This window comes from Staphylococcus sp. GDY8P120P (genome assembly GCF_017892065.1).
Taxonomy (GTDB): domain Bacteria; phylum Bacillota; class Bacilli; order Staphylococcales; family Staphylococcaceae; genus Staphylococcus; species Staphylococcus nepalensis.
In genome coordinates, this window is sequence record NZ_JAESKI010000007.1 from 115344 (window position 1) to 173014 (window position 57671).

At 33.7% G+C, this 57671-nt stretch carries 56 protein-coding genes, 1 pseudogene and 1 riboswitch (2 of these 58 cut by a window edge); of the genes and pseudogenes, 27 read left to right on the forward strand and 30 right to left on the reverse strand.

Annotation, left to right across the window (positions count from 1 at the left end; all coding sequences use genetic code 11):
• The 3 genes from KA900_RS05095 to KA900_RS05105 form a co-directional block, all read right to left on the reverse strand.
• Positions 1-294, reverse strand: the beginning of a protein-coding gene (locus tag KA900_RS05095) for a PTS sugar transporter subunit IIC (protein WP_096808365.1). It extends 723 nt beyond the left edge of the window; 294 of the gene's 1017 nt are visible here — the first part of the coding sequence; the start codon lies at positions 292-294; its stop codon lies off the left edge, out of view.
• A gap of 435 nt (positions 295-729) precedes the next feature.
• Positions 730-1293 carry a sugar O-acetyltransferase gene (locus KA900_RS05100; RefSeq protein ID WP_115341917.1) on the reverse strand — a complete coding sequence of 188 codons (564 nt, stop codon included), beginning with the start codon at positions 1291-1293 and terminating at the stop codon, positions 730-732.
• An 88-nt stretch (positions 1294-1381) separates the two neighbouring features.
• On the reverse strand, positions 1382-2578 hold the full coding sequence (locus KA900_RS05105) for a DUF819 family protein (RefSeq protein WP_119487706.1): 1197 nt from the start codon (positions 2576-2578) through the stop codon (positions 1382-1384).
• A 149-nt stretch (positions 2579-2727) separates the two neighbouring features.
• Here KA900_RS05105 and KA900_RS05110 point away from each other — a divergent pair, with 149 nt between their 5' ends.
• Both KA900_RS05110 and KA900_RS05115 read left to right on the forward strand, forming a co-directional pair.
• Positions 2728-4149, forward strand: a complete 1422-nt coding sequence (locus tag KA900_RS05110; RefSeq protein WP_119487705.1) for an SLC13 family permease — start codon at positions 2728-2730, stop codon at positions 4147-4149.
• Between the two features lie 146 nt (positions 4150-4295).
• A complete protein-coding gene (locus KA900_RS05115; RefSeq protein WP_115341915.1) occupies positions 4296-4502 on the forward strand; it encodes a hypothetical protein in 207 nt (68 codons plus the stop codon).
• 627 nt (positions 4503-5129) lie between these two features.
• Here the strand turns inward: KA900_RS05115 and KA900_RS05120 are convergent.
• From KA900_RS05120 to KA900_RS05130, 3 genes are all read right to left on the reverse strand, one after another.
• Complete coding sequence (locus KA900_RS05120; protein WP_096808359.1) at positions 5130-5999, reverse strand: SDR family oxidoreductase; 870 nt, start codon at positions 5997-5999, stop codon at positions 5130-5132.
• Between the two features lie 341 nt (positions 6000-6340).
• Positions 6341-8227, reverse strand: a complete 1887-nt coding sequence (locus KA900_RS05125) for an ABC transporter permease (protein WP_096808358.1) — start codon at positions 8225-8227, stop codon at positions 6341-6343.
• Positions 8217-8978, reverse strand: coding sequence for an ABC transporter ATP-binding protein (locus KA900_RS05130; RefSeq protein WP_103373060.1), 762 nt, complete (start codon positions 8976-8978; stop codon positions 8217-8219). The genes KA900_RS05125 and KA900_RS05130 overlap by 11 nt, the downstream gene beginning before the upstream one ends.
• Positions 8979-9211: 233 nt before the next feature.
• Here KA900_RS05130 and KA900_RS05135 point away from each other — a divergent pair, with 233 nt between their 5' ends.
• From KA900_RS05135 to copZ, 3 genes are all read left to right on the forward strand, one after another.
• Entirely contained in the window at positions 9212-10663 is a 1452-nt protein-coding gene (locus KA900_RS05135; protein ID WP_119487702.1) for a SulP family inorganic anion transporter, read from the forward strand.
• A 174-nt stretch (positions 10664-10837) separates the two neighbouring features.
• Complete coding sequence (locus tag KA900_RS05140) at positions 10838-13222, forward strand: heavy metal translocating P-type ATPase (protein WP_119487701.1); 2385 nt, start codon at positions 10838-10840, stop codon at positions 13220-13222.
• A 54-nt stretch (positions 13223-13276) separates the two neighbouring features.
• Positions 13277-13483 carry a copper chaperone CopZ gene (gene copZ / locus KA900_RS05145; protein WP_096808354.1) on the forward strand — a complete coding sequence of 69 codons (207 nt, stop codon included), beginning with the start codon at positions 13277-13279 and terminating at the stop codon, positions 13481-13483.
• Between the two features lie 190 nt (positions 13484-13673).
• Here the strand turns inward: copZ and KA900_RS05150 are convergent, their stop codons facing one another.
• The 5 genes from KA900_RS05150 to KA900_RS05170 all read right to left on the reverse strand — a co-directional run bounded on the left by KA900_RS05150 (position 13674) and on the right by KA900_RS05170 (position 19241).
• Positions 13674-14672: a D-lactate dehydrogenase gene (locus tag KA900_RS05150; protein ID WP_103373056.1), complete on the reverse strand. Its 999-nt coding sequence runs from the start codon at positions 14670-14672 to the stop codon at positions 13674-13676.
• Positions 14673-14694: 22 nt separating this feature from the next.
• Positions 14695-15852, reverse strand: a complete 1158-nt coding sequence (locus tag KA900_RS05155; protein WP_119487700.1) for an aminotransferase class I/II-fold pyridoxal phosphate-dependent enzyme — start codon at positions 15850-15852, stop codon at positions 14695-14697.
• A gap of 62 nt (positions 15853-15914) precedes the next feature.
• Positions 15915-16023: riboswitch (SAM riboswitch) on the reverse strand.
• A 148-nt stretch (positions 16024-16171) separates the two neighbouring features.
• The gene (locus tag KA900_RS05160) at positions 16172-16912 is read right to left on the reverse strand and encodes an aggregation-promoting factor C-terminal-like domain-containing protein (RefSeq protein WP_119487699.1); all 741 of its coding nucleotides are present in this window, start codon (positions 16910-16912) and stop codon (positions 16172-16174) included.
• 519 nt (positions 16913-17431) lie between these two features.
• Positions 17432-18475, reverse strand: coding sequence for a PTS sugar transporter subunit IIC (locus KA900_RS05165; protein WP_096808350.1), 1044 nt, complete (start codon positions 18473-18475; stop codon positions 17432-17434).
• Between the two features lie 334 nt (positions 18476-18809).
• Entirely contained in the window at positions 18810-19241 is a 432-nt protein-coding gene (locus tag KA900_RS05170) for a 6-pyruvoyl trahydropterin synthase family protein (protein WP_096811192.1), read from the reverse strand.
• 129 nt (positions 19242-19370) lie between these two features.
• Here KA900_RS05170 and KA900_RS05175 point away from each other — a divergent pair, with 129 nt between their 5' ends.
• Positions 19371-19724 (forward strand): DUF488 domain-containing protein, encoded by a 354-nt coding sequence (locus tag KA900_RS05175; RefSeq protein ID WP_119487698.1) that lies wholly within the window; start codon positions 19371-19373, stop codon positions 19722-19724.
• A 13-nt stretch (positions 19725-19737) separates the two neighbouring features.
• Positions 19738-20394, forward strand: coding sequence for a DNA-3-methyladenine glycosylase family protein (locus KA900_RS05180; RefSeq protein ID WP_096808348.1), 657 nt, complete (start codon positions 19738-19740; stop codon positions 20392-20394).
• A 342-nt stretch (positions 20395-20736) separates the two neighbouring features.
• On the opposite strand, the gene KA900_RS05185 is transcribed toward KA900_RS05180, so the two are convergent.
• Together KA900_RS05185 and KA900_RS05190 are read right to left on the reverse strand one after the other, a co-directional pair.
• Positions 20737-21258: a M23 family metallopeptidase gene (locus KA900_RS05185; RefSeq protein WP_229718989.1), complete on the reverse strand. Its 522-nt coding sequence runs from the start codon at positions 21256-21258 to the stop codon at positions 20737-20739.
• 319 nt (positions 21259-21577) lie between these two features.
• A complete protein-coding gene (locus tag KA900_RS05190) occupies positions 21578-22516 on the reverse strand; it encodes a nucleoside hydrolase (RefSeq protein WP_096808346.1) in 939 nt (312 codons plus the stop codon).
• Positions 22517-22963: 447 nt separating this feature from the next.
• On the opposite strand from KA900_RS05190, the pseudogene KA900_RS05195 reads away from it, so the two are divergent.
• From KA900_RS05195 to KA900_RS05205, 3 genes and pseudogenes are all read left to right on the forward strand, one after another.
• Positions 22964-23809 (forward strand): annotated as a pseudogene (locus tag KA900_RS05195) (DMT family transporter).
• 59 nt (positions 23810-23868) lie between these two features.
• Positions 23869-24438 (forward strand): TetR/AcrR family transcriptional regulator, encoded by a 570-nt coding sequence (locus KA900_RS05200; protein WP_096808345.1) that lies wholly within the window; start codon positions 23869-23871, stop codon positions 24436-24438.
• A 156-nt stretch (positions 24439-24594) separates the two neighbouring features.
• Entirely contained in the window at positions 24595-25968 is a 1374-nt protein-coding gene (locus KA900_RS05205; protein ID WP_182478018.1) for an MFS transporter, read from the forward strand.
• Positions 25969-26097: 129 nt separating this feature from the next.
• Here KA900_RS05205 and KA900_RS05210 read toward each other — a convergent pair whose 3' ends face one another.
• Positions 26098-26880: a trypsin-like serine peptidase gene (locus KA900_RS05210; protein ID WP_229718978.1), complete on the reverse strand. Its 783-nt coding sequence runs from the start codon at positions 26878-26880 to the stop codon at positions 26098-26100.
• Positions 26881-27187: 307 nt separating this feature from the next.
• On the opposite strand from KA900_RS05210, the gene KA900_RS05215 reads away from it, so the two are divergent.
• Together KA900_RS05215 and KA900_RS05220 are read left to right on the forward strand one after the other, a co-directional pair.
• Positions 27188-28159: an LLM class oxidoreductase gene (locus KA900_RS05215; RefSeq protein WP_210139342.1), complete on the forward strand. Its 972-nt coding sequence runs from the start codon at positions 27188-27190 to the stop codon at positions 28157-28159.
• The gene (locus tag KA900_RS05220) at positions 28143-28376 is read left to right on the forward strand and encodes a DUF896 domain-containing protein (protein WP_096808342.1); all 234 of its coding nucleotides are present in this window, start codon (positions 28143-28145) and stop codon (positions 28374-28376) included. Before KA900_RS05215 ends, KA900_RS05220 begins: the two co-directional genes overlap by 17 nt.
• A 203-nt stretch (positions 28377-28579) precedes the next feature.
• On the opposite strand, the gene KA900_RS05225 is transcribed toward KA900_RS05220, so the two are convergent.
• Positions 28580-29437, reverse strand: a complete 858-nt coding sequence (locus KA900_RS05225; RefSeq protein ID WP_096808341.1) for a fructosamine kinase family protein — start codon at positions 29435-29437, stop codon at positions 28580-28582.
• A 231-nt stretch (positions 29438-29668) separates the two neighbouring features.
• Between KA900_RS05225 and KA900_RS05230 the strand changes: the two genes are divergently transcribed.
• Both KA900_RS05230 and KA900_RS05235 read left to right on the forward strand, forming a co-directional pair.
• Positions 29669-30733 carry a quinone-dependent dihydroorotate dehydrogenase gene (locus KA900_RS05230; RefSeq protein ID WP_096808340.1) on the forward strand — a complete coding sequence of 355 codons (1065 nt, stop codon included), beginning with the start codon at positions 29669-29671 and terminating at the stop codon, positions 30731-30733.
• Between the two features lie 103 nt (positions 30734-30836).
• Positions 30837-31259 carry a universal stress protein gene (locus KA900_RS05235; RefSeq protein ID WP_096808339.1) on the forward strand — a complete coding sequence of 141 codons (423 nt, stop codon included), beginning with the start codon at positions 30837-30839 and terminating at the stop codon, positions 31257-31259.
• Positions 31260-31376: 117 nt separating this feature from the next.
• Here the strand turns inward: KA900_RS05235 and KA900_RS05240 are convergent, their stop codons facing one another.
• The 10 genes from KA900_RS05240 to yut all read right to left on the reverse strand — a co-directional run bounded on the left by KA900_RS05240 (position 31377) and on the right by yut (position 41759).
• The gene (locus KA900_RS05240; RefSeq protein ID WP_096808338.1) at positions 31377-32192 is read right to left on the reverse strand and encodes a Cof-type HAD-IIB family hydrolase; all 816 of its coding nucleotides are present in this window, start codon (positions 32190-32192) and stop codon (positions 31377-31379) included.
• A gap of 254 nt (positions 32193-32446) precedes the next feature.
• Entirely contained in the window at positions 32447-32860 is a 414-nt protein-coding gene (locus KA900_RS05245) for a transcriptional regulator, SarA/Rot family (RefSeq protein WP_096808337.1), read from the reverse strand.
• Between the two features lie 55 nt (positions 32861-32915).
• Positions 32916-34382 (reverse strand): ribosomal protection-like ABC-F family protein, encoded by a 1467-nt coding sequence (gene abc-f, locus KA900_RS05250; RefSeq protein WP_103372801.1) that lies wholly within the window; start codon positions 34380-34382, stop codon positions 32916-32918.
• A 462-nt stretch (positions 34383-34844) separates the two neighbouring features.
• Complete coding sequence (locus tag KA900_RS05255) at positions 34845-35756, reverse strand: ABC transporter substrate-binding protein (protein ID WP_210139343.1); 912 nt, start codon at positions 35754-35756, stop codon at positions 34845-34847.
• Between the two features lie 250 nt (positions 35757-36006).
• The gene (locus tag KA900_RS05260) at positions 36007-36699 is read right to left on the reverse strand and encodes an ABC transporter ATP-binding protein (protein ID WP_096808334.1); all 693 of its coding nucleotides are present in this window, start codon (positions 36697-36699) and stop codon (positions 36007-36009) included.
• On the reverse strand, positions 36692-37477 hold the full coding sequence (locus KA900_RS05265) for an ATP-binding cassette domain-containing protein (protein WP_107644148.1): 786 nt from the start codon (positions 37475-37477) through the stop codon (positions 36692-36694). Before KA900_RS05265 ends, KA900_RS05260 begins: the two co-directional genes overlap by 8 nt.
• A complete protein-coding gene (gene nikC / locus KA900_RS05270) occupies positions 37470-38291 on the reverse strand; it encodes a nickel transporter permease (protein WP_103372804.1) in 822 nt (273 codons plus the stop codon). Before nikC ends, KA900_RS05265 begins: the two co-directional genes overlap by 8 nt.
• The gene (nikB, locus tag KA900_RS05275) at positions 38291-39268 is read right to left on the reverse strand and encodes a nickel ABC transporter permease (RefSeq protein ID WP_096808331.1); all 978 of its coding nucleotides are present in this window, start codon (positions 39266-39268) and stop codon (positions 38291-38293) included. The genes nikC and nikB overlap by 1 nt, the downstream gene beginning before the upstream one ends.
• The gene (gene nikA, locus KA900_RS05280) at positions 39265-40749 is read right to left on the reverse strand and encodes a nickel ABC transporter substrate-binding protein (protein WP_369967501.1); all 1485 of its coding nucleotides are present in this window, start codon (positions 40747-40749) and stop codon (positions 39265-39267) included. Before nikA ends, nikB begins: the two co-directional genes overlap by 4 nt.
• A gap of 92 nt (positions 40750-40841) precedes the next feature.
• Entirely contained in the window at positions 40842-41759 is a 918-nt protein-coding gene (gene yut, locus KA900_RS05285) for an urea transporter (protein WP_103372806.1), read from the reverse strand.
• Positions 41760-41979: 220 nt separating this feature from the next.
• On the opposite strand from yut, the gene KA900_RS05290 reads away from it, so the two are divergent.
• From KA900_RS05290 to KA900_RS05320, 7 genes are read left to right on the forward strand one after another with little or no spacing between them, the layout of a single operon-like run.
• Positions 41980-42282, forward strand: a complete 303-nt coding sequence (locus tag KA900_RS05290; protein WP_046206693.1) for an urease subunit gamma — start codon at positions 41980-41982, stop codon at positions 42280-42282.
• A 13-nt stretch (positions 42283-42295) separates the two neighbouring features.
• On the forward strand, positions 42296-42709 hold the full coding sequence (locus KA900_RS05295; RefSeq protein WP_096808328.1) for an urease subunit beta: 414 nt from the start codon (positions 42296-42298) through the stop codon (positions 42707-42709).
• Positions 42706-44421, forward strand: coding sequence for an urease subunit alpha (gene ureC / locus KA900_RS05300; protein WP_096808327.1), 1716 nt, complete (start codon positions 42706-42708; stop codon positions 44419-44421). The genes KA900_RS05295 and ureC overlap by 4 nt, the downstream gene beginning before the upstream one ends.
• Before the next feature lie 11 nt (positions 44422-44432).
• Entirely contained in the window at positions 44433-44885 is a 453-nt protein-coding gene (ureE, locus tag KA900_RS05305; RefSeq protein WP_103372807.1) for an urease accessory protein UreE, read from the forward strand.
• Complete coding sequence (locus KA900_RS05310; protein ID WP_210139344.1) at positions 44878-45567, forward strand: urease accessory protein UreF; 690 nt, start codon at positions 44878-44880, stop codon at positions 45565-45567. Before ureE ends, KA900_RS05310 begins: the two co-directional genes overlap by 8 nt.
• A 13-nt stretch (positions 45568-45580) precedes the next feature.
• Positions 45581-46195 (forward strand): urease accessory protein UreG, encoded by a 615-nt coding sequence (gene ureG, locus KA900_RS05315; protein WP_096808324.1) that lies wholly within the window; start codon positions 45581-45583, stop codon positions 46193-46195.
• Complete coding sequence (locus tag KA900_RS05320; protein WP_107644145.1) at positions 46195-47037, forward strand: urease accessory protein UreD; 843 nt, start codon at positions 46195-46197, stop codon at positions 47035-47037. The genes ureG and KA900_RS05320 overlap by 1 nt, the downstream gene beginning before the upstream one ends.
• 271 nt (positions 47038-47308) lie before the next feature.
• Here KA900_RS05320 and KA900_RS05325 read toward each other — a convergent pair whose 3' ends face one another.
• Positions 47309-47515 carry a hypothetical protein gene (locus KA900_RS05325; protein ID WP_096808322.1) on the reverse strand — a complete coding sequence of 69 codons (207 nt, stop codon included), beginning with the start codon at positions 47513-47515 and terminating at the stop codon, positions 47309-47311.
• A 100-nt stretch (positions 47516-47615) separates the two neighbouring features.
• Entirely contained in the window at positions 47616-48707 is a 1092-nt protein-coding gene (locus KA900_RS05330) for a YkvI family membrane protein (RefSeq protein ID WP_096808321.1), read from the reverse strand.
• Positions 48708-49211: 504 nt separating this feature from the next.
• Here KA900_RS05330 and KA900_RS05335 point away from each other — a divergent pair.
• On the forward strand, positions 49212-49682 hold the full coding sequence (locus KA900_RS05335) for a thioesterase family protein (RefSeq protein ID WP_096808320.1): 471 nt from the start codon (positions 49212-49214) through the stop codon (positions 49680-49682).
• Positions 49683-49784: 102 nt separating this feature from the next.
• Here KA900_RS05335 and KA900_RS05340 read toward each other — a convergent pair whose 3' ends face one another.
• From KA900_RS05340 to KA900_RS05350, 3 genes are read right to left on the reverse strand one after another with little or no spacing between them, the layout of a single operon-like run.
• A complete protein-coding gene (locus tag KA900_RS05340; protein ID WP_096808319.1) occupies positions 49785-50432 on the reverse strand; it encodes a TetR/AcrR family transcriptional regulator in 648 nt (215 codons plus the stop codon).
• A gap of 18 nt (positions 50433-50450) precedes the next feature.
• Positions 50451-51596, reverse strand: coding sequence for an ABC transporter permease (locus KA900_RS05345; RefSeq protein ID WP_107644143.1), 1146 nt, complete (start codon positions 51594-51596; stop codon positions 50451-50453).
• Positions 51597-51598: 2 nt separating this feature from the next.
• On the reverse strand, positions 51599-52303 hold the full coding sequence (locus tag KA900_RS05350) for an ABC transporter ATP-binding protein (protein ID WP_096811190.1): 705 nt from the start codon (positions 52301-52303) through the stop codon (positions 51599-51601).
• Positions 52304-52486: 183 nt separating this feature from the next.
• On the opposite strand from KA900_RS05350, the gene KA900_RS05355 reads away from it, so the two are divergent.
• The 5 genes from KA900_RS05355 to KA900_RS05375 form a co-directional block, all read left to right on the forward strand.
• Complete coding sequence (locus KA900_RS05355; protein WP_210139345.1) at positions 52487-53044, forward strand: TetR/AcrR family transcriptional regulator; 558 nt, start codon at positions 52487-52489, stop codon at positions 53042-53044.
• Between the two features lie 101 nt (positions 53045-53145).
• The gene (locus tag KA900_RS05360) at positions 53146-54390 is read left to right on the forward strand and encodes an MFS transporter (RefSeq protein WP_096808316.1); all 1245 of its coding nucleotides are present in this window, start codon (positions 53146-53148) and stop codon (positions 54388-54390) included.
• A 359-nt stretch (positions 54391-54749) separates the two neighbouring features.
• Complete coding sequence (locus KA900_RS05365) at positions 54750-56039, forward strand: homocysteine synthase (RefSeq protein ID WP_210139346.1); 1290 nt, start codon at positions 54750-54752, stop codon at positions 56037-56039.
• Between the two features lie 453 nt (positions 56040-56492).
• Positions 56493-57245, forward strand: coding sequence for a threonine/serine exporter family protein (locus tag KA900_RS05370; RefSeq protein ID WP_096808314.1), 753 nt, complete (start codon positions 56493-56495; stop codon positions 57243-57245).
• 12 nt (positions 57246-57257) lie between these two features.
• Positions 57258-57671 carry the 5' portion of a threonine/serine exporter family protein gene (locus KA900_RS05375; RefSeq protein ID WP_096808313.1) on the forward strand. It continues 45 nt past the right edge of the window, so 414 of the gene's 459 nt are visible here — the first part of the coding sequence; it begins with the start codon at positions 57258-57260; its stop codon lies off the right edge, out of view.

The following is a 57671-nucleotide window of genomic DNA, read 5'->3' on the forward strand; positions in this document are numbered from 1 at the left end:
ACAAGCTGCTGCAATCACTAAAGCATAGACTGGTGAAACACCTATAGCCAAGGCAACTAAACCAGCTGCTGCGACGCCACCTAGACCTCCAGCTGCATCACCGAGATCACCTAAAAATTGAATCCCAAACAAATCGCCACCAACATACTTATGGAAAGCTTCAACTAAAAATGTGGCTATCGCTGCATTCGCTAACGCCCCCATGGCACGCATACCGTTAGGAGCACGATATGTAAATAATGTAAATAGTACTAAGACTATTATTAAAAACAAGGTCCCTATTAAAATGTCCATGAATAATTCTCCTCTTCCTTTGAACTACTGATACGTTAAATTTGTGGAAATTAATAGTTCAACCCATTTCAAATAAGGCTATCAAATCTATTTATAACAAGTACATACAAAAATATTATAACTCACAAAAATCTAACCTTACCAATTTCCATATCTATATATTCTAACATAAATTTTTATTATATTCCGAACAATTTTATTATATTTAATTTAAGCTCCGCGGAACATTTTTTAAAACAGATTTAATTTATTTTAAAATTTTACACAATTTTTCGTTCTTTCTTTTTTATTAACTAAAACGCTTTTCATCCCACTCTGTCTAATTTCAATATAGTTAAACAGTCCGAGACATCTATTTATGCCCCGGACTGTCCTCACTACCATCCTAATCAAGTGATATATTTTTCATTATTTAACTTAAGGTATATAGCAATTTTATTCATTATCAATCGTCTTAATTGGCTTAGCTGGAGAACCCACTGCTAATACATTACTTGGGATATCTTTAGTTACTGCACTTCCAGCACCTATCACTGCGCCATTACCAATCGTCACTCCCGGCAAAACAATCACATTTGCTCCTATCCAAACATTGTCTCCGATATGTATAGGCAAGGCCTGTTCTAAACCAATATTTCTATCTTGATAATTTAATGGGTGTATTGCTGTATAAAAGCCACATTTAGGCCCAATAAAAACATGATCACCGATAAAGATTTTACCACCATCCATAAAATAACAATCATGATTAATAAATACGTGTTTTCCTAAAAATGTATTATAGCCATAATCAGTATAAAATGGGCTCAGTAATTCTAAATGATTAGGTTCATCATTTAATAATTCTTTCAAAATAGCATGACGTTTTTCTTTATTACTTGGTTTCGTTTGGTTCAATTCAAAACATAAATCGTTCGCTTTGCTTCTTTCTTTCTCTAAATCCTCATCATAATTAGCATCATACCATTCACCTGCTAGCATTTTGTCTTTTTCAGTCATAATAGCGCCTCCAAACATGAGTTATATTTCTAGTATTCTTACTATATCTATCTCACTAATACACCGTCAACACACTCACCTCATAGCACTAAGCAAGATAACTAAGCCATTGATACATTAATGTACCAGCATAATTGCCAATCACGTAACCTAGCGTTCCAATAATTAAGATTGGTCCCACTAAACTAGTCCATCCCTTACCTATAGCTAAGGCCGCAGCAGTAGTTGGTCCACCAGCTGTTGCATTGCTCGCTAGCAAAATCTCTTCTACATTAAATTTCAATAATTTTCCCAACATTAAACTTAAACCTAAATTAAAAATTAAAATGATAATTACAAAGATAAAAAGCAATGGCGCTGTTTTGATAATCGTTACAAATGAAGCAGGTGTCCCGATGACTACAAAGAAAATATAAATGAGGAATGTGCCAATTTCAGATGCACCAGCTAATTTTTCAAAGAAATCGCCCCATATAGCAACTACCACCAATGTTAAAGTAGTAAGTAACAGATAAAAATCGCCAAAAAATGATACTAGTATTACCAACCACACATTGCTTTGCGGGACCACATGTTGAATAAATTCTGAAAACTTAAAACTAACAGCAACGATTGCAATGGCTATAGCTAAAGAAAATGCAATATCTAACAATTGGATTTTTTTAGGTTGCCAAAATGCTTGTTGAGATCCTGAAGTATCTTTACCGCCATATTGTGTATTAAAATGTTTTTTAATATATGGTATGGATGGTATGGCGATTAATAATAAAAAATATAGTGCCATAACACTATTATCTGCTACGACAGTAGATGATATCATATCACTCGGCGCCTCTAATTTAGAGCTTAAAGCAGCAAAATTCACGCCACCACCTATATAGCTGCCTGTCATCATTGCGCCTAGTTTAGATAAATATGGCACCGAATGGTTCAGAATGATAAATGCTACGGTAGTTCCAATCATAGTGCCTACAGAAGCAATTAAAAAAATAAATAATAACCGACGACTTTCTTTCCAAATCTTTAAAATATTAGAACTAAAAAGTAACAATGGTATCGATAGAGGTACAACATAATCCCACACTGTATCGTAAACTGGAGAACTTGTTGGAATTACTTTAAAATTAGAAAGTAACATCGCACCGACTAACGCTATAATGGCTCCCGATATAGTACTTGCCCACTGATAACGTTGCTCTAAAAACAAACTCACTGTAGCCCACACAATGATAATTGCCCACAACACCCAAATATCATCTTTGGCTACGATTGTACCAAATTCCATAAAATCACTCCCTTTTATATTTCTAATCTGTTCGCTTATTCTAACAATAATTATAATACTTGTTTCAATTTTCTGAAAAATAAATTGTCATAGCTTTTCTGAATTGGTATTCTTACTATTGCAAGGGTACAAACAAGGGGGAAATTTCTATGAAACAAAAGATTGGTTTGGTACTAGGACCATTGCTCTTTTTAATTTTTTACTTTGTCCCAAGTATTACAGATTTAGACGATGCGCCTAGAGCTGTGCTTGCTGTAACACTTTTTGTCGCGACATGGTGGATTACAGAAGCTATTCCAATACCAGCTACATCATTAATCCCACTTATCTTACTACCTTTAAGTGGAGGTACAAATGAAACGGTAGCTGCAAGCGCATATGCTGACCCAATTGTTTTTATGTATATGGGTGGTTTTATTATTGCATTAGCGATTGAAAAATGGAATTTACATAAACGTATTGCAATGACCATTATTGCTATGATGGGTTCTAACAGTAATCGTATTATTTTAGGAACGATGATTGCAACAGCATTTATCTCGATGTGGATTTCAAATGCTGCAACGGCTTTAATGATGTTACCTATTGCATTAGCCTTAATCCAAGAAATTAAAGATGCACAATTTTTAAAACCCGAGTCAGCACATAAATTTGGTAAGGCACTGTTGCTTACAGTAGCCTATTCTGCTTCAATTGGTGGCTTAGCTACTTTGATTGGTTCAGTTCCAAACGCAGTATTCGCAGCCATCGCATCGTCAAGTCTAGACAGAACAGTTTCATTTGGGCAATGGATGGTTTTCGCCTTGCCATTGACGATTATTTTACTTTTTATATTATATTTCTTAATGACAAAATGGCTATTTAAAATTGAAGATGCAGACAAAATATCTTCTGATTTCGCTAGGAAATCTTTACATGATTTAGGACCAATGCGCTTAGAAGAAAAATTAACTGGCATTGTATTTTTATTTGTGAGTGTATTATGGATTGGAGGCGGCTTGCTTCCTACTTCTCTACATTTATCTGATACAGTGATTGCAATGACAGGCGCAGTACTATTGTTCTTAATTCCAGCCAAAATACATAAGGGCGGCTTACTCGTTTGGGATGATATGAACAAACTGCCCTGGGGTATATTACTATTATTTGGAGGCGGCCTTTCATTAGCAGCTGCATTCGAAGATTCTGGACTGACCAAGTGGTTCGGTGGTATGTTAGGTATTGTAAAACCACTGCCATTAATTTTAATTGTTATCGTGCTTACTACTGGTATCTTATTCCTCACAGAAGTAATGTCCAACACTGCAGTTTCAAATATGTTAATGCCAATTAGTATTGGGTTCGCTGCAGCTATTAGTCAAGATCCATTTATTATTATGGGGATTGTTGCAGTTTCATCAACTTGCGCTTTTATGTTGCCAATTTCAACACCGCCCAACGCAGCCGTGTTTAGTTCAGATGAGTTAGAAATGAAAGATATGGTAAAAGCAGGGTTTATCCTCAATATATTTACAATCATTGTCATATCATTCTTTGCTTACTTCTGGTTGCCGATTGCTTTCGGTCTCTAACTACCATTTAAGATATACTATAAAATGGACTACTTTGATTGATATATACTACTAAGGTACGATGATTTATAAATACTATAGACGTATGTCATCAATTAAAATTTCTATTATAATATATATATAATCATCAAAAGGAGTCATTTATTATGAAAACAATAATTAAAGGCGCCATAGCTATCTTAATTATACTAGGTGCGGTAAAAACGTTCCAAGAACATGACGTCGCAGCAGAAACAAAGCATTATTACCAACAATTTAAAGATGGTGAAATACTGCAAAATATCGAAAATGTTAACTTTGACTCATTTAAAAATATAAGTGTAGATGATTTCATCCCTGCTGATTTCTTTTAACACAAAAGCGATTCATTTATATAAATATGTTTCTTGATATTAAATATATTACTAGCTTTATATAATATAAAGGCAATTAACCAATACTTTTTCAGAGAGCAAAACATGATTTATATCTACTACTCTAAAAGTGAGCGTTGAGATAATAACGCTATAAAAGATTTGTGTAAGTTTACTTATATGCTGCCTATATCATATTTAAGAGGCTCGGGTGAATCCAACAGTTCAGCCCCAAAAAGATATCTTAAGTTAGAAATCTTTTTGGGGTTCATTTTATACCAATACTTCATATCATTTTGCTCCCTTACTTTAGGTACGTCTTGAGTCCGTAGCCTCAAGATGTATGATCTTTCTATAGGTGTGTCGCCATCAATGCTATGTTGTAGATTACACACCATAGATAAATTTAATAGAATTCCTTTAATCATATACAGTTTATTTCTTAAAGTTAAAACTAAAAAATATAATATTAATTTTTTCAATACGCAAAACTGGATTTAAGAAAATAGTAGTTCAATGAGCTACAAAATTTCACAAAACCAAAGAAAACGTCAACTTCTATATTTGTTCAATAGAAATTGGCGTTTGTTTTTAGTCAGAAGTGTTGAAGCCTCGCCCGCTTTTTTATTAAGAAGTAGTATAGTCACCACCATTAACATGAATCACTTGACCTGTAATATAAGAACTATCTGCATAAGATGCTAAAAACACATAAGATGGCGCAAGTTCTGCTGGTTGGCCACGTCTGCCCATTGGTGTATCTTCACCTTGATGTGCTACTTTTTCTTCTGAGAATGTAGCTGGAATCAGCGGTGTGTATATCGGACCTGGCGCAACTGCATTCACACGTATGCCTTGCTCCATAAGCGTAGTAGCTAAAGATCGTGTGAAAGCTACTATGGCGCCTTTTGTAGCTGAATAATCTATAAGATGCGCTGAACCTCTATATGCTGTGACACTTGTGGTATTAATAATAGCATCTCCGTCTTTTAAATGTGGCACTGCCGCTTGTGATAAAAACATCATACCAAAAATATTCGTTTCAAATGTTTCTTTAACTTGTTCTGGAGTGATTTCTTGGAAGTTATCTTGAGGAAATTGAACGCCACCGTTATTTACTAGGATATTCAAACCCCCAAAATCATTTACAACTTTATTAATGAGTTCTTTAGATGCTTCTACTTCCTTTAGATCATGTGCATATGCTTTTGCTGATACACCTATTGATTTCAAATTATCAACTACATTTTGTGCATCCTCATGTTCGTCGTAATAACCTATAGCAACATTTGCGCCTTCTCTCGCAAACAAAATAGCGACAGAACGACCAATACCAGAGTCACCACCTGTAATTAAAGCAACTTTACCAACTAATTTACCGCCACTTTTATAATTTTCCATTTCTGTTAGCGGCTGTGGTTCCATATCTTTTTGAATGCCAGGTTGTCTATTTTGAGTATAGCCTTTAATTTGTTTATGAAATTCTATTAAATTCATCGCATTACCTCCATATTTTATTACTCCCATCATTTAACAGTTCCCATGAATTATCTCAAACAAACATAAGAGATAGTAGCAGATACCACCCTTATGCTAAAAATGGTTGCTAATAAGCTAAACGTCACTACTTTAAAATAGAAGTAAGTTAACAATATAAAGTCGTAACCTAGATTTGAATATGGCTGTTAGCAATAGCCATATTCAAATACAAATGTACGAACGCCATGTTTTCAATCCCATTTATATTCAACAAAAAATGGAGCGAATCTTATTAAAAAATGATACGCTCCATCAGCTTTCGAATTTCACTATTTTTTATGATGAAATTGGTTCCAATTTTATATTGAGTGTTTCACAATTCGACTTGAATGAATAAAGGACATTATCGCAAATATACAATAAATGACTGAATATATAACCATTACAACATAAACTGGCGTCATATTAGCAGTATTATATAATCCCATAAATGCCTTTGCCGCAAAATACGCATGCAATAAGGAAACAACCAATGGCAATCCAAAATTAAAGATAATTTTGAGTCCGAGTCCTTTTAACATATCTTGATGCGTGTAACCAATTTTTCTTAAAATACGGAAATTAGGTATTTCATCCTCTGTTTCATCCATTTGCTTAATATAAATAATACACCCAGCTGCTACTAAAAATGCTAAACCTAAAAATGAAGTTACAAATAATAGAATACCGATACTTTCATTTAATTGTTGTTTTACCATTTCTTTTGGTTGTATGTTTGAATCAATAGATTGGGCAATTTTGGTCGCTTTAGTCAAATCTGATTGATGTTTCACATCATAACCATACTGTTGTTTTGTATCTTCGCCGTAGTGTTTAAGCGCATCATATTTCTCTGGACTAACTAACAATACAGGGCCACCATAGCTTACTTGAGCCATAAATTCAGTTTCTTCACTATCATCAATAACTTCAAATGTTTCTTTACCATGACCTTTTAACTGAATATCTTTATTTAGTTCATATTTTACAACGCCGCTTCCAGCTGCTAAATTAATTAATTTGGCTTTATTACCAGATATTGCTTTATCATTAAAATATTCATTACTTGTTATAGATATGTCACGGATACTACTCATGCTGGTCTTTTGAAATACTTGATCTTCCAGTACTTCAGAACGTGTTATTTCCTTATAATCTTTCTTAACGTCAATATTGGATTGTTGTAATTTATGTTCAAATTGCGCTGACTTTTTACTATCGGTAAAATTTAAATCATGCGGCGCTGTCAATGCTACATTTTCATCTATAGTTGATTTACTAATAGCACCAAAACATAAAACCGTTACAGTAACTGCGGAAATTGTCGCAATAATCGTCAGTGACAATGCGTTTTTTTTCATTCTATGCATAATAGAAGAAGTGAATACAACATCTGTTATAGAAACATTTCCTTTTTTTGAACGCTTCAACGTCTTAAAAATAAGCGATACTGAGCTACGGAAAAATAGATATGCCCCTACAACCGTTAAAAACAAAATGATAAACGGTGTAAATACTAATAGATCCATAAATTTACCAAACATTTCCGTAGACATGTAATATCCAAAACCTATCATTACTATCCCAAGCACACCTGAAATGACTTCAAACACTGTAATTTTAGACTTTGTCATTTCTGTTTGCGCGCTATCATTCATCATCGTCAAAATGCTACGTTTACGTAAAAAAATAAAACTTTGTATTAATATTAATACAAACGATATTGCGATGAGCATCAATGTCTGCATAACAGCTGCAAATTCAAACGTTAGCGACACGCTTGTATCAAGGCTCAGCACTTTAAGCACGATCATCAACAGTAATTTCGAACCAAATATACCTATAATCATACCTATGATGCCAGTGCATATTAGCATGATTGCTTGTTCAATTAGAAGCATACGCATAATATTTCTTCTTGTTAAACCAATTAATTGATATAAAGCAAATTCTCTCGTTCTACGTTTAATAAATAGTTGGTTAGCATACATTAAAAATATGACGATAATAAAGAATAAAAATACTGCACCAATTTCTGAACCTTTTTGAATGGTTTTTAGCGAATCACCATTATTAATACTTTCTGTATATTTTAATGTTACAAAACTAAAATATAGAACAATGCTTACAATTAATGAAAATAAGTACATGGCGTAATGTCTTATATTTTGTCTTAAATTTTTTATGACGATTTGATTAAAACTCATTTGTTACACCACCTAAGGCAGTTTGCATATGAATAATATTTTTATAAAACGCTTGGTTGCTATCTTCTCCTTGATAAATTTCGGAATGAATATCACCATCTTTTAACATAATGACACGATTGGAATAGCTCGCTGCTACAGGATCATGTGTCACCATAACAATTGTGGCATTGATACTTTCATTTAAATCTTCTAGACGATTTAATAAATCTTGTGCACTTTTAGAATCTAATGCGCCTGTAGGTTCATCTGCAAATATAATGGCTGGTTTATGTACTGAAGCGCGTGCCGCTGCAGTACGTTGCTGTTGCCCTCCAGATATTTCAGTTGGATATTTATGACCTAATTCGCTAATACCTAATGCTTTCGTTACTTCATCATAATTCTGTTCTTTTTCTTGTTTAGATAGCTTTTGAATGGATAATGGAAGCATAATGTTTTCTTTAACTGTTAATGTATTCAGTACACTATAGTTTTGAAAAATAAAACCTATCTCTCGTTTACGAAAATCTGCTAATGCTTTATTACTCATTTTATTAATTTCATGGCCATTAATTTCTACAGTACCACTTGTAATATAATCAATAGAGCTAATAACATTCAGTAATGTCGTTTTCCCTGACCCAGATGGTCCCATAATTGTTACGAATTCACCTTTTTCGATTGTGAAATCTATCCCTTTTAGTACTTCTTGTTTTCTATGTTTGTTTCCATAATTTTTAGTTAATCCTTCTACTTTTAAAATGGACATGTTTGACACTCCTTTAATTACTGAACTTTTATTTATATTGCTATCATAACGTATCGACTTTATACTTTCGTTTGATTGTGCTAACAAATATAGCTTTTCAAATGACAAAACTGTCACATTTTATTTAGCAATAAATTATATTTTTAAAAATTTTTTAGTATAAAGTGCTATAAACTTTTACTATGCTATGTGCTATACTATTACAATTGACTTTTAATAAAGGAGCACAGATTATGTTAAATAAATTAAAAAGAGAATGGCTCACTGCTCCAGGAACAAATATATTAGCAGGTATCGTTGTAGCACTTGCGTTAATTCCTGAAGCAATTTCATTCTCTATTATTGCAGGTGTAGATCCGATGGTCGGTCTATACGCATCGTTTATCATCGCTGTCGTCATTTCATTCGTTGGCGGCAGACCCGCAATGATATCAGCTGCTACTGGCGCTGTTGCTTTAGTAATTGTGCCATTAGTCCGAGATCATGGCGTCCAATATTTACTGGCTGCAACCATTTTAATGGGTGTAATTCAAATTATCTTTGGTTTGTTAAAGGTAGGCAGATTAATGAAATTCATTCCAAATTCTGTAATGATTGGGTTTGTGAACGCATTAGCTATAATGATATTTATGACACAACTTAAACATATCTTTGGTATTTCATTACCCACATACTTATTTGTAATTATCACGCTATTAATTATTTATTTATTGCCACGTGTTTTCAATCGTATACCTGCACCCTTGATTGCTATTGTCTTACTAACTATTACATATTTAGTTACTGGTGCAGATGTTAAAACGGTTGGAGATTTAGGGGAAATTAAAAAAAGCTTACCGCAATTATTAATCCCTGACGTACCATTTAATATGGAGACTTTTAAAATTATATTTCCTTATTCTATATCAATGGCAATTGTAGGTCTTGTAGAAAGTTTATTAACTTCACGTATCGTCGATCAAGCGACTGATAGTTATAGTAACAAAAATCAAGAAGCTCGTGGACAAGGTATAGCAAACTTTATTACAGGCTTTTTCGGTGCAATGGGTGGTTGTGCTATGATTGGTCAGTCGGTTATTAATGTGCGTTCTGGTGCAACCACACGACTTTCCACATTCACAGCAGGTGTGTTTTTAATCATCTTGATTATGGTCTTTGGTGATTGGGTTGTCCAAATTCCAATGCCAATTCTAGCTGGTATCATGGTGATGGTCTCTGTAGGTACATTTAATTGGGGTTCATTTAAATTTATACAAAAAGCCCCGCGTTCTGATGCATTTGTGATGATTTTAACGGTGGTTATCGTTTTATTTACAAGTAATTTAGCGCTCGGCGTCATTGTAGGTGTCATCGTCAGTGCATTATGTTTTGCTACAAAGATATCAAATGTCTCTGTTCAATATGAAGCCCGTAATCATCACATCTATTATAAAATTGAAGGACAAATTTTCTTTGTGTCTATCGACTCCTTAATGAACCAATTAGATTTAGAATTACGAGATAAAACGATTTATCTCGATTTTAGCCAAGCGCATTTATGGGACGATTCAGCTGTCAATGCAGTAGATACTTTAATAGAAAATTATAAAAAGAAAAATAATATTATCTATGTACAGCACCTTAATAAAGATAGTCGTAAAATCGTTTCCGAACTCAGCAAGGTCAATCAACAACATCTAATATAAGCTTGGTTTAAATCCTAAGCTAGCATCGTTTGTTATATACATTCTGGTGTTAGCTTATTTTATTTTGAACAAACACGTTGACTTTTATACCTATAGGGGGTATATTAAATTTAACAAATGGCTTAGATTTAATCATGCTATATATATTTATCGTAAAAGGAGGTAATCACTGTAATGGATAATAAGAAAAAAACGACATTAGGTATAACGGGTATGACTTGTACGGCGTGTGCAAATCGTATCGAAAAGAATTTAAATAAAATGGATGGCGTAGAAGCAAACGTCAATGTGACAACAGAAAAAGCAACCGTTGCATATAATACTGATACTACTTCCATAGAATCATTAACTCAAAAAATCAAAGACACTGGTTACGATGTAGTATCAGAAAAGACTGAATTGGATGTTATTGGTATGACTTGTGCTGCATGTTCAAATAGGATTGAGAAAGTACTCAATCGAACTGATGGTGTTGAACAAGCTAATGTCAATCTGACAACTGAAAATGCAACAATTGCTTATAACCCTGAAGCGACTTCTATTGATGATCTCATCAAAAAAATACAAAATATCGGCTACGATGCACAACCTAAAAAAGAAGCTTCAGCCAAACATTCACAAAAAGAACAAGAATTAAAAGGAAAACGGAATAAATTAATTATTTCAGCTATTCTCTCCCTACCTTTACTGTTAACGATGTTTGTCCACTTATTCGGACTACCATTACCAGGACTTTTAATGAATCCATGGTTTCAATTCATATTAGCTACGCCTGTTCAATTTATCATTGGTTGGCAATTCTACGTAGGCGCTTATAAAAACCTGAGAAATGGGTCAGCTAATATGGATGTATTAGTTGCATTAGGTACTAGCGCTGCATTCTTTTACAGTATTTACGAAATGGCAAAATGGTTAGCTACTTCAAACTATACGCCACATTTATATTTTGAAACTAGTGCAGTATTAATAACACTTATCTTATTTGGTAAATATTTAGAAAGCCGTGCTAAAACGCAAACCACGAATGCTTTAAGTGAGTTATTAAGTTTACAAGCTAAGGAAGCTCGTGTAATCAGAAACGGCGAGGAACGTATGGTCCCTTTAAGTGAAGTTATTGTTGGAGATCATATACAAGTTAAACCAGGAGAAAAAATTCCAGTTGATGGACAAATTATCAAAGGCATGACTGCGATTGATGAATCTATGTTAACTGGCGAATCTATACCGATTGAAAAAACATTAAATGACAATGTGATAGGCTCAACTATGAATAAAAATGGTTCTATTACAATAGAAGCAACTAAAGTAGGCAAAGATACAGCGCTATCTTCAATTATCAAAGTAGTAGAAGAAGCACAAGGTTCAAAAGCGCCTATTCAACGTTTAGCTGATATTATCTCTGGTTATTTTGTACCTATTGTTGTCGGTATCGCTATTCTCACGTTTATTATTTGGATTGCTTTTGTACAATCTGGTCAATTTGAACCTGCACTTGTAGCCGCAATTGCTGTATTAGTTATAGCTTGTCCGTGTGCCTTAGGGCTTGCAACACCTACTTCAATTATGGTTGGTACTGGTAAAGCTGCTGAAAATGGTATTTTATTTAAAGGCGGCGAACATATAGAGCGTACACATCAAATAGATACAGTTGTCCTAGATAAAACCGGCACCATCACAAACGGTAAACCAATTGTGACTGACTTTGACGGTGACGATGAAACGTTACAACTATTAGCAAGTGCTGAAAAAGATTCAGAACATCCATTAGCTGAAGCAATTGTTAATTATGCAAATAATAAAGATGTTAATCTATTAGATGCCGAATCTTTTGAAGCTATACCTGGCCACGGTGTCAAAGCAACAATCAATAAAAAAGATATATTGATTGGAACACGTAAATTAATGACAGATTATCACATTGATGTAACAATGTCTGAAGATAACTTAATGAATTATGAATACGAAGGCAAAACTGCTATGTTAATTTCAATCAATCAAACATTGCGAGGTGTTGTAGCTGTAGCTGACACGGTCAAAGATTCTGCCAATGAAGCGATAAAACAATTACATGAATTAGGTATTTCAGTTACGATGCTTACAGGCGATAATGAACGAACAGCGCAAGCCATCGCTAAACAAGTTGGGATTGATTCAGTTATTTCTGAAGTATTGCCTGAACAAAAAGCTTCAAAAATTACATCACTTCAAGATGAAAATAAGGTTGTTGCAATGGTTGGTGATGGGGTTAACGATGCTCCAGCCCTAGTTCAAGCTGATATAGGCATTGCTATTGGTACTGGTACTGAAGTAGCTATAGAAGCAGCGGATGTTACAATATTAGGCGGAGAGTTACTATTAATACCGAAAGCAATCAAAGCGAGTAAATCAACTATAAGTAACATTAGACAAAATTTATTTTGGGCTTTCGGTTATAACGTCGCAGGTATTCCTATTGCAGCTTTAGGTTTACTTGCACCATGGGTAGCTGGTGCCGCTATGGCTTTAAGTTCAGTGAGCGTTGTAACAAATTCACTCAGATTAAAACGAATGAGATTATAATCAAACTTTGTGATAATAACTATATAATACCTTTAATTTAAGGAGGTGATTCATATGACAACAGAAACAATTAAAGTTGAGGGCATGAGCTGCGATCATTGTAAACATGCAGTAGAATCTGCACTTACAAACCTAGACGGTGTATCAACAGCTGATGTAAATCTTGATGCCGGAAATGTTAAAGTCGATTATGATGATAATAAAGTTTCCATGACAAACATGAAAGAGGCAATCGAAGACCAAGGTTACGACGCTAAATAAAAATTATATTTCTATCTGAAAATAATGAGAGGGAGCGAGACAGAAATCACAATTTCTAAGATGATTTCATTGTCCCGCTCCCTCTTCGTTGATTAGAAGAGTGGTGTACAAAAGCGGAAGTCCATATATAAGTGTGATTAACTCAAAAGAAAGTTTACAAGAGCTAAAGTACTTGCGCCCACTTCATATTTTAATTCACACGAAACTTACTATCACCTGTTTTTATTACTTCTAATGTTGCATCCAACGCATCGACAATTAAATTTTCAACCGCAGCATCCGTATAGAAAGCAATATGCGGCGATATAATTACATCTTGTCTTTCAATCAATTTAATTAATAATTCATCATCTAACTGCGTATGGCGTTGATCACTTGGAAACAAACCTTTTTCACCTTCATAAGTATCCAATGCAGCACCTTTTAGCTTCCCACTATTTAATGCATCTACAAGAGCTTGTGTATCAACGATTATACCACGTGCACAATTGACGAACACAGCACCTGTTTTCATTTGAGCAAATAAATCTGCATCAAATAAATATGTATTGTCCTCTGTTGCAGGAATATGCACTGTGACAATATCTGCGTCTTTGATAGCTTCATTTATACTTTCTTTGTATGTTAAATAAGTCTCGCATGATGATTGAGGTTCAATATCATAAGCCAATACTTCTGAACCAAAACCCTCTGCAAAGATCTTTCCAACAATAGACCCAATTCGCCCCGTGCCTATTATTGCGATTTTCAAATCTTTAATAGAGCGTGACATAATACTCGGTTGCCACCTAAAATCATATTGTGCAGTTTTATTTTGAATATCATTAAAATTCCTGATTAAGTTCAATGCTTGTGACACAGTATATTCTGCTATAGAATGTGGAGAATATGAAGGTACATTTGTTATAACTAATCCATATTGATTGGCTAGCTCGAGATCATAGCTATCATATCCAGCGCTTCTCTGTGCAATTTGTTGTATACCATAATCATGTAATTTCTTATAAACTACTTCATCTAATTCAATTTGTTGCGACAATGACAGCCCATCAAACCCTTTCACACGATCTACTGTTTCTGCTGACAACAAATCGCTATCTAAATCTACTTCAACTTGATTGCTTTCTGCCCAATTTTTAATAAAGGGTATATCTTCTTCTCTAACACCAAATAGTTTAATACTCGTCATAAATTGTTCCACTCTCACTTTCTTATTTATAAAGATGTTTTAAAGATTGAAGTCGCTCTGCCGCTTCCATTAACCTCTCGTCATCCACTGCTAATGAAATACGCACATAACCTCGCCCATGTTCGCCAAATGGTATACCAGGCGCAACTAAAATAGACTTTTCTTTTAATAAATAAGCCTCAAAACGTTCACTATCATAATTTTCAGGCATTTTTAGCCATAAAAATATACCACCTTGCATCGGTTCAAACGGGATACCCGCTTCAATTAATTTAGCTGTAAATTTATCTCTACGCGCTTTAAAAATTTCATTTTGATACACTAAAAAATCGTCATAATGATTTAAAGCAAATGTTGCTGCGTCTTGTAATGCACCAAACATACCTGCATGCGTATGTGTTTGATATTTTTTCAATGCTTGGATTATATCTTTATTTCCTACTGCAAAACCCACCCTGAAACCTGACATATTATATCCCTTAGACAAAGAGAAGACCTCTACTGCTAAATCTTTAGCACCTTCTGATTGTAAAATGCTAGGATTTTTATGATCAAAACCAAATGCACTATAAGCAAAATCATGAACAATCTTAGTTTTAGTTCCTTTAAATTGTGCAATTGCTTCATCAAATACATCTTTAGTAGCAACAGAGCCTGTTGGATTATTAGGATAAGTTAAGTAAACTAGGCGCGTATTTAATAAAACATCTGTATCTACGTTATGCCACTGTGGTAAATAATAAGGAGGCGTTAACACCAGCGGCTGCGGTTGTGCACCTGCTAATTGTACGCCTGCCAAATAATCTGTATAACCCGGATCAGGCAGGAGCACATTTTCACCTGGATTAACTATACAGGTAGGTAAAGCAACTAATCCATTTTTTGTACCATAAAGTATACAAACTTCATCTTCCTTATCTAGTTCAACACCAAACTGTCTTTGATAAAAATCAACAATGGCTTGTTTAAATGTTTCTTTGCCATGAAATGCTACATATTTTTGATTTTCTGGTTTTCGGATTGCTTCTGCAAAACAATCAAGGATACCTTTGGGCGTTTCACCATCAGGAATACCTACAGCCATATTAATCAATGGTAAAGGGCCATGTTCTATTGTACGTCCCATTGTTTTTCCAAAGTAGCTATCTGGAATTTGTGCTAATCGATCTGACATTACCATTAAAAAGCCCTCCTAAAATAAAAAACTATATGCCCCATTAAGTGGCATATAGTTTTACATGACACTTATCTTTCAAGCATTTCACTTGTTGAAAGTAGCACAGTACTCATAATGATAAGTCTGTTGCTGAAGTTTCTACGGGTCAACCCCCTCCACCTCTCTGGATAAGTTAATTTGTAATTAATTTACATTAATTTTATCAGAATATTCTAACATGTCAATTAGCATTCACCTTTTTTATTAAGATAAAAAAAGAGAGCAACTCATTTGAGTCACTCTCTTATATATCACCAAACTATCGAGTTCAGTGCTGTAGATTTTACCACCAACCGTGGCTTGCACGGAAAGCAAGGGCAGCTTCTTCAGAACCATAACGTTGTTTTGCATAGTTAAGCATACCTTTAGTTTGATCAGCTACTGAACCAGTTCCCCATGATTCTTTAGTTTGACCTAAGCCTCTGTAACCAGCTGGGTTAACCGCATTCGGGTTACCGCTTGATTCAGGCATTACGATTGAATTCCACATAGCTTCTGAACCACCAGCAGCTAAGAATTGAGCTTTTACTGAGCCACCAGTTGAAGCAGCTGATGTTTGCGCTACGTTATAAGCTTTTGTTGCTACGCTTGTTTGCGTAGTTCTCACGTTTGTAGACGCTGAAGCTTTTGGTGCTGCTACTGTTACTGGAGTAGCATATGATTGTTGTGAACGTACTTCACTTGCTGATTTTTCATTTGTATTTACACTTACTTCTGAGCTTACATCTTGTGTAGTGTTAGATGATGAAGCTTGTGTACCTGCTGCATGGTATCCCCATGACCACGTGTTACCGTCTGATGTAAAAGTAAATTCATTGCCATCTAATACGAAATTATAGTTATAGGCACCAGCATGTAACGGTTGTTGATCTAATTTAGCTGAACCGTTTAATGCTAACTCAGCTAAATGTGCTTTGTCGATGTTTTGTTCTGAAGCATGTGCTTGATTGTTGTCAGATGTTGCTGCGTAACCTGTTACGCCTAATGCTACTGCTAATGATGAAGCTAAAATTGTTTTTTTCATAGTAAAATAAATCCTCCAAATTTAAAATCTAATAAAATATATTTTTGATAGTTTTGTTGTCGTATTTGCTAAAATCTTTTAATATTTATGTCTTAATTTTTTACCATAGCTAATATATCATATAAATTTATCAATCGTATTACACTTATATAACAAAACTTTACAAAAATCATATTGCTTTGTAACATTGAAATATTTTGATTTATTTAGCGTAATACTTAAGAAAGTCTTTCTGAATCAGTTATATATCCATACTGTTATAGAAGGTCTTAAAATATAAAAAGCATTATAATTTCTATTATCTGAAAAATTACAAACCACACTGTTGTTACATCATTGTAATACGTATTTTCTATATATTTTTTATATTTTAGGGCAATACTTGCAATTTTTTTTGTTAAAAAAATAAAAAGACCTCTGATTTGAGGCCTTTTTACATTTCTTATGATATCAATAATTATATGTATACGATTAAATATTACAAAAACTTATTTCTTAACTCAGGTTTAGTTATCTGATTTACGCTAAAAATTTAAATATATCTTGGTGATATAACTTCAATACCCTCATATAAAATACATTAATTAAATAACCAATGATAAAAGGCACTACAAAGAACGCTATAAATACGATTACTAAATTCAGTAGTAATGAAGCTTCTATATGTCTAAATGCACTAATCGGCCCTACTAAACCGATGATACCAAAGCCTGCTGACTCTTTTGTACCAGCAATACCTAACAAAGCTCCAAAAAATCCTGTTATTAACGCGTTAGTAAATATAGGTAGTAAAATGATGGGGTGGCGTACCATATTCGGAATCATCATTTTAACGCCACCTAAAAATATCGTAAGCGGCACACCAGATCTATTTACTTTCAATGTTCCAGCAACAAGGACGCCTTCACATGCAACGATACCTAACGAAGCAGAGCCTGCAGCTAAGCCACTTATCCCAATAGCTAAAGCTGTTGCCACAGTAGAAATTGGCGAAATAATTAGAAAGCTGAAGACAAGCGCAATCAGCATTGACATCAATATGGGTTGTAATTCTGTAAATGTATTGACTAGGTTACCTATACCAGTAGTAATCATTTGTACATATGGAAGTATCGTTATACCTATTAAACCTGAAATAACACCTACTATCGTAGGTAAAATAATCAATGTTAAACTTCCAAAACGTTCGCCTATAACCAATATAAAAAATACTGCAATCGCAGCAGTAATCATTGTGTTAATTAAATCACCTACACCAGCAAGCATCCAAACACCATTTTTAAATTGTGCTACACCACTTCCCACAAAAGCAGCACTCGCGACTACGGCTGTCGCTAATGGTGTTAAACTAAATCGCATTGCAATTAATGCGCCAACCAATAATGGCACGGTAAATTGAATACCTAACACGACTTGAAGTAATGTTTCAAAAATATCATGTTTTGGTGCTAAAAACTTAAATAATTCTCCTAAAATAGCATTAGGTATAAGACCAGCAACAATAGCAATTGCTACTCCTGATAATACGTTATTTATAAATTGTTTTGGGCTTACTTTTATCATAGTAGCGCCTCCTAAGATGTGATAACTAAAAATATAACATATTATCATAATTTTCAGAATATTTATTTTTAATTTAATGTACTTTTATTTCAAATGGTTGTTATAAAAAAGCAGCGGGCATAGAAACCATGCATTTTATTATGATACTTTTTAAACAATTAGCTTACAAAAATGCTAATTAAAAGCGGGTAACTGCGCGCCCGCTCTATTATGATATGCATAATTCATTCAATATTTGAATATATATCGGTTACAATGAAACATAAGGTATTGTTTTAATTTTGCTTAAACACATAAACCATATAAATTAAACGTTCATACTTAATTTCATCAACTAGTTTGCTTCCATTCGTTCTCTAGTAAGCACTAAACCTTGCGTTTCATTTTCAAAAAATTCTAGTTTTTGAAGTGTATTGTTTTCTGGTAAAAACTGTTCAAATTGTTCCCAGATCCAAAATGCAATATTCTCAGCAGTGGTATTCATCGGCGGCAAGGCCTCATTAATAAGTTGACCATCTAAATAGGTCGCTATTTTTGATTTATAAATTTTATCTACTTCATTAAAATCTAAAGCTAATCCATAATCATCAATTTGGGACAAAATTTCTATATTAAATTGATAACGTTGATTGGCTAAATCTTTATGCACCGTTTGCGTAAAATATATTCGGTTATCACAAGTGAACTCGTAGTAATTTTTAATAAGCACCGCGTTACTACGATATTTAAATTGCTTAGGTGGTTGAACATTTTCAAAATTTGTCATATCAAATTCTCCTTTATCCATTTTATACTCTTATACCCTTTACTATAGAATATATGGTTAATGTTTCTGTGGTTTTATTTAAGGCAATAGATATATAACTACATTTTATAAAAGGAGAAGATATATCTTATGACAATTCAAATCCAACGTATTTATGAAAAACCGCTTAAAGATGGTATACACATACTTGTTGATCGTGTTTGGCCAAGGGGTGTCTCAAAAGCAAAAGCAAACTTAGACCATTGGATCAAAGATATTGCACCAACAGCCGAATTAAGAAAGTGGTTTAACCATGACCCTCAACTTTACGCAGCCTTCAAAGAAAAATATGAAAAAGAACTACGTGAAAATAAGGATCAAAAACAAGCTTTCAATGATTTACAAGATATTATCGCTAACAGTAAGCAAGATGTGGTTTTATTATATAGCGCAAAAGACAAACAACATAATCAGGCCATTGTCCTACAAGAAATATTACAATAAGGTGTGATTCATTATGACTACGCAGTATATCAATATTCAAGATTACGCCGTTCAAGAACTCATGCAACAAGACCCTACTTTAGCAAAACTCATACAACATATTGGCAATATAGAAATACACCTACGCCCCGATCCATTAAAATCATTAATTCGCTCTATTATCGGCCAACAAATCACTGTTAAAGCTGCTGCTGCGATTTTCCAAAGATTTTCGATAGCTATTCATGACATTTGGTCTGTGCAAGTCATTTCAAATTTAAGTGAAACAGAAATGCGCAATTTAGGTTTATCTAAATCTAAAATAAGCTACGTTCAAAATTTATTATCCCATGTGGAACAAAATAAACTTGACTTCACAGCTTTAAGTCGTTTAAATGATTCGGATGCTAAACATGCATTAACTGAAATTAAAGGGATTGGGCAGTGGACAGCTGAAGTTTTTTTAATGTTCACATTGCAACGGCAAAATGTATTACCCATCTATGACGTTGGCTTACAAAAAGCTGCTCAATGGTTATATCAAACTTCAACTTTAGAAAGAAAAAAACAGCTCAAGCTCTGTAGAGAACGGTGGAGCCCCTATGCTTCCATAGGTGCTTTTTATTTATGGAAAGCCATTCATCAAAATCTTTTAAGTTATGATTCTATTGATTCACTTACAAATGAATGATTACGATTCAAACATAATATGACAAACATTTAACAGATTCAAATACAAGTTAATATCCGTTTTTCGAAATTTTGGAGTTCATACAGGACACAAATAACACCTCGTCAATCAATATAGTATATTCAAGAATTACTTAAAAATATAAAATCCCACTTCTCAAATAATCGAGTTAGTGGGATTTATACATGAATTTGGACAATTAATACTTAAATTAAACGCTATCTTCCTAGCCACCTTTTCTGAAATAGAGAACAAATGATTTGAGAAGTATGCGATAACTGTGCCATCTCAACGGTTTTACTTCATTTGTTATCATTATAATCACCCTTATATTCAAACCATTTATTTTTTATAAAGACTTTCTTCTCCTTGTGGTAAAGATTCTATAAATTCTCTCGGATCTTCAGCGTAATCATTCCCAACGCCACCTTTCATTCTTTGAAAATGCAAATGTGGCCCAGAAGTCTGCGAACCCGTATTACCTGAAAGCGCAATGATTTCACCAGCTTTCACTTTATCTCCTGCTTCCACTTTAAACTCGTTTAAATGCATATACCATTGATGATACACACCATCTTCTTCCCTAATTTGGACTACTTTGCCTCCTAATTCATTATCAAATGTTCTAGTTACCGTACCATTTGTCGCAGCAGTAACGGGTGTATCTTTCCTTAATCCATAGTCTATGCCGTAGTGTTTGCCTTCAAAATCATTATATTTATATTCTCCAAACGATTCGGTTTCTCTACTCATATTAAAAACATCTTTATATGACTCGTCTCCATCTTCATCACGTGTGCCATCATTTTGTTCAACTAAGTTTTCTCTTACAAATTGTTGTATTGTGTCTAAATTTGTAAGCATTAATATCAACGGAACTAATATGACAATTAACAATATGATTGTTTTTAATGTATTTTTCAAATTTGGACTCACCTTTTAATTATATATTAATACCATAGTATACGTTTTTGGCAATGTGTTGCTAATCATTCAACTTGATAAAGCCTCATACTTTTGTCTTAAACTTAGTTAGTGATCACATAAAAAACGAGCGATATAACACCTCTTTTTATCGGGTATATACGCTCGCTTACAATCATAATTCAATTTTTTAAAATATGAGTCTGCTTATAGCAGCATAACTTAATATAATGGTATTGAAGTGTTGGGTTATTTTAAATTATTGATTATAACTTCCTAATATATATTCAATTAAAGACCAAACACGTTCAACATCTACCGCTGTAGCAAAATAAGCATTTTTTTCTTTATTAGTGACATTGTTTAAATCAACAGACATCGTACCATAAGTTAATTGACTTTGATGTTCGATATCTATATGTGTTTGTTGCATTGTGAATAAATCAGGTTGTAATAAATACAAAATCGTGCATGCATCATGGATTGGACCGCCATCCATATCAAAATGTGTTTTATAAGTTGATTTGAAAAATTCTAATAATTCTACAACAAATCTAGATATTTCATTATCAATTCGACTAAATCTTTGAATCACTTCATCTGTCGCTAATACTTGGTGCGTGACATCTAAACCAAAGACATTAATTCTTATACCACTTTCAAAGACACGTTTAGCCGCTTCAGCATCAACCCAAATATTAAATTCTGCCGTAGGTGTCCAATTCCCGAATGTACCACCACCCATTATCGTAATAGATTCAATAGATTGAGAAATACTTGGATCTTTAATTAAAGCCGTTGCTATATTAGTGAGTGGCCCTGTTGCAACAATTGTTACAGGTTCTGAACTTTGTTTTAAAGTTTTAATAATAACATCTGCTGCATGATGCTGTGTTGGCTTCAACACAGGCACCTCTGGTAATTTAGGTCCATCTAAACCAGAATCACCATGAATTTCTGAAGCAAATGAAGCAGGCTTTATAAGTGGACGGGTTGCGCCTACAGACACTTCAACGTCTCCTCTCCCCATCACTTCCAATACGTTAAGTGCATTTTTAGTGTTTTTTTCAACAGATTGGTTCCCAGCTACAGTTGTAACTGCTAATATATCAAGCGAACTATTTTTAGCGCCAGCTAGTATTAAAGCAATCGCATCATCATGCCCAGGGTCGCAATCCATTATTATCTTTTTACTCATTTACTACACTCCATCCGTTGTATATATTTTTAGATTTCAATTTAAGTTTGTTTATCAAGTTTATACTTTACTATTCCAATAGATTTTTATTATAGCGTGAAAAACATGCTATCCATTCACTATAAATTTTAAAATTGTCTTTAAAATCATCATACTACTTTTTTACTTTATTTGCCTAATATTTTCCGAAAATTCAAACAAACAAATGTATACTATCCATTTTAAAGTTAACTATATTTGCTCAATTCAAAAAAACTGGTAAATTAATAGCATTATACAATTTGAAGGAGGACTTAAATGAAAGCAATCTCCATTGGCGTTTTGGGTGCTTTATTTTTCTCTATTACTTTTATATTAAACCATGCAATGTCTAGCGATGGTGGCAGTTGGCTTTTTAGTGCATCACTTCGTTTTATTTTTATGTTTCCTTTTCTATTTGTTATCGTGATGTTTAAACAACGCCATCACGTCATTGTATTACATATCAAACAACATTTTTGGATGTGGCTATTGTGGAGTTCCTTTGGTTTTGTTTTTTTTACGTACCAATCACTTTTGTATCCAACTATAGTCCAGGCTGGCTTATTTCTGCGACATGGCAATTTACCATTATCTGTGGGCTATTACTGGCTCCCTTTTTCTATGAATATATACAATATGAACAGAAAACGATCAAAGTCAGAGAACGTGTCTCATGGCGTTCACTAGGAACGTCAAGTATGACGGTTCTCGGCGTTATTATCGTACAAATCCTCATATTTCAAATATCGACGTCCAAACCTTTATCTTATCTATTATGCCTTTAGTCGTTGCAGCCTTTGCTTATCCATTAGGCAATCGTAAAATGATGGCGCTTGTAGACAATGATTTAAATACAATTGAACGCATATACGGAATGACCTTAGTCACGTTACTATTTGGTTTATTATCTTTTTTATTGGCATATTTACACAAGGTGTACCATCTTCAAATCAAATGGTACAAACTTTTTTCGTCGCTATATTCTCAGGCGTTATAGCAACAACGTTATTTTTCTACGCAACTCACACTGTGAAGCATAATCAAACTCAATTAGCTGCTGTTGAAGCAACACAATCAATGGAAATTGTTTTCACATTAGCTGGTGAAATGTTGTTACTAGGCTTGGTATTACCAGCATTAACAAGTTTAATTGGGATCGTCATTATAACTTTAGGTATTGTTGTTTATTGTTTCTTAAACAGTAAAATTAAAGAAAACACCCTAAAAAAGTATAATACTATAATCAAATTCGTTTTATTGACAACTTGTTAATAAAGCAAGATAATTTGACTGATAAAGATGCGCAAAGCACAAATTTGGAGGTTATTAAATTGACTACTACTCATATAGATCCTCGTATTATAAGAACAAAAAAATTATTAATGGACGCTTTTCGTGAGACCGCAAAGGAAAAAAAGTTAGCCTCTATTACTGTTAAAGATATTACTGAGCGCGCTACTGTTAATCGTGCTACTTTTTACGCTCATTTTTATGATAAGTATGACATTATGGATTATACATTGTCTGAAACTATCTTAAAAAATTTAAATCAATCTCTCAACATGGTCGCCGAGTTAGATGATATAGCATTATGTAAATGTTTCATTACGATTACCAGTTATATTCAAGACACTCATGAAGAATGCCGTCTAAACAGTGAGGCTTATGGAGAAATCGTAGAAAAGAAAATTAAAGAAGCATTGGAAGATATTTTCTTAAATTTAATGGTCGATAAACACCATAACATAGATAGAGAAACGCTTGCTACAAGTGCACGTTTTCTTTCGTGGGGTTTATATGGCATCGCCAAACATTGGTTCCATTCAAGTGATTTACCAGCTGAAACATATATCAATAATTCATTGCCTTTCATTACGTCTCAATTATCTAACTCAAAATAATATAATTTTTTTAATTTTAATACTGCAAATCTCTGTTTTATATAATTTTCATTGTATTGAAAGCGTTTTATTTTACTGATATAGTTATTTTAAATTTAAAATAACTATATTTTTTAATAATTCTATACGAAGGCAGGGAGCAATTTGAATTCTAAAATGACTGTAGGCGGTAATAAATTAATTTTGGCACTAGTTTTATCTATTTTAACTTATTGGCTATTCGCTCAATCTTTTTTAAATATTGGGCCTCTCGTACAACAAACCTATACAACGAGTGATGCGTTACTTAATATTGCAGTTAGTTTAACATCTTTATTTACAGGGGTATTTATGGTGGCAGCAGGCGGATTCGCAGACAAATTTGGCCGTGTTAAAATCATGCGTATTGGGCTGACTTTAAGTATCATAGGCTCTATCTTAGTGATTATTTCTGATTTTACATTTTTACTATTACTTGGTAGGGCAATACAAGGATTTTCAGCAGCATGCTTAATGCCAGCAACGATTTCATTAATTAATACATATTACCATGATAAGGAACGACATAAAGCGTTAAGTATGTGGTCAATAGGTTCATACGGTGGGACTGGTTTATCATCTGTATTTGCAGGGCTTATTGCGACTTATATTGGTTGGCAATGGATTTTTATTGCGTCCATTATCGTGACACTCATTGTGCTTTTAATGATTAAAGATGTTCCTGAAGCAAAGGCTACGCAAAGTCATACTTCAAAATTTGATTTCTGGGGTCTTATTTTATTCGTTATAAGCACGTTGAGCATCAATATTGTGATTACTCAAGGCGGCGATATCGGATGGTATAATCCAACTATCATTATATTAGTGCTTGTGTTTGTTATCACATTAACCCTTTTTTATTTTTACGAAAAACGAAAAAGAGAACCACTTATTGATTTTTCTCTTTTTTCAAGTCGCTACTTTATCGGTACAGTGACATCTAATTTCTTACTTAATACATCTATAGGTGCCCTTGCGCTTTATAATATTTTTACACAGCAACATTTCCATCTTACTGGATTCGTTTCAGGATTAATTACCTTACCTTATATGTTTGGTGTATTAATAACGATAAGAATTGGTGAGCGTATGATGGAAACGCATGAAGCTAAGAAACCAATGAAGTTAGGTTCACTCATAGTCACTTTAGGTATCTTACTCTTATCATTATCTTTTTTACCTACACCTATATATATTATAGGTAGTCTAATCGGGTTTTTATGTTTTGGTATGGGTCTGGGCTTTTTTGCGACACCTGGTCTTAATACAGCAGTAGTACATACACCTAAAGAAAAATTAGGTATCGCTTCAGGTATTTACAAAATGGTTGCAACTATTGGTGCTGCATTTGGTATTACAATTTTCACAACGGTTTATCTCGTTATTGATGAACATGTGTCTCGTACAACTGGTAGTTTCATTGCATTTTTAGTGTGCGCATTATTTATGTTTTTATCATTTATTTCCACACGTTTTATTATTCCAGAAGTCAAAGAAAAAGAATTATTTTAAATTAGTACAATGTTCAGTTTTAACCATTCATATAACAGACACCTCGTTTAATACGCTACATGAGCGTAATTTTATTAAACGAGGTGTTTTTATAATTTCATATTTTTTTATATTTTCTAAGTCTATGAATTAACTATTATTATTGTTGATAAATTGTAATATATCACCAGTTAACGGTACGGCGCTATTACTTTCACCTTCAACGCCACCATAATGTAAACCGATTAATTCATTATTACTGTTAAATACAGGTGATCCTGAATTTCCACCATATGTACTTGCATTATATGTTAATGTCTCACTATTACCATTGATTATTTCGCCAGAACTTTCCCACATGGTTGCTAAAGGTTTATCTCCAGGGTAACCAGTCACTGTTATTGGATTATCTTTAGAAACAGTTGAAGCATCCTGAATCGTCGCAGGTTCAACCACTTCTCCTACAGATTGGCCGTCATCATTTTTATTTAAATGAACAAGCACTAAATCAGCATCTCCAGGATATGCTTGTGTATCTTTTTCAGAAAATGTACCATACGGGAACTGACTATCATTTTCAGCAGCTGGCGCAAAAGATAGATTTCCATTAGAAAGATCCGCAACGTGTTTATTCGTTAATATTGTGTTTTCACCAATAACAACACCTGTAGCTATACTTTCACCCGCCTCTATATAGCCAATCGATTGATAATGTCCTGTTTGAGTATTTTCAATTTGATGTCGATCTTCACCCGGTAAGACGACTCTAGGCGACATATTACCTGCAGGCTTATTATCGTTTGTTTGCTGTGTCTCTGATGATGTATGATTCAAAGTTTTATCTTGTGTTTGTGCATGTATAGATGAATTCACAGCACTTAAAAAAATGAGCAAGCTTCCTACGACTGTACTGACTATAAATTTTTTAATCAAAATGAACCTACCTCCTACAAAAATGATTACGCTTTCAATTTACAGAACTTTTCAAACTTAATCAATTATTATTAATTCTTCATATCAATTTTATAGTTATTATAATATTTTCAAAATGAATTTATATCAAATTATTATATTTACGAAACAAGAATTAAACAACAACATCATCATAATGTTGCTTAAGCAATCAATCTATAAACATGTTGTTTGCATTATATTTGAAATGAGCATATAATCAATCTAAACAACACATGTTACTTAGTTAACTTTCGTTGTTTAATTTGATCAGATAGGAGGGATAGACGTGACAACAATCCAAACACACAATGGTTTCAAACGGACTTTTCGAAAGGGCTATTTAACCTTAGGTTTAATGTTACCTTTTGATGACTCTGAAAATATCGCATTGTCGTTTGATAAACAAGTCGAGTTAACACAATATGCTGAAGCACTTGGATTCACGAGCCTTTTTGTTAGGGATAATCCTTTATATAGCCCACACTTAGGTAATATAACGACAAACTACGATCCGTTTGTATTTTTAACTTTCATCGCTGCCAACACATCAAAAATTGCTCTCGGAACATCTAGCATTGTTGCTACATTACGTCATCCAATTCATATAGCTAAAGCAGCTACTTCTCTTGATTTGATCTCAAACGAGCGATTGTTATTAGGTTTAGCAACAGGCGACCGTCAATTTGAATTTCCAGCATTTAAAATAGATTCAAATAACTTAAGTCAACATTTCCAATCAGCAGTTTCATCATTAAATGAACTATGGCAAACACACTCACCTCAAATTTCAAATGATTTATTTGATTTGTATGAGGACTCAGGGTTACAAATATTACCAAAGCATAAACATATTCCTATGTTTGCGACTGGTTATGCTAAACAAGACATTCATTGGCTTAAACAGCATATGGACGGATGGTTATTTTACCCACAGCCATTCCAACAGCAAAAAGATTTACTACAAAAATGGCATAACAATGGTATATTCAAACCTTTTATGCATCCATTAGTCATTGATTTATCAATAAATCCAGATGAACTTGTAAAGCCTGTTAAAGGCGGATATAGATTAGGTAGAAACACTTTATTAAAAATATTAAAAGCGTATGAACGTATTGGGACAAATCATATAATGATACAATTCATAACAAATGAAAGAACGTATAAAGATATATTAGCTGAGGTGGGTAATGAAATTATGCCACACTTTCCACCTCATCATACTCAGGAGGAATTAGTGAATGAAATTATTAGATAGAATTAATCATTTAGCAAATAAAGAAAAGTTACAACCTTTAACAGTTGAAGAAAAACAAGAGCAACACACTTTAAGACAAGAATATTTACAAATGATTCGTGGCCAAGTAGTGAATACATTTTCTGCCTTAAAAGTGGTTGATCCCCTAGGTGAAGATGTTACACCAGATAAAGTTTATAAATTACGTGAAGAAATGGGTACTTTAAACTTAGACTAAAGGTTAGAAAACAAGACAAATAGCGCATTTTTTTAAATGATTGTCTTGCCCGATCTGGCAAAGCAGACTGATAAAAACGTTTAGTTTGAGAGAATTACATGACTATAAGCTCATGTATTGCTTATATTATATTTGTGACCGAGACATCAATAATGTCTCGGCCGCTTTTATTTTAAATACAGTCATTGGTATCCTATAGTAATTTAATGATTTATTATTTTATCCATCGAACGTGCTACGCTATCAGCATACATACCACCAAATTTTAGTAAATGAACCATCAACAAATATAAGCGATAAAATTCAAGGCGTTCATTGACTCCATTACTTAACGGGTAATGTTTATCATATGCATGATAAAAATCTTGAGTAAATCCACCAAATACTGTAGTAATACCTAAATCAAATTCTCTATCACCGTATAAGGGCGCAGGGTCAAATAAAGCAGGGTCTCCATTTTCTAAAAACATGTAGTTCCCACCCCATAAATCACCATGTAATAAAGATGGTTTGCTTTTATGATTATCTAATGCGTTTACAATGACTGCTCTTACCTTGTAATATTTATCCACGTCCTCATCTGCCCATAAACCTTTATTTACCAAAGCTTCTTTTAAGTGATCTAAACGCTGCTCTACAAATATAGTCTTCCAATGATCTGACCAACTATTATCAAACGAAATATCTCCGCCTTCATAAGGCAGTCCAAAGCCAAATTTACCTTCTGGCTGTTGATAACTATGCATTTTAGCTACAAGCTTTCCTAATTCAGTTTGGCTGCCTTGCGTACCTTCATTTAAAAAGGTTAGTAAAAGATAAGCGTCACCGTTTACTTCTCCGTTATCGACAACTCTAGGCGCTGTGATTCCAGCTTGTTCGAATAAATCGAGTCCTGCTACTTCTGCATCAAAAAAGGTTTTACTTCTACCACGCTGTACTAATAAAAAATAAGGCTCTTGAGTTGTTTCTACTCTAAAGGCTTCATTGACGTCTCCACCACTCACTGGTGTAATTTTTTCTATATGTTCTAATGGGAGTTGTGACTGCCATTGCTCTTTCATAAAATATCCCTCCGTATTTTAAGCATCACTCTACTATTACCGTTTTTCGCTATATTTAATCAAATCTAACGCTTTTCGATTGATGTGAAACTTATATTAATTATTTTTATTTATACTAGGCATATGATTACTAAAATGCTAGTCTATTAAAGACAATTATTTTCATAATAAACGATAACTATTACATCATTTTTATCTATTACTAATTTCGATAAATGGAGCGATTATTACATGTATAAATTAATTAAACCACTTTTATTTCAATTCGATCCTGAAAAAGCACATGGTATGACTGTTAATGCGCTTAAAACTTCACAAAAACACTCTCAATTTTTACCGATACTAGAGAAATTATTTTATTATAAGCATGATATATTATCTCAAAATATTAAAGGCATCCATTTTGAGAACCCTGTTGGTTTAGCTGCTGGATTTGATAAATCTTGCGAAGTGCCAAAAGCGTTAGAAAAATTAGGTTTTGGCGCGCTCGAATTAGGCGGCATTACGCCTAAACCACAACCTGGCAACACTAAGCCACGTATGTATCGTTTAGTAGAAGACGATGCGCTAATCAACCGTATGGGGTTCAATAATTTGGGAATGCATAAAGCACTAAGTAATTTACGAAAATTTAATTATGAAACGCCTATCGGTCTTAATGTAGGTGTCAATAAAGCAACGCCGTATGAACAACGTTATGAAGATTACATAAAAGTCATCGATACATTCAAACATGATGTTGCTTTTTTCACTGTTAATATCAGTTCTCCAAATACAGAAAACTTGCAAAGCTTTCATGATAAAGATGAATTTTCTCAATTATGTTCAGCTATTCAAACTTATAAAATTCAATATGAAATTGACGTTCCTATTTTTATCAAGTTAACATCTGACCTTAGTGTAGGAACTTTAACACGCATGCTTGAATCCATCACACAAACTTTCGACGGCATTATGTTAGCTAATACGACTCAAAAACGTGAGCATTTGCAATCTGCTAATCAAAAAGAAACTGGCGGTTTAAGTGGCCGTCCTCTATTTGAACGCAATTTGCAATTGATTGCTCATACCTACCAAAAAACACAAGGCAAATTTTTAATTATTGGTACAGGCGGTATATTTAATGTAGATGATACGATTAAAATGTTACGCCACGGTGCTTCGCTTGTACAAATTTACAGTGCCTTAGTATTTGAAGGGCCGGGCTTACCAAAAAAAATTAATAAACAGCTTGCTCAATACTTACAAGCGCATGGCTACCGTCATATTAATGATATTATTGGACTAGACGTATAATGTATTTTTATTTTGCAATCAAATGACTTATTTAAAATATTAGTAGTGATATTGTGATAGTTTTTATATTATAGGGTAAACAAATATTGAAGGAGGCGCTACAATGTATAAAAATATATTACTAGCTTATGATTTTGATAATTCATTTAATAACGTCCCAAATGAATTACAAAATTTAACTACTGGTGTTGATGACGCCAAAATCACTATTTTCAATGTTATTCCTGAAGGAGATTTACAAACTTCTGTGCGTTATGATGGCGTACATTTTAAAGAATTAGCAGATGAAAAAGGAAAAACGTTAACACCCTTTGTTGAAAAATTAGAAGAACTGGGGTTAAAAACGCAAGTAAAATTCAGTAGCGGTTATATTAAACAAGCCATACTGAAAGAAATCGAAATGCATCATTATGATATTATTGTTATGAGTAATAAACGCGCGAAGTCAGATATTAAAAATGTGTTAGGAAACGTAACACACAAGATTGCTAATAGCGCAAATATTCCTGTCCTTATCGTAAAATAATAACCTATAATAAATTAAAAACTCATTGTTCATATAAATAACGTCTCATATGACGTTACTTAAAGACCAATGAGTTTTTTTTATATAGTGAAAGAAATCAAACGACGCCTGACTTAGCTATCCTTGGGGCATTTGTGTTAAATAAGTTTCAATAACTTGTAACACCCCTGACTCGTCATTAGAGGGTGCGCGGTAATTTGCAGTTGCAGCAACTTCTGGGCTGCAGTTTGCCATCGCATAACTGTAAGGTGTTAAGGCTAACATTTCAATATCATTATTAGCATCTCCAAAAGCTAGCAATTCATTCGTTTGTATTCCCCAGCTGTCCAAAAGTGCTTCAATCGCGACGCCTTTATTCACTTTAGGAAGTATGATATCCAAACTATCATTGCCACTTGTCACAGCTCTTAGTTTCTCGCCATATTTGTTTTTCAAGCCTTGCATTACATTTTCTAAAAGTGTTTGATCTTTAATTCTAAGTGCCATTTTAACAAATTCATCTTGATTAATACTTTTAAAATCTGAAACCTTTTTTATATGATAATAATATTTATATAAAAATGACAAGAAATCATCGCTAACATAATCCAACACATACGCCGTGTTTAGGCCACTTAATACTACGTCTTGAATATGGTAATGGTTTATAATTAAATCTAAGACGTCAGCCACAAGGTGTTTATCAAAATAATGCGCTGTCACTAACGCCTCATTTTGATAAGTCACTGCGCCATTTTCAGCTACATAGGTTATCTGATTGTCTTTTTCAGGAAAAAATGAACGTAATTGTGCGTATTGATTACCACTCGCAACTATAAATTTAATATGTTTTTCTATCATTATTTCAAAAAGTTGATTAAAATAACGTTCATCAAATGTATTATCAGATTTAAAAAACGTGCCATCTTTATCGACTGCTATTGCTTTTATCACATGCTACACCTTCCATTCTTGTACAAATCCTTATGACTTTGATTTTCTCACATTCCCAGACACACCACAACAACATTAAATAAACAAAGCACCATAGCAGCATGCATCTATGATTCACACTTTTTCTAATCTTTCCATTATTATTTAATACACAATCACTTGCTTTCCCTTAGCAGTTACACCACATAACATTCATTTTAGTATGAATGATGTGCGTCGATATGTGACATGCTATGATTCATTCATGATGCCTATTAATCGTGCGCTTCCATTTTTGTTAACGTTCTAATGCTTTCTAAATTCACTTGTTTTAAAAGTTGTTCGTAAGTGTTAAGTGCTTTTTTAGTTTCTATCTCACCTGCATCTGTTAAATAAATATACATGGCTCTTTGATCTTCTATACATTCTTGTCTATAAACAAACGCAATTTCTGTTTTTTCCATTCTGACAATCAGTCTAGACATAGCGCTTTGGCTTAAATCTACCACTTTAATTAAGTCATTTATTTTATACTTTTTATTTTCTGATTTATAAATTTCATATAAAACGTAAAATTCTTTAAGACTTAAATGGTATTGCTCTTTTAATTTTCTTTCAATCATCATTTCAATATAGTGTATATATTTGGTCATTTTAATCCAGTTGTCTATCTTTTGTTCTTTGTTCATCGTACATCTCCCCTAATTCAATCGAAACTTACCATTATTAAATCATACATTTCAATTATGTTATATCAAAAACAGCTTTGTTTTTAATTTGCCATTTTCTATCAGCAACATTTTTTATAAAATTCGAATCATGTGATGTAAATAATATAATTCCCGGATACTTATTCATAAACTGCTCTAATGCTGTGATTGTTTTTATATCTAAAAAATTAGTCGGTTCATCTAAAATAAGCATATTGGCTTTGGTAGAAAATAATATAGCTAAAGATAACTTAGTTCTTTCACCACCACTTAAATCTACACAAGAACGATCTAACGCTTCATTTAGTCCTAGATTATTTAAAATAGCACGTGCAAACGATGAGGTTGCGCCCGTTTTTTCAATTAAATATTGTAATAATGGTACATCATACATATCTTGGTAAGAAAGCTGTTGATAATATGCCATCTCAATTTTAGGTGAACAATCAATACTTGGGTCGCGCTGGTAAATCGTTTCAAATAAAGATGTTTTACCACTACCATTTTCCCCAATAATCGCTATATTTTTCGCATAAGGTATCTGAAAACGAGCATGTGATAATATGTCGTTACCTTCTTTGATAATATTCAAGTCTTGTGCAACGATCGGGTAATGATTATGCACATCATAGATTTTACTATGAGGAAATTGAAACTGATTTTCAGCTTGTGGTTTTTCGATTTTTTCTAATTGCGCCATGCGTTTTTCAATATGTTTAGCTTGCTTCTGTGTTGCTTTTTCAACTGTATCTTTTTGTTTAGAGCCGCTTAAACGGTCAGGTGACATACTTTTACTTTTATGTTTTGCAGAAGCCGTTTGGATTTGTTGCGCTTTTTTACGTTTATTATCGCTTGCGTGCGCTAATCGTTTCTTTTCATTTATATAATTGTCATATTGCCTTTGTTTCTCCATATTTTCTAGTCCCAACTGACGCTCATACTGCGAATAGTTCCCTTTAAATACGCGTATTGTACCATCATTTTGTATGTCCCATATCGTGTCTACAACTTCATCAAGTACGTCTCTATCATGACTCACTATAATTAAAGTGCCATAATAAAATTTTAGTGTCTGAATCAGATAATCAACACTCGCATAATCCAAATGATTGGTCGGTTCATCTAACAGTAGTATTGGGCTATAATTTGAAATAACAGTTGCGAGTTTGTACTTCGCCTTTTCGCCGCCGCTCATTTTACCAATTTCTGCCATAGGTAGCTGAAGTTCACTTAAAATACTGCCATCTAACGTATTTATCTCAATATTTTCTGGCGTATCTATTTGTTTGAAATATTGTATCTCTTCCTTAACATCAACGCTACCCTTTTCTACTAGGCTAGGTTGTGTGATCATGTTGAGTAATGTTGTCTTCCCAGTACCATTATTGCCAATCACTCCAATTTTTTCAAATTGATAAGCATATAAATTTTCTATTTTTAAAAAACGAGTATCAGTCAGTGATTGGTTAATCTGATGTAATTTGATTGTATATTGTTCCATGTTTAGTTAATACACTCCTTAAAATTAAAGGGCGTGTACGCAAAAAAGAGACAGGTTTCTCCCGTCTCATCCGCTATATAAATCATAAATGTTCTTTTAAAAAGATACTGAAATTTATAACTTATATTTAATTTTAGGAAAAAATGACATACTTCTCCCTATGAGATATCCTTGCGAACAAGACCTTTTTGAATGATTTAAATTATGCGTTATTCAAAAAGGCAATTCTTAGTCTCATAGAAGCTGTCATTTTAATCCTCCTTTTTCCATCAATTTATATAATGTAATATAACATTTTACATTATATTTCTCAATCAATGTACACATTTTGTTTTCATTTCACTTTAAATATCATTAAAAAACCATTCCAGCGTGTGTATCACCTAACCTAAAAACAATCGTGCGTCTACAAATGTTTGAGTTGATAATCACTACTAAAATGGTTTTATAATTTTTAATTAACTATTGTTTCAATAATTGTTCTTTCAAATCTTTACGCTCGTATTCTAAAGAATATGGATCATTTAACCAATAAATACCTTCATCTACTTTAATTGTATGTCCATTTTTGACAGCTTCGGTATTTTTCCATATATCTTTGTTTTCAAATGATAATTTACTTCCTTTGGCGACTGGCGTTACAACGTAATCTCCTGCCATGTCTGGAAGTTCTTCTTCAGATATATCAGCTAAATCATTTTTCTTAGTCGCTTGTTCTACGGTTTTTGGCATGGTTAAACCGAATGCATCATATAATACTTCACTACCGTGACCATATGTTTTACCAAGCGCATACACTTTTTTATCAAAATCTTTAATGATTGATACAGTCGTATCTTCCCCTATTGCATCTTTAATAGCTTTACCATCATTTTCTGTCTTTTTATTCCACTTATCAATCCATGCATTCGCTTTATCTTCTTTACCTACTATTTTTCCTAATGCCTGATGTTGTTCTTTATAATCATGTTTCATATAATCAAAGGCGATGGTTGGTGCTACTTTATTTAATTTTTTCAGGTTTTTATCCGTATTGTACGTAATAATTAAATCTGGTTTTAACTTTGCGACGCTTTCTACATTTTCAGCATCTACTTTTTCTACATCTTTAAATTTATCTTTTAATACTTTACTATCATCTACAATATCTGCAACACCAACAATATTTGCACCGAGTTGTTCTAAACCACCCGCGTATGTTGCGCCAAGTACAACAATACGTTTAGGTTTTTTTGGAATTTTTACTTTATCCCCTGAATCTTGAACGTACGTTTTTGTTTCGCCCTCATTCTTAGATGACTTGTTATCAGACTGATTACTACATGCTGACAACACCAAAATAAGCGCGAGCAATGGTAATAATATTTTTTTCATTCTTAAATACTCCCCTTTTCGATATATTTATAATTGAGTCAGAGACAGATGTCTAAGCCTTGAATCATGTTTCGTTCTCATATCCAAGCGATAATTGTTTTGAGATCATAGTCGGTTACTATGTACGTTACATTTCCAACTTTCTCTAGTTTCTATCCATAGGTTTTTGAGGCTAAGACAATTCATTATGTCCGATGTGCTTATCTCAATTGAATGGCTTTTACTTGTTAATCATAAAACAGCATACGCTTTAATAAATAGAGAGTAACTCTTTTGTATACTTATCACGTTGGTCATCAAACAAATCACCTATAGGAAAATCATCGACGATTTCGCCATCTTTCATAACAATCATACGCTCAACAAATTGATTTAAAAATGCAATATCATGAGAAATCATAAGTATACCTTTATTTGTTTGGTCGTAGTAATCTTTTAATACTTTAATCATTCTTTGTTCCGCTATAACGTCTAAACTTGCTGTAATTTCATCACAGATTAACATATCCGGCTCTAACATTAAGGTCCGTATCGTGTTAAAGCGTTGCAGTTGGCCTCCACTTAATTCGTCTGGAAATTTTTCTAGTAATGCATTTTCTAATTGCATATACGCCATTAAGTGCTCAAGTTTCTTACGAATAGATGCCGGGGAGTGTGTACCTTTATAATATTGTATAGGTTCTTCTAATGCTGTGCGTATTTTAAATTTAGGGTTAAAGCTATCATATGCATGTTGAAATATCGGAAGCATACTTAAGCCTTGCGTTGAAAAGTGGCCTTGGTAATGAGTTAACAAACCTAACATGACATGTGCTAAAGTGGTTTTACCAGAACCACTTTCGCCGACAACACCCACCTTTTCGTTTGGTGCTATGGTTAAATTGATATCTTTTAAAATTGGGGCTTGTTTATAAGCAAAGCGAATATGTTTCAACTCAATCATAGGCGCCATCCTTTCTTAATTGACTCCGTGCATCAAATAGTTCCAGGCTATACGGCTTCACATGCCGATTTTTAAAAGCCTGAACATGATTAAAATCTATTAATTTACCGTGTTGAATGACATTAATCCAATCACTAAAACCAAGAACATGAGATAAATTATGCGTGATAATCAATAAAGTCACTTGGTGAACGTCGGCTAAGTGTTTGATTAAATGCATTAAATTATAACCAGTTATTGCATCTAAAGATGACGTAGGTTCGTCAGCAATAATAACACTTGGGTTCAGCATTAAGACACTCGCTATTTGCACCCTTGCTAGTTGCCCGCCAGATAAACTAAAACGGTAGCGTTTCATCACGTGTTCTGGATTTAAATCTACCCATTTAAGCGCTTGTGTTACAAACTTATAAGCCACCGTTTTATCTACTTTGTAATGCATTTTATAAATCGCAAGTAATTGTTTTCCTAATTTGGTATGGTCATTAAAACTATGTGTGTAATCTTGGGATATAAATCCTATTTCTTTGCCTAATAAATGATGCATATTAGTAATTATTTCACCTTTATAATGTAATGCATCAAATCGCGTCGTTAATGTATCAGGTACTTGTTGTACTAATGCCTTTGCAGTCAAACTCTTACCAGAACCACTTTCACCAACCAATACATTTACCTTACTCTTACGTAATGCTAAATCAAGATGGTGTATAAGTGTTTTGCCCTCTCGTTCTTTTATAGTTAGGTTTAAGATTTCCAAAACGTTAATATTAGCCATCTATATCACGCTTTCCTTTTAATAATTTATCTCTTAATGCGTCACCAGCTAAATTAAACAATAAGATAGTGATTGTAATTAAAAATGCTGGCACAATCAATAGTAACGGGTAAGCATCAATATAATCTCTACCTGCATTGAGCATTGCACCCCATTCTGGAGAAGGTGGTTGTGCGCCTAAACCTAAAAAGGATAGAGAAGAAATATAAAGAATAATTTTACCAAAATCTACTGTCATCAACACAATCATTGATGGCATCACTTGTGGTAAAAAATGTTTAAAGATAATGATGTGGGTTGGCACGTTAAACAACCTAGCCATTTGTATATAAGGTTTTTCAACTTCACTACTCACAATCGATCGTGTGAGGCGAGTATACGTCATCCATTTTATAATCGTGATTGCTATAACTAAATTCCAAATACTTGGTTTAAAGAAACTTGCCATGGCAATCATTAAGACAAATTCTGGGATACTCAATCCGATGTCAATAATTCGCATAATAATAGTATCAACAATACCTCTTTTATATCCTGCTAAAAGTCCAAGTGGGACACCAATAATTACAGTGATTAATAAAGTGATTAAACTGATCACTAACGTATATCTAGCCCCCACAATCACTCTCGATAGTAAATCCCGTCCATAGTCATCTGTACCTAACCAATGTGTACTACTTGGTAACTCTAATGCATTTCCGAGATGTACCTCTAGTGCGCTATTCATCGATACAAAAAACTGAGCTACAACTAATACCAAGAGATACAGCAAGAATATATATAAAATTAAATTTCGTTTATTTATTCTTTTCATTAAATTTCACCATCCTGTTGGTGACGTTTTAATGCATCCTTTGTCCTATTAAAACGACGTTTAGGATCAAGCCATAATAGTAATAAATCACTAATCGTGTTGGCCAGCACAACAAAGAAACCAATCATAATAACTGCACCTTGTACTACTGGATAATCTCTCGCTCTAATACTGTCTACAAGAAAATGACCTACACCAGGGATACCAAATAAATTTTCAATAACCACAGTGCCTCCAATCAAACTTCCTACAGACATACCTAACACAGTAATGACAGGTATAATGGCAGGTTTAAATAAATCTTTCCATAAAATGTAGCGCTCCGACATGCCTCTTAACCTTGCCGCTTCCACTTCTTTTGAATTATAAAGTTCTATCAAAGTGGAACGCATCAACCTTACATAATAGGCACTCATGCCTATACTTAATGCTATGACAGGCAAAATATAACCAGCCATTGAATCTAAACCAGATGACGGTAATACATCTAATTTTTGAGCAAATACATAAATAAATATGGTTCCTAAAAAGAAGGAAGGAATACTGACCGTAAATGAAGTCAATATTCTGATCCAAGTATCCAACCACGTATGATAATATTTCGCAGCCACAATACCCAATGGTAGCGCAACTACAAACACAACAATAATAGTTAGTACTGCTATAAATACTGTCGGTGGCGTGTAGAAAACTAATTCTTTAATTACAGGTTCGCCAGTCTGATAACTCGTACCAAAGTTTAATTGTACGATTTGTCCTAACCATTGAAAGTATTGAACTATAGGAGATTGGTTAAGTCCTAATCGTTCTTTAGTTTCTTCTATTTGGTCATTTGAAACATTTGCTACATCTAAATGTAAAACTTTATCAACTGGATCGCCAGGCGTAAGTTTCATTAAAATAAAAGTGATAGTAGAAAGGACAAATAATACGATGATCATTTGTCCAATTCTAGAAAGTATATTTTTTAATATCATTCTTTTTTATCTACCTTATAATCAATAAGATAAATACCTTCTGGTGTTGCTTTTAAGTTTTCTACATCTTTACTCATACCGACGATATTATCGTTGTAAGAAATATAGCTATTTGCTAAATCTTCATGTGTAATATCTAAGATTTGATTTGTGATTTGATGACGTTCATCTTTACCTACCGTTTTATTTAATTCATCAATTAATGCTGTGACTTTTTCATTATCATAACCACCTGCATTGATTGCACCTTCAGGTTTATATGCTTGGTTAAAGAAATATCCTGTGTCGCCTCTTGGAATCGTACCAAAACTATAAAGCGACGCATCCCATTGGCTTTGGTCGTCAAGATATCCTTGAATGTCGTCTACATTACGCAATTGGATATCTATATTCGCTTTTTTAGCGTCAGATTGTATAACTTGTGCCATTTTCGGTAGTTCTGGTCGACCATTATAAGTTGACACCGTCAATTTCAATGGATGTTCTTTCGTATAGCCTGCATCTTCCATTATTTTCTTAGCTTGAGCAATGTCTTGTTTTTGTACTTTTTGGCTTTGAATAAAGTCTAATTTAGTATTAAATGGACCTGTGGCAGGCTCTGCGTAGCCTTTCGACACATTTTTTGTAATACTTTCACGATCAATGACTTTATCTAATGCTTCCCGAACTTGTTTAGTCATTTTATCGCTTGAATGATTATATAATAATAGCGCTGTTCTAAATCCAGAGACAGAAGAAACTTTTGTCTTATCACTATCTTTGAGTGACTTCACTTTTTCGACTGGTAAATCTGTGATTACATCTGCTTTTCCAGAATCTAAATTACTTGTACGTGCATTACCGTCTTCTTGGTATGTAACGTTGATATGGTCTAATTTAGGTTTACCTTGCCAATAGTCCTCATAACGATCTAGCTGTATCTTTTGTGATTGTTTATAATTTTTAATTTGATATGGCCCTGTACCTACAGGTGTTTTATTAACGTCACCTTTTGCTTTGGTATCATAAATAGCTGAGAAAGGACTAGCTAATTCTGAAATTAATTCAGGGTACGCTTCTTTCGTGTTTATCTGCAGTTTCTGCCCATCTACTTTAATATCTTTGATAGGCAATGAACCTTTGACTAAATCACTTTTTTTAATACTTTCTTCTAAACTCGCTTTAACGGCTTCTCCAGTCACTTTTTTACCGTTTTGGAATTTAATATCGTCTTTTAAAGTTAAATTTAACTGTGTTGGTGATGTTTGTTCGTATGATTCAACTAGCAATTTTTGCACTTTTCCGTCTGCTGTAGCTTTAAACAGAGACTCTGCAGCGCCTATTTTCACTGGGACATCCGTTTCATATGGTGCGATTGATGTGGTCTTGAGTGGCAACTCCACATCTAAAGTCTTACCTTTAGATTGGCTACCAGAACCGCTACAACCAGCTAAAATAACTGCTGTCGAAGCTAATACTGTGATGAGTTTCTTCATAAGCATACCTCTTTCCAAAAAAATTTATATTCAATTAATATCTTTTAATCAATCATGTCTATGATTATTATACTGCCATCGATAATTTAATTAAACACTCATTCTTCACTTTCTTCTGCTTTCTGGACACTCATACTATTACCTGCAAACAGCATAATCCATGTTGCTATAATAAACGGCAATGTAAAGACCGGTAAGCCAAATGGTGTTAGCAATGTAGTCATGCCTGCATGTATAACAACAGTGAGTAATACACCAAGTATAATACTCATATAACGAGGGATTCTCGTTTTAAATGCAATTCCCAATGCTAATACAGTAAGGATGACATTATAACCAAATAAACCATCATTAATTTGATCATGGTTCGCACCCAGCACTGTTACTGCTGCAAAGCCAATAACATTGGCAATGATAGCGAACATGCCAGCTTTTCTTGAAGCAATCAATATACCAATTAATATTAAGGCACCTGCTAAAACATTTTTTAATAAAAACACTTCACTAAAGCCTGATAAAAAAGCACTTACGAACTGAATACTATGGCCTGAAAAAGTAATTTCTTGTACTGTATCAGGTAATATTTTGACGTCTGCATTTACAAATCTAAATTGAAAGGACATCAATAAGACGACCCAACTAACAAAGACGTATGGCATCGTCAACATCGGTACTCCAAAGGGTTTAAAAAATTCTCTGAATGCAGAACCTAACGGCATAGTAATAATGACAGCTATTAAGACAATCAATAAGCTATACCATGCTGGCACTAAAAACAATGTCAATGCAATTGCTGTAAGTACTGGATTAAATCCGGCTAAACCAGTATTTATTTCTTCTTTCGAATAATTTGTATGCTTAGCTAACAATAAAGATATGATACTAGCTATTAATGCCATTAAGCCTACTTGCCAACTTCCTATAAAAAGGCCTAATAAAATAAACAAACCTGTCCATGCATTGTTTAACAATAAGACCTGCGCGATATTTTTCAGTAAAATCTGAATCGCATTCACAATGTCACCCGATTTCTATAAAATTTACGTTAACAATGATATATCAAACAACCTAAAATGAAAAGTCTCGCAATTAATTGTGCAATTTTTCAGTTATATCATTTGAAATGAATGTGTAATCCTTGTAGTTGCTTATTTTTACGTTTATTATTGAATTTGTAAGCACATAAAAAGATTATATTTATCATTTTTTATCATTTTTTGAAAGGTAGTGAAAATTGTGCATTTTACACAACGTGAACAAGATAAGTTAATGCTAGTCATTGCATCTGATTTAGCACGTAGACGTCAACAAAGAGGCTTGAAATTAAACTATCCTGAAGCAGCCGCAATCATCAGTTTTGAATTACTAGAAGGCGCAAGAGATGGAAAATCTGTTGCAGAGTTGATGAGTTACGGTAAACAAATATTAAGTGAAGATGATGTAATGGAAGGTGTTGCTGACATGTTAACTGATTTAGAAATTGAAGCAACCTTCCCTGATGGTACAAAACTAATTACTGTCCATCATCCAATAGTCTAAAGGGGGTTATATGATGAAACCAGGTGAAATTATTGTTAAACGCACAGAAATCGATGTTAACAAAGGCCTACACGCTACAGTAATTAATGTTAAAAATACAGGAGACCGTCCTATACAAGTAGGTTCTCATTATCACTTTTTCGAAGTAAATCCTGCATTAGATTTTGATCGTGAACAAGCGTACGGGAAACGTTTAGATATTCCTGCAGGCGCTGCGGTTCGTTTTGAACCAGGCGATGAAAAGGAAATTCAATTGGTTGAATATAAAGGAAAACGCAATATTTTTGGTTTCCACGGAGAAGTAAATGGCCCTATCGATGAAACACGTGTGTATAAACCAGAAGACGATTCCAAAGAAACAGAAATTATCGATGAGTCTAATTTATCAGAGGAAAATGCTAATAAAGAAAGTGGGTATAACAGATGAGTTTTAAAATGACGCAATCTCAATATACGAGTCTTTATGGTCCGACTATCGGTGATTCAGTTAGACTCGGTGATACAAACCTATTTGCAAGAGTCGAAAAAGATTATGCTACGTATGGTGATGAAGCTACATTTGGTGGAGGTAAATCCATCAGAGATGGTATGGCTCAAAATCCTAACGTAACAAGAGACGACAAAAAAGTAGCAGACTTAGTTATTACCAATGCGCTTATTCTCGATTACGACAAAGTAGTCAAAGCAGATATTGGTGTTAAAAACGGGTATATTATGAAAGTTGGTAAAGCGGGTAACCCTGATATCATGGACAATGTGGATATTGTGATTGGTGCAACAACGGATGTTATTGCTGCAGAAGGTAAAATCATAACTGCTGGTGCTATTGATACACACGTTCACTTTGTTAACCCAGAACAGTCGCTCGTAGCACTAGAAAGTGGTACAACGACTTTAATCGGTGGTGGTACAGGTGCTTCTGAAGGTTCTAAAGCAACCACTGCTACGCCAGGACCATGGTATATCCATCGTATGTTAGAAGCTGCAGAACAAATCCCGTTAAACGTTGGGTTTACTGGTAAAGGCCAAGCTGTGAACCATACAGCATTGGTTGAACAAATCCATGCTGGCGTTATCGGACTTAAAGTCCATGAAGACTGGGGTGCAACACCTTCTGCTTTAGATCATGCATTACAAGTTGCAGATGATTATGACGTGCAAGTGGCACTACACGCAGACACATTAAACGAAGCTGGATTTATGGAAGAAACGATGGCTGCTGTTAAAGACCGTGTATTACACATGTATCACACAGAAGGCGCTGGTGGTGGTCACGCACCTGACTTAATTAAATCAGCTGCTTACTCAAATATCTTACCTTCCTCAACTAACCCAACTTTACCATTCACACATAACACGGTTGATGAACATTTGGATATGGTTATGATTACCCACCATCTTAACGCTTCTATTCCAGAGGACGTTGCCTTCGCAGATTCTCGTATCCGTAAAGAAACGATTGCTGCAGAAGACGTATTACAAGATATAGGTGTATTTAGTATGGTAAGTTCTGACTCTCAAGCTATGGGCCGTGTTGGCGAGATTATCACACGTACTTGGCAAGTCGCTCACCGCATGAAAGAACAACGTGGTGCACTCGAAGGAGACAGCGAATATAACGATAATAACCGTATTAAGCGTTATATTGCTAAATATACAATTAACCCAGCAATTACGCATGGTATTTCAGACTATGTTGGCTCTATCGATGAAGGTAAGCTTGCAGACATTATTATGTGGGAACCAGCGTTCTTTGGTGTTAAACCTGATGTAGTACTTAAAGGTGGTATGATTAGTACTGCTATTAACGGTGATGCTAATGGTTCTATCCCAATTTCTGAGCCTTTAAAATATCGTAATATGTATGGTCAATTAGGTGGCAACATGCAAAGTACATCAATCACTTTTGTTTCATCAACTGCTTACGAAAACGATATCGGCAGAACATTGGGATTAAATCGTAAATTAAGACCTGTTAAAAACATTCGTAATTTAACTAAAGCAGATATGAAAAATAATAACGCTATGCCTGATTTAGATGTAGATCCGCAAACTTATGAAGTATTTGTCGATGGTGAAAAAATAACAAGTGAACCAGCTACTGAATTACCATTAACGCAACGTTATTTCTTATTCTAGGAGGATAAAATATGATCATCGAAGAAATTAAAGGTAATATCGCAAATCTTCCGCAAGATGAAAAAAATAAACATGTTGAAAAAGTTTACCTTGAAAATTCCGACTTAGTTAAACGTATTCAACGTGTAACTACAGATCATGGTAATGAAATTGGTATTCGTTTAAAACAACCAATTGATTTACAATATGGCGATATCTTGTATCAAGACGATACCAATATGATTATTATTGATGTCAATTCGGAAGATCTTTTAGTGATCAAGCCACGTACCTTACAAGAAATGGGCGATATCGCGCATCAATTAGGTAATAGACACTTACCTGCTCAATTTACAGAAACAGAAATGCTTGTACAATATGACTATTTAGTAGAATCATTGCTGAAAGATCTCGGCATACCTTATAGTCACGAAGACCGAAAAGTAAACCAAGCATTCAGACATATAGGTCATTCTCATGATTAATCACGCATATTTACGCCTATTTCAATTTTGTGATTCTCAATTTCCGACTGGTGCTTTTAGCCACTCATTCGGACTTGAAACATATATTCAGCGAGATATTGTTCATGATGAAGCATCATTTAAACAATGGCTTGAATTGTTCTTAACTGAACAACTTTCGTTTGCTGACGGTTTAACTATGCGTCTTGTCTATGATGCGCTTAATGAAAATGATACAGAAAAGATATTATATTTAGATAAAATACTTTTCGTACAAAATTTGCCTAAAGAGACTAGGCAAGGTTCAAAACAAATGGGCAACCGCATGGTCAAGCTAGCAGCAGAGCTTTATGATAGTGAATGGATAACGTGGTACCAAAAACAAAACAAAGAGAAGAAAGCCAAATTGCATCCCGCAATTTGCTTTATGATGCTCGGCCATTATCTTGGTGTCGATATAGAAATGATTATAGATTATTATTTATATCAAAACGTATCGAGCTTAACTCAAAACGCTGTTCGTGCCATTCCTTTAGGACAAACGGCCGGACAACGTATCGTCCATGATATGATTCCTTTCATGAAAGAAACAAGAGATCATATTATGACGTTAGACAAGTCACAATTAGGTATCACTGCACCCGGATTAGAAATCAACCAAATGGAACATGAAAATGTAAACGTAAGAATTTTCATATCTTAGGAGGGCAATTTAAATGACAGAGACAGTTAAAATAGGTGTCGGTGGCCCTGTAGGTGCAGGGAAAACGCAACTTATTGAAAAATTAGTAAAACAATTATCTAAAGAGTTTAGTATTGGTGTAATTACTAATGATATTTATACAAAAGAAGATGAAAAAATCTTAGTTAACTCAGGCGTATTGCCTGCAGATCGCATTATTGGCGTTGAAACTGGAGGATGTCCACACACAGCGATTCGTGAAGACGCCTCTATGAACTTCGCTGCAATCGATGAATTAAAAGAACGTAATGAAGATATTGATTTAATCTTTATTGAATCTGGCGGAGACAACCTAGCTGCAACGTTCAGTCCAGAGCTTGTTGATTTTTCAATTTACATTATCGACGTTGCTCAAGGGGAAAAAATCCCTCGTAAAGGTGGGCAAGGTATGATTAAATCAGATTTCTTTGTAATTAATAAAACTGATTTAGCGCCTTATGTTGGTGCATCCTTAGATCGTATGGCAGAAGATACAGAAACATTCAGAGGCAAACGTCCATTTGCATTTACTAACCTTAAAACAGATGAAGGGCTAGATAAAGTAATCGAGTGGATTGACCAAGATGTCTTTCTTAAAGGTTTAGCTTAATGGCTGATTCAAAACAAAAATGGACTGGTGAACTTGATTTAACCGTTTTTCATAACGGAAAAAAATCAGTTGCACGTGATATCTTTTTTGAAAAAGCGTTAAAAGTCATACGACCAGTCTACTTAAACGGCTCGGATATCCCTACATTTTATATCGTGAATGTGGGCGGCGGTTATTTAGATGGTGACCGTTATAAGATGGATGTCACTGCAGAAGAAAATGCAAGTGTGATTTTAACATCACAAGGTGCTACAAAAATCTATAAAACGTTAAATGATCATGTCGAGCAATATCAGAACTTTACGATTAAGGATAATGGCTATATTGAATATGTAGGTGACCCAATTATTGCATTTGAAAATGCTAAATTTTATCAACATAACACATTTAATCTAAGCCCTAAAGCGTCATTATTCTATACAGATATATTGACGCCAGGTTATTCAAAAGAAGACAAAGATTTCACATACACTTATATGCACTTGTTAAATGAAATTTATGTGGATGATGAACTCATTACCTTTGATAATATGTTGCTTGATCCAACTAAAAATAAAGTTGGTGGTTTAGGATATATGGAAAACTATACGCACTTAGGTTCATGTTATTTCATACATCCTGAAGTTAACCAAAATCTTATAGACGATGTGTACGATCAAATTAAACATTATCAAAAAGAATATGATTGCCGTTTTGGTATTACTCAAATACCGACACACGGTTTTAGTATTCGAATATTAGCAAATAAAACGCAAATCATCGAGCGTGTTTTAAATACAGTACAAACGTATGTTGGAAACCATATTTTCGATCGAGAAGTCAATTTCTTAAGAAAATATTAACTTTTATGTTTTAAATATGCATGAAGGATAACAATGTTATATAAAAAAAACAGTCCGAGACATCTATGTGTGTCTTGGACTGTTTTCATATAGTCAGTAGCTGACTAGGATAAAAAACATTTATATTAAACTTTTAAGCATCGCTTCTTAATTTATGAATTAGTATGCCTCATGCAATGCTTCAACGCTTACATTTTTCCTACTTATCCTTCTCGGAATGGTACAACGAAATCATTTTAGCAACAATTGATTTCTGCCCCGTTCCTGCTTTTTAAATTATATTAAGCAACCACACTAAACTAATGACTAACAATACAATTGTCACAATATAAATAGCTAACTTTTCCGCTTTATTTAACGACTTTTCTTTATGTGTAAATAAACTAAATAAAGATCCGTCTTTACCCATAAGTAACGCTATGGAATAAACAAGTAAAATTATAGCTATAATTAACACTAAAAACGCGACGTATACCATTCACTTTTACTCCTTTGGATTTAATATTTTTAGTTTCATATACATTCATTTTACCTTAATATTTATGCTACAAAAATATATAGCTATTACAGACTATCCTTTACATATCTTGAAATGATTTACCTTGTTTTTTGATACGTTTCATCTTAAATGGTGCATAAATTAATACGATGATAATAATAATTCCCATATATCCTATGACTGGATAGAAGAATGTCATTAAATCTGTAAAACCTGCAAAACTAATGACGAAACCAATTAAAGTGAATATCGTATAAAATATTTTAAATTGATTCGTTTCAATTTCAGTGAAACGTGTAGCTAACGAATAAAACATGCCTAAACAAGTATTAAATATCATTAAATAAACAACAATTGACATAAATACACCTAAAATAGGTGAAATATCATTGACTAAGCCGAGCATTGGTAATGGTAAATGCCCCACTGTTTCAATTTTAGAAAAAATTGCTAAGTGGCTTACCATAATCATTAATCCTAATACAAAACCACCAGCTAAACCGCCCCATGCAGCAACTTTACTATTTCTCTCATTACCACCCATAACGATGGACATAGACGCGCCTAGTCCCACATTAAGTGAGACATAATTAACGCCTGCAATAAACCAATGTGGTACAGCTGATTTATGACTTTTAGCTAATGTATCTAATTCACTAAACGAACCTGACATCGTAAATAAACAATATATAGCAACGATGATAATGCAAATAATCAATAGCGGAGTAATGTTACCAATTACTTTCACCACGCTATCTACGCGTAGCATACCAAATAGCAGCACTAATATAACCATGAGCGCAGTACCATACACGGCTGGTATACCAAATTGTTGTTCAAAATTTGAGCCTCCGCCTGCAAGCATAACGACACCAAATCCAAATAAAGCAATGATTAGTACAATATCTACTAGCCATGCAATGACTTTGCCAAATACTGTACCACCAGTCAATTTATGTATAACGTCATTGTGTCCCTCAGCTTTAAATTTACTACCTAACCAAACCAACATCATACCTACATAGGCGAATAACACGGTAGAAACAACGCCTGCAAGTATACCAGCAGTTCCGAAACTCGTAAAATACTGTAATATTTCTTGCCCTGAGGCAAATCCTGCACCCACGATAATACCAATGAATGCACTACCTATTAAAAATATCCTTTTCATATAAATCCCCTTCGCTAATGTTAAGTTAAAACCACTTTCAAGCATTCACAAACGTTTGGAATATAAATAAATATTCTCTATACTCTTTTGATATTAGCTATAATAACTGAATTGATTATACACTTTAAGTTTTTAAAACGCTATTTGTAAAGCACTTCACGCTTATATCATTTTCTAGTTACTGAAGCCTTAGCAGGACAACACAAGCTTTAAAAGTATAGGATTTCTATTCCTTTCCATCTCCCCTTTGATTCCATACTTATAAATGATTATATAAATAACAAACATTTAAATTTGCAAGCGTTTACATTATTATAATAACTCACTTAATATTCTTTATCAATTTACTTCATTTTTAATGATGTATATTAAAATATAGAAATGATGTTAACATGTTTGTTGCATGCAATCATTCCTGAATTCAATCAATTTACTAACTTAAACTGTTGATTACTGTTACAATAATATAGGTTACGATTAAATTTATATTATAGGAGTGATCTTGTGACAGAGGAATACATTTATAAAAACACGGTGCAACCATCTTGGATAGATCATAATAACCATATGCATGATGCACAATATTATTCCATTTTCAGTGATGTAGTCGTTGGGTTTTTTGAATCAGTCGACCTATATGTTTCTTATCGACAGACGCACGAAATTACTATTTTCAGTTTAGAATCACATATATCATTTTTGAAAGAACTTTTATTAGATGATGCGTTTTACGTTAAAGTACACATTTATGATTATGATACAAAAAGAGTACATTTATTTCTCACTATGTATAATGGCAAAGATGAGCGCGTCGCTACATATGAAGTCATAATGATCGGTGTTAGTCGTGTTACACGTCGTAGTATGTCATTCCCTCAGGCCATCTTAGACAAAATCGAATCAGCTTATCATGTTCAACCAACTTTTGAAGCACCTACACAATTAGGCCATGTCATTGGTATTACTAGAAAATAAAAGATACTACTTGAAACTTTTTAACTAAAACAAGCGTAACACAGACGTCCATACTTTAATTTCTGTGTTACGCTTGTTATTCTAGCTAATCAAACATATTTATTACGCTTTAAACATATAATAAAGACTTTCTTTGGTAAATGATAGATGTTGGTCATATGATCCACCACGATGGCCGTTCAAATCGATTAAATAGCCAATATTTAAATTCATTAACTGCGCAATTAATGTACGTACAAAATATTCTATTTTAACATCACGCATTTCACCTTGATCAATCAGTCGTTGGACCATTGGTTTTAAATTACTTACAAGACGTTTATTAAATATTTCAAGCACCACAGATTGAAATACTTCGCTCGTCATTGCTTCATTTAATATTACCTTCAGCAGTAACCTATTTTTATACATGAATTCAGAACGATTATCCACGAACGTGTTTATAAACGAACTCAAAGTATTTGTAGCTTTCAACTCATTCATAAATTCCATAGCGACAGTTGGGGCTATATTATCTTTGATTACAGGAAGCAACCCTGCATATAGAAGTGATTCTTTATTTTTAAATTGTTTATATACTGTACCTTCAGCTACACCTGCTCTTTTAGCGATATCACTTGTACTCGTCTTGTTATACCCTTTTTCACTAAAAAGTAAGAGTGCGCTTTCGATAACTGAGCGTTGCTTTTCAGTTAAATGATTTAATTTAGGTACAATTTCTTCAACTATAGCTTTAATATTTCGATTCATGTTCATTCCCACCTATACTTAAACTTTTCTATACCGTTTCATACCTAGCACGTTTAAAATCAATAACAACACAAAAATGCCAAATAGTATGCATAAATGGATATAAATATCTTGTATTCCAAAGCCTTTAATCATTACATCTTGAATAGCTTGTCCTGTATAAAACAGCGGCATGACATGTGCCAAGTATTGTAACCCTATATTCATTGATGACACAGGTATTAACCCTGCAAATAGCACTTGAGGAACGATTACAAGTGGTATAAATTGGATCATTTGAAATTCTGAAGATGCGAACGTTGATAAGAGTATACCGAATGTTAATGCTACGAGTGCAGTTAATATAGTTGTAGCTAGCACTAACCAAACCGAGCCCTCTACAGCGATGTTTAATACATATATTGCATATATGACCACTACAAACGTTTGAATCACGCTAAACATGCCGTATCCCATAATATAGCCATAAATAATATGACTCCGTTTAATAGGTGAAGCTAATAAACGTTCTAAGGTGCCTGATGTTCGTTCTTTTAATAAACCAATACCAGAAATTAAAAAAGTAAAGAAGAACACGAAAAATCCTATTAAAATTGGGTTTATCATATCAAAATAAGTAGCATCGTCACTACCATATAAATAATGCGTATTCATTCCTATTGGCTTACCTACATTTTGTTCATTACCTGATAAACTTTGCGCCATTTCAGGGTTATTAGCTGCTTGTGATTTGATATGATTTAAAGCTTCTTTTAATGATTCTGTATTTTCTTTCATTTGATTCATATTATGATTCATAAGCCATTGTTGATTAGCTGAGCTCATTACACCTCTATCTGTTGGATTATCATTTGCAAAGGTAACTTCTAACTGATCATTTTCCATATAAATAAACCCTGTTAAGTTATCTTCTTTAATTTTGTGTGCAATATTTTGGCTATTGTTAAATGATTCAGTAGTGATATCTTGACCATGCAATTCGTTTACCAGTGATTGGGGGACGTCATGCAGCCCTACCTTGACGCCATTTGTATTATCTGAAACCGTAAATATATAATATAATAGCGTTAATATTAAAAGTGGTGCTACAAGGAGTAACATTAGCGTACGCACATCCCTAATCGTCTGTTTAAAAATACGCTTAGCAATATAAAAGGCATTCATATTTAATCCTCCATTTTCAAGAATACTTCTTCAATCGTATCTGCTTGATATTGATCTTTAATATGCTGTGGTGTACCCATAGCAATAATTTCGCCGTGGTTCATAAGTAAAAGTTTGTCACAGCGCGTTGCTTCATCCAATACATGTGTAGTGACAAGAATACTTTTTCCTTCTAATTTTGCTGCGTTTAAATCTTCCCATACGGCTTGCCTTAGTTTAGGATCGATGCCTACTGTCGGTTCATCTAGAATCAATATCTTAGGATTTTGTAAAAAACTAATAGCTAAAGACAACCTACGTTTCATTCCACCAGAATAGGTTGAAACTTTTTTATCTAATGACGCTTGTAATTTCACCATATCACTACATATTTTCACACGCGCTTTAATGTCTTTTCTTTTTTTGATATAAATACTACCAAAGAATTCCAAATTCTCTCTTCCAGTTAAGTCTTCATAAAGCGCATCACTTTGTGCCATATAACCAATATCCATTAAAGTTTTCCTGTTTGGCATTTCAACACCATCTATTGTCACTCCGCCGCCATCTAGGTTTTCCATGCCCAACATACACTGAATTAAAGTTGTTTTACCAGTCCCAGATGGACCAATCAAACCAACAATTTCACCCTTTTCAAATGAAATATTTATATCTTTGAGCACTTTTTTATCACCAAAATTTTTACTTACGTGATTCACTTCAATCATCATCAACACCCCACTTCTTTCTTAGTGAGTAAACGCTCACTTTGAAAGCATCTTACCTCTTTTTTTACAAAGTGTCAAAATAGCAATGTTTTTCATGACGAATTTAGCATTGACTTTGACAATCAACGATATAATTGTTATTTTTAGATAGAACGGTCATTCTACTAAGAAAGTGTGAGATTATTGTCACAAAAAAGGCAAGATATATTATCAACTGCTGAACGTTTGTTTTATGAATATGGGTTTCGTGGCGTAGGCTTAAAACAAATTATTCAAGAAGCTAATGTCGCCACTATGACTTTATATAATCACTTTGATTCTAAGGACAATTTAGTCGAAGCAGTATTAAAACAACGTGAAGCTAGATATTGGTACTATTTAGACAGTTACGTAGAGAAGCAACCAAATCAGCCTTTTATCTCAGCAGTGAAAGCACATTGCGAATGGCTCAACGACCATTCATATAAGGGTGATATGTTTATGAGAGCGATTGAAGATTATGTATACACAGATAATGAAATCGAAAACATAGCTCGAGGGCATAAACAACGTTTATTAAATTATTTAGAAAAACTTGCGAATGATGCAGGCATCGTTAACGGTTTAGATCTAGCAATTCAATTTACACTATTACTTGAGGGCACAACGTCCATGACAGCCTTACTTGGCTCTAAAAAAGCAACATCACATGCTATAACAATGGCTGATTTATTACTTAACGAGGCTCATAAAGGCGTTTAATTTTTAAACGAGATCGAGAATAATTTATTTTATAACTCATCTCGTATTTTTTAAACCGGAAAATAGAATGAACATTCTATCTAATAAAGGAGGAATTTGTAATGAAGTTTTCTAAACTTGTGTTCCCTGGTATCGCTATGATAGCGACAACATATGGTTTAGGCCGTTTTAGTTTTGGGTTATTTCTACCAGAAGTCACTAATGATTTACATTTAACTGCTTCACAATCTGGTGTTATTTCATCTTTATTTTATTTAGCCTATTGTTTTACTATTATTTATTCTACGCTACAAACAGATAAAATTGGCCCTAAACGTATGATTATGCTTGCCGGTTTTTCTGTATTGATTGGTTTGGTCGGTATTGGATTTTCACCGAACGCAATCATTCTATCCATCGGCGTTATTTTTGCAGGTGCAAGTACAGGATTAATTTCCCCACCTTATGGTTATACCATTTCTTTATGGATTAAAGTCCATGAACAAGGGAAAGCGAATACTTGGATTAATTCAGGTACAAGTATTGGTTTGATGTTCACTGGTATTACAGCAATGTTTGCTTTTATAGATTGGAGACAAACTTACTTTGTTTACGCAATATTAGCGCTCGCTGTTTTAATTTGGAACTACCTTATTATTCCTTCATTGAAAGAAGATATAAATATTCATACCGGTTCATTTAATATACGGGATATATCAGCTAGTACACGTATCGTGATAACCTCCACGTTGTTAGGAATTTCAACAGCTACTTTTTGGACATTTTCTAAATCATTTGTGCAAAATACAGGAAATTATTCTGATTTCGCCCTTTCTATCTTTTGGATTCTAATTGGATTATTTGGCATGATAGGTGGTATATCTGGCGCAATAATTGATAAACGAGGTCTTCATTATGCGTTTAATTTAGGTGTCATTGCACTCGCAATTGCAACGATTGCGCTTGCTTTCACTCCAAACATTTGGTTAATTCCATTTGTATCTGCCTCTTTATTTGGAATGAGCTATATATTCTTAACGGGTGTACTTCTAGTTTGGGGTATTAAAATATTTGTTAAAAACGCTTCTCTTGGTATAGGTATCCCTTTTTTAATGTTAGCTGTTGGACAAGTTATTGGTGCCTCATTGGCAGGGTTATTAATTGATGCATTTAATTTTATGTATACTTTTATTATTTATGGTGTCATTGGATTTATTCCACTTTTCATTTATCCTAAAGTTAAATTAGAAGAAAACCAATTACCAAAAGGAGACTACAGCCAACTCCAACACCAAAACCCCGAAATTATAAACCATGAACATATAGAGGACAGTGAAACGCACCATACAGATCATCAATATTACTAATTAAGCATAACCCAGGAAATATTAATCAATAAATGGTTTTATGGGTCATAGATAACAATATTCTTATTCCAAGCAACGCGCCTTCATTTGAAATGAAGGCGTATGTTTATATTTGAAACGCTTGATGGATATGTTACTTAGTTTAGTTGCTTGCGCAAAACTACAATCCGATCCTATTACCTGTCAATTTTCCGCTTTTTATGAATTCTGACTTTATGATATTTAATCATTTTTTGTAACATACTTTGAAATAGGCCCAAAATAATTCTTACTTTTTCAGTAAGGATACTTGAAATAGAAGAAATCCTCTTGTATAGTGTTAATTATCAGAAAATTCAATTTTATAGGAGGACTTATATATGTCTCAAAATAATTGGCATTTAGACACTTTATCTATTCACGCTGGGCAAGAGGTAGATGACTTTTCAAAATCACGTGCAGTACCTATTTACCAGACTTCTAGTTATGTGTTTGATGATACAGAACATGCAAGAAAACTTTTTGCTTTAGAAGAACCAGGAAATATTTACACTAGAATTATGAATCCAACACAAAATGTTTTTGAGGAACGTATCGCCGCACTTGAAGGTGGTATTGGGGCTTTAGCTACCTCATCTGGCCAAGCCGCAATTCATTTAGCATTGCTCAACGTTGTAGAAAATGGTGATGAAATTGTCGCCTCTTCTAATCTATACGGCGGTACATATAACTTATTAAATGTCACTTTCAAAAAATTAGGGATTAAAGTACACTTCGTAGATCCTAGTAATCCAGATAATTTTAAATCGGCAATTACAGATAAAACTAAAGTTGTATATGCTGAAACAATTGGTAATCCTAGAATAGATGTTTTAGACATTGAGACAGTAGCTGATATCGCACATGCACATAACATTCCGTTAATTGTAGATAATACTTTCCCTACGCCATATTTATTACGTCCTTTTGAATATGGTGCAGATATCATTGTTCATTCTGCAACAAAATTTATAGGCGGTCACGGTACTTCAATTGGTGGCATTATTGTTGATAGTGGGAAGTTTAATTGGAACAATGGAAAATTCCCTGGTTTAGTTGAACCAGACCCAAGTTATCACGGTGTATCATATGCCAATGACGTGGGTGAAGCTGCTTATATCACAAAAGCACGTGTTCAATTATTACGCGATTTAGGTTCTGCAGTTTCGCCTTTTAATGTGCATGAATTTTTAATTGGTTTAGAAACATTACACCTTCGTCTCGAACGCCATTCAGAAAACGCACTTAAAGTAGCTCAATTTTTAGAAAACCATCCAAATGTCTCTTGGGTCAATTATCCTGGTTTAGAAAGCAATGCGTACCACGACCTCGCTCAAAAATATTTACCGAATGGTCAAGGCGCTATTTTAACATTTGGTGTAGATGGTTCTGTTGAAGATATTGCTAAATTTGTAGAATCTTTACATTTATTCTCTCATCTAGCAAATGTAGGAGATTCAAAATCATTAGTAATCCATCCGGCGAGCACTACACATTTACAGTTATCACCAGAAGAACAACAAGCTTCTGGAGTACTACCAGAATTAGTCAGACTGTCAGTAGGTACAGAAAATATTGATGATATCATTTCAGATCTTGAGCAAGGCTTATCAGAAGCTCTTGGAAAATAATTTTTTAAGTATGCTAATATTTAAAATAAATAGTGTTTAAATGAGGCGAGACATCAATGATGTCTCGCTCTCTTTTAGTATAAAGGCAGTATTTGTAAAGTATCGCCTTTAAATAACTACGTTTAAAGCGCTATTTTTCAAATTATTAGAACAGCCGTGTTTATGCATGAGCATATGCGCATGTTACCCATTTGCCATTATAGTTCTTATACAAAACTGCAACCCTTTCATTTTTTTCCTTATACGTGCGTGACAAGGGACTCTTTTCGAGAAATATTATGGCTATCCCACCTTTTAAGACGTCCTGGTAATCTAACCTCACACAAACCGAAGACTACTGGCAGCGTAATATTTCTTATGTATATATTTTCTGGTTTCTGAAAATTTCTCTTTGAAATTACATATTAATATTGCGATAATAACTATAATTATTTAATGAGTTGGAGGTGCCGTTTGGATAACTATAAAGATAAAGCAACCATGAATGTGATATTACTTGCAGGCAAAATCTTGTTATCTTCTGGAGCAGAGATCGCTCGTATAGAAGATACGATGAGACGTATAGCAATTTGTATGGGTTACTATAACAGTCAAGGATATGTAATTAACGTATTTATTAACTTTTCATTAAGTGAAGCACATGATACTCGCATTTTACGTATTGATAAGAACAGCACTAACTTACTTAAAATATTTCAAGTCAATGCCATTTCACGTAAACTTACAGGCAATCAACTTTCTATCGAAGAAGCGTTTCACTCACTTCAACATATTGATAGATCCAATTTAAGCATTCCTCTATGGAAAAAAGTCATTGCTGCAGGTATTATTTCATTAAGTTTTTTATACTTACAAGGTGGCACGTGGGCTGATGCGCTTACAACCATTGTTGCTGGTGCAGTAGGATTTTTGATAGTCGAATATATGCAAAGTAAATCTTTAACGATGTTTATACCTGAATTTATAGGTTCCTTTATTTTAGGGACGATAGTTATATTTGGCTCTGAATTATTTCATGTGAAGCAATCATTTGGCCCAGCTATGATTGCTTCTGTTATGCCCATCGTACCAGGCGTACTGATAACTACTGCTATTCAAGATTTATTTAGTAGGCATATGTTAATGTTTACTGCAAAATTCTTAGAAGCGTTAGTGATTGCTTTTGCAATTGGCTCTGGCATTGCAATCGCTTATTCCATTTTTTAAGGAGGCCGTATTTTGACGATTTTATTCACATTTTTATGTAGTTTTAGCGCATCCTATTTCTTTAATGTCATATACGACGCGCCTAAAAAATTATTTATTCCTGCTGGCTTTGCTGGTTCAATGGGTTACTTTGTCAGTTATATTTTAGAACAATCATTCGAAATAGATGCTATATATTCAAGTTTAGTTGGTAGTTTAACTTTAGGATTAATTGCGCAAATGATGAGCCGGATTTTTAAAGCGCCTGTTGTACTTTTTATGATTCCAGGCATTATCCCTCTAGTGCCAGGTAGTATTGCTTTTAGGGCTACACAACAACTTGTCACTTTAAATTTTACAGATGCAACAAATACCTTTATAAGAGCTATTTTAATCGCTGGTTCTATTGCCTTAGGCTTATTGCTTTCTGATCAATTATCTAAAACT

What these genes read in the sequence shown, in the direction of transcription:
- KA900_RS05100 (WP_115341917.1), bottom strand. Translation starts at nt 1,293, where the DNA reads ATGACTGAAAAAGACAAAATGCTAGCAGGTGAATGGTATGATGCTAAT.
- KA900_RS05105 (WP_119487706.1), bottom strand. Translation starts at nt 2,578, where the DNA reads ATGGAATTTGGTACAATCGTAGCCAAAGATGATATTTGGGTGTTGTGG.
- KA900_RS05110 (WP_119487705.1), top strand. Translation starts at nt 2,728, where the DNA reads ATGAAACAAAAGATTGGTTTGGTACTAGGACCATTGCTCTTTTTAATT.
- KA900_RS05115 (WP_115341915.1), top strand. Translation starts at nt 4,296, where the DNA reads ATGAAAACAATAATTAAAGGCGCCATAGCTATCTTAATTATACTAGGT.
- KA900_RS05120 (WP_096808359.1), bottom strand. Translation starts at nt 5,999, where the DNA reads ATGAATTTAATAGAATTTCATAAACAAATTAAAGGCTATACTCAAAAT.
- KA900_RS05125 (WP_096808358.1), bottom strand. Translation starts at nt 8,227, where the DNA reads ATGAGTTTTAATCAAATCGTCATAAAAAATTTAAGACAAAATATAAGA.
- KA900_RS05130 (WP_103373060.1), bottom strand. Translation starts at nt 8,978, where the DNA reads ATGTCCATTTTAAAAGTAGAAGGATTAACTAAAAATTATGGAAACAAA.
- KA900_RS05135 (WP_119487702.1), top strand. Translation starts at nt 9,212, where the DNA reads ATGTTAAATAAATTAAAAAGAGAATGGCTCACTGCTCCAGGAACAAAT.
- KA900_RS05140 (WP_119487701.1), top strand. Translation starts at nt 10,838, where the DNA reads ATGGATAATAAGAAAAAAACGACATTAGGTATAACGGGTATGACTTGT.
- copZ (WP_096808354.1), top strand. Translation starts at nt 13,277, where the DNA reads ATGACAACAGAAACAATTAAAGTTGAGGGCATGAGCTGCGATCATTGT.
- KA900_RS05150 (WP_103373056.1), bottom strand. Translation starts at nt 14,672, where the DNA reads ATGACGAGTATTAAACTATTTGGTGTTAGAGAAGAAGATATACCCTTT.
- KA900_RS05155 (WP_119487700.1), bottom strand. Translation starts at nt 15,852, where the DNA reads ATGGTAATGTCAGATCGATTAGCACAAATTCCAGATAGCTACTTTGGA.
- KA900_RS05160 (WP_119487699.1), bottom strand. Translation starts at nt 16,912, where the DNA reads ATGAAAAAAACAATTTTAGCTTCATCATTAGCAGTAGCATTAGGCGTA.
- KA900_RS05165 (WP_096808350.1), bottom strand. Translation starts at nt 18,475, where the DNA reads ATGATAAAAGTAAGCCCAAAACAATTTATAAATAACGTATTATCAGGA.
- KA900_RS05170 (WP_096811192.1), bottom strand. Translation starts at nt 19,241, where the DNA reads ATGACAAATTTTGAAAATGTTCAACCACCTAAGCAATTTAAATATCGT.
- KA900_RS05175 (WP_119487698.1), top strand. Translation starts at nt 19,371, where the DNA reads ATGACAATTCAAATCCAACGTATTTATGAAAAACCGCTTAAAGATGGT.
- KA900_RS05180 (WP_096808348.1), top strand. Translation starts at nt 19,738, where the DNA reads ATGACTACGCAGTATATCAATATTCAAGATTACGCCGTTCAAGAACTC.
- KA900_RS05185 (WP_229718989.1), bottom strand. Translation starts at nt 21,258, where the DNA reads ATGCTTACAAATTTAGACACAATACAACAATTTGTAAGAGAAAACTTA.
- KA900_RS05190 (WP_096808346.1), bottom strand. Translation starts at nt 22,516, where the DNA reads ATGAGTAAAAAGATAATAATGGATTGCGACCCTGGGCATGATGATGCG.
- KA900_RS05205 (WP_182478018.1), top strand. Translation starts at nt 24,595, where the DNA reads ATGACTGTAGGCGGTAATAAATTAATTTTGGCACTAGTTTTATCTATT.
- KA900_RS05220 (WP_096808342.1), top strand. Translation starts at nt 28,143, where the DNA reads ATGAAATTATTAGATAGAATTAATCATTTAGCAAATAAAGAAAAGTTA.
- KA900_RS05225 (WP_096808341.1), bottom strand. Translation starts at nt 29,437, where the DNA reads ATGAAAGAGCAATGGCAGTCACAACTCCCATTAGAACATATAGAAAAA.
- KA900_RS05230 (WP_096808340.1), top strand. Translation starts at nt 29,669, where the DNA reads ATGTATAAATTAATTAAACCACTTTTATTTCAATTCGATCCTGAAAAA.
- KA900_RS05235 (WP_096808339.1), top strand. Translation starts at nt 30,837, where the DNA reads ATGTATAAAAATATATTACTAGCTTATGATTTTGATAATTCATTTAAT.
- KA900_RS05245 (WP_096808337.1), bottom strand. Translation starts at nt 32,860, where the DNA reads ATGAACAAAGAACAAAAGATAGACAACTGGATTAAAATGACCAAATAT.
- abc-f (WP_103372801.1), bottom strand. Translation starts at nt 34,382, where the DNA reads ATGGAACAATATACAATCAAATTACATCAGATTAACCAATCACTGACT.
- KA900_RS05255 (WP_210139343.1), bottom strand. Translation starts at nt 35,756, where the DNA reads ATGAAAAAAATATTATTACCATTGCTCGCGCTTATTTTGGTGTTGTCA.
- KA900_RS05260 (WP_096808334.1), bottom strand. Translation starts at nt 36,699, where the DNA reads ATGATTGAGTTGAAACATATTCGCTTTGCTTATAAACAAGCCCCAATT.
- KA900_RS05265 (WP_107644148.1), bottom strand. Translation starts at nt 37,477, where the DNA reads ATGGCTAATATTAACGTTTTGGAAATCTTAAACCTAACTATAAAAGAA.
- nikC (WP_103372804.1), bottom strand. Translation starts at nt 38,291, where the DNA reads ATGAAAAGAATAAATAAACGAAATTTAATTTTATATATATTCTTGCTG.
- nikB (WP_096808331.1), bottom strand. Translation starts at nt 39,268, where the DNA reads ATGATATTAAAAAATATACTTTCTAGAATTGGACAAATGATCATCGTA.
- nikA (WP_369967501.1), bottom strand. Translation starts at nt 40,749, where the DNA reads ATGCTTATGAAGAAACTCATCACAGTATTAGCTTCGACAGCAGTTATT.
- KA900_RS05295 (WP_096808328.1), top strand. Translation starts at nt 42,296, where the DNA reads ATGAAACCAGGTGAAATTATTGTTAAACGCACAGAAATCGATGTTAAC.
- ureC (WP_096808327.1), top strand. Translation starts at nt 42,706, where the DNA reads ATGAGTTTTAAAATGACGCAATCTCAATATACGAGTCTTTATGGTCCG.
- ureE (WP_103372807.1), top strand. Translation starts at nt 44,433, where the DNA reads ATGATCATCGAAGAAATTAAAGGTAATATCGCAAATCTTCCGCAAGAT.
- KA900_RS05310 (WP_210139344.1), top strand. Translation starts at nt 44,878, where the DNA reads ATGATTAATCACGCATATTTACGCCTATTTCAATTTTGTGATTCTCAA.
- ureG (WP_096808324.1), top strand. Translation starts at nt 45,581, where the DNA reads ATGACAGAGACAGTTAAAATAGGTGTCGGTGGCCCTGTAGGTGCAGGG.
- KA900_RS05320 (WP_107644145.1), top strand. Translation starts at nt 46,195, where the DNA reads ATGGCTGATTCAAAACAAAAATGGACTGGTGAACTTGATTTAACCGTT.
- KA900_RS05325 (WP_096808322.1), bottom strand. Translation starts at nt 47,515, where the DNA reads ATGGTATACGTCGCGTTTTTAGTGTTAATTATAGCTATAATTTTACTT.
- KA900_RS05330 (WP_096808321.1), bottom strand. Translation starts at nt 48,707, where the DNA reads ATGAAAAGGATATTTTTAATAGGTAGTGCATTCATTGGTATTATCGTG.
- KA900_RS05340 (WP_096808319.1), bottom strand. Translation starts at nt 50,432, where the DNA reads ATGAATCGAAATATTAAAGCTATAGTTGAAGAAATTGTACCTAAATTA.
- KA900_RS05345 (WP_107644143.1), bottom strand. Translation starts at nt 51,596, where the DNA reads ATGAATGCCTTTTATATTGCTAAGCGTATTTTTAAACAGACGATTAGG.
- KA900_RS05350 (WP_096811190.1), bottom strand. Translation starts at nt 52,303, where the DNA reads ATGATTGAAGTGAATCACGTAAGTAAAAATTTTGGTGATAAAAAAGTG.
- KA900_RS05360 (WP_096808316.1), top strand. Translation starts at nt 53,146, where the DNA reads ATGAAGTTTTCTAAACTTGTGTTCCCTGGTATCGCTATGATAGCGACA.
- KA900_RS05365 (WP_210139346.1), top strand. Translation starts at nt 54,750, where the DNA reads ATGTCTCAAAATAATTGGCATTTAGACACTTTATCTATTCACGCTGGG.